This window comes from Exiguobacterium sp. s149 (assembly GCF_018618395.1).
Lineage (GTDB): Bacteria > Bacillota > Bacilli > Exiguobacteriales > Exiguobacteriaceae > Exiguobacterium > Exiguobacterium chiriqhucha.
This window is the reverse complement of record NZ_JACSLZ010000007.1, coordinates 57,672-108,544: the sequence shown is the minus strand read 5'-3', so window position 1 is coordinate 108,544 and position 50,873 is coordinate 57,672. Positions and strand designations below refer to the sequence as shown.

At 51.3% G+C, this 50,873-nt stretch carries 54 protein-coding genes (1 of these 54 only partly in view); 33 read left to right on the top strand and 21 right to left on the bottom strand.

Annotation, left to right across the window (positions count from 1 at the left end):
• The 3 genes from KNP81_RS15305 to KNP81_RS11165 all read left to right on the top strand — a co-directional run.
• The coding region (locus tag KNP81_RS15305; RefSeq protein WP_483297931.1) for a disulfide oxidoreductase at positions 1-162 on the top strand (162 nt) is incomplete at its 5' end.
• Positions 163-173: 11 nt separating this feature from the next.
• A complete protein-coding gene (locus KNP81_RS11170; protein WP_214710628.1) occupies positions 174-761 on the top strand; it encodes an SCO family protein in 588 nt (195 codons plus the stop codon).
• A gap of 87 nt (positions 762-848) precedes the next feature.
• Positions 849-1,943, top strand: coding sequence for an MBL fold metallo-hydrolase (locus KNP81_RS11165; protein ID WP_251130342.1), 1,095 nt, complete (start codon positions 849-851; stop codon positions 1,941-1,943).
• Positions 1,944-1,965: 22 nt separating this feature from the next.
• Here KNP81_RS11165 and KNP81_RS11160 read toward each other — a convergent pair whose 3' ends face one another.
• On the bottom strand, positions 1,966-3,183 hold the full coding sequence (locus KNP81_RS11160) for an MFS transporter (RefSeq protein WP_214720002.1): 1,218 nt from the start codon (positions 3,181-3,183) through the stop codon (positions 1,966-1,968).
• 143 nt (positions 3,184-3,326) lie between these two features.
• On the opposite strand from KNP81_RS11160, the gene relB reads away from it, so the two are divergent.
• A complete protein-coding gene (gene relB, locus KNP81_RS11155; protein ID WP_214720001.1) occupies positions 3,327-3,548 on the top strand; it encodes a type II toxin-antitoxin system RelB family antitoxin in 222 nt (73 codons plus the stop codon).
• A gap of 61 nt (positions 3,549-3,609) precedes the next feature.
• Here the strand turns inward: relB and KNP81_RS11150 are convergent, their stop codons facing one another.
• Both KNP81_RS11150 and trhA read right to left on the bottom strand, forming a co-directional pair.
• Entirely contained in the window at positions 3,610-4,305 is a 696-nt protein-coding gene (locus tag KNP81_RS11150; RefSeq protein WP_021066765.1) for a DsbA family oxidoreductase, read from the bottom strand.
• A gap of 86 nt (positions 4,306-4,391) precedes the next feature.
• The gene (trhA, locus tag KNP81_RS11145) at positions 4,392-5,036 is read right to left on the bottom strand and encodes a PAQR family membrane homeostasis protein TrhA (protein ID WP_029595912.1); all 645 of its coding nucleotides are present in this window, start codon (positions 5,034-5,036) and stop codon (positions 4,392-4,394) included.
• A gap of 124 nt (positions 5,037-5,160) precedes the next feature.
• Here trhA and KNP81_RS11140 point away from each other — a divergent pair, with 124 nt between their 5' ends.
• A complete protein-coding gene (locus KNP81_RS11140) occupies positions 5,161-5,685 on the top strand; it encodes a DUF1836 domain-containing protein (RefSeq protein ID WP_214720000.1) in 525 nt (174 codons plus the stop codon).
• Between the two features lie 40 nt (positions 5,686-5,725).
• Here KNP81_RS11140 and KNP81_RS11135 read toward each other — a convergent pair whose 3' ends face one another.
• The 3 genes from KNP81_RS11135 to KNP81_RS11125 form a co-directional block, all read right to left on the bottom strand.
• Positions 5,726-6,340 carry a PH domain-containing protein gene (locus KNP81_RS11135; protein ID WP_021066768.1) on the bottom strand — a complete coding sequence of 205 codons (615 nt, stop codon included), beginning with the start codon at positions 6,338-6,340 and terminating at the stop codon, positions 5,726-5,728.
• Between the two features lie 13 nt (positions 6,341-6,353).
• Entirely contained in the window at positions 6,354-7,187 is an 834-nt protein-coding gene (locus KNP81_RS11130) for an aldo/keto reductase (protein ID WP_214719999.1), read from the bottom strand.
• 61 nt (positions 7,188-7,248) lie between these two features.
• Positions 7,249-8,160, bottom strand: a complete 912-nt coding sequence (locus KNP81_RS11125; protein ID WP_214719998.1) for an MBL fold metallo-hydrolase — start codon at positions 8,158-8,160, stop codon at positions 7,249-7,251.
• Positions 8,161-8,523: 363 nt separating this feature from the next.
• Between KNP81_RS11125 and abc-f the strand changes: the two genes are divergently transcribed.
• The 3 genes from abc-f (at position 8,524) to KNP81_RS11110 (ending at position 12,033) form a co-directional block, all read left to right on the top strand.
• A complete protein-coding gene (gene abc-f / locus KNP81_RS11120) occupies positions 8,524-10,218 on the top strand; it encodes a ribosomal protection-like ABC-F family protein (RefSeq protein ID WP_214719997.1) in 1,695 nt (564 codons plus the stop codon).
• 12 nt (positions 10,219-10,230) lie between these two features.
• Positions 10,231-11,007: a hypothetical protein gene (locus tag KNP81_RS11115; RefSeq protein WP_214719996.1), complete on the top strand. Its 777-nt coding sequence runs from the start codon at positions 10,231-10,233 to the stop codon at positions 11,005-11,007.
• A gap of 114 nt (positions 11,008-11,121) precedes the next feature.
• Positions 11,122-12,033: a cation diffusion facilitator family transporter gene (locus KNP81_RS11110; protein ID WP_214719995.1), complete on the top strand. Its 912-nt coding sequence runs from the start codon at positions 11,122-11,124 to the stop codon at positions 12,031-12,033.
• 41 nt (positions 12,034-12,074) lie between these two features.
• Here the strand turns inward: KNP81_RS11110 and KNP81_RS11105 are convergent, their stop codons facing one another.
• The 3 genes from KNP81_RS11105 to KNP81_RS11095 form a co-directional block, all read right to left on the bottom strand.
• On the bottom strand, positions 12,075-13,214 hold the full coding sequence (locus KNP81_RS11105; RefSeq protein ID WP_058763103.1) for a zinc-dependent alcohol dehydrogenase: 1,140 nt from the start codon (positions 13,212-13,214) through the stop codon (positions 12,075-12,077).
• Between the two features lie 107 nt (positions 13,215-13,321).
• Positions 13,322-14,179: a metallophosphoesterase gene (locus tag KNP81_RS11100; RefSeq protein ID WP_214719994.1), complete on the bottom strand. Its 858-nt coding sequence runs from the start codon at positions 14,177-14,179 to the stop codon at positions 13,322-13,324.
• Positions 14,180-14,273: 94 nt separating this feature from the next.
• A complete protein-coding gene (locus tag KNP81_RS11095) occupies positions 14,274-14,687 on the bottom strand; it encodes an organic hydroperoxide resistance protein (RefSeq protein ID WP_214719993.1) in 414 nt (137 codons plus the stop codon).
• 118 nt (positions 14,688-14,805) lie between these two features.
• Between KNP81_RS11095 and KNP81_RS11090 the strand changes: the two genes are divergently transcribed.
• Positions 14,806-15,252, top strand: a complete 447-nt coding sequence (locus KNP81_RS11090) for a MarR family winged helix-turn-helix transcriptional regulator (RefSeq protein ID WP_214719992.1) — start codon at positions 14,806-14,808, stop codon at positions 15,250-15,252.
• Positions 15,253-15,271: 19 nt separating this feature from the next.
• Positions 15,272-16,198, top strand: coding sequence for a CAP domain-containing protein (locus KNP81_RS11085; RefSeq protein ID WP_214719991.1), 927 nt, complete (start codon positions 15,272-15,274; stop codon positions 16,196-16,198).
• 44 nt (positions 16,199-16,242) lie between these two features.
• Here KNP81_RS11085 and KNP81_RS11080 read toward each other — a convergent pair whose 3' ends face one another.
• Positions 16,243-16,716 (bottom strand): glutathione peroxidase, encoded by a 474-nt coding sequence (locus KNP81_RS11080; protein ID WP_029595900.1) that lies wholly within the window; start codon positions 16,714-16,716, stop codon positions 16,243-16,245.
• Positions 16,717-16,879: 163 nt separating this feature from the next.
• On the opposite strand from KNP81_RS11080, the gene KNP81_RS11075 reads away from it, so the two are divergent.
• Both KNP81_RS11075 and KNP81_RS11070 read left to right on the top strand, forming a co-directional pair.
• On the top strand, positions 16,880-17,401 hold the full coding sequence (locus KNP81_RS11075; RefSeq protein ID WP_214719990.1) for a VanZ family protein: 522 nt from the start codon (positions 16,880-16,882) through the stop codon (positions 17,399-17,401).
• A gap of 290 nt (positions 17,402-17,691) precedes the next feature.
• Positions 17,692-18,993: a murein hydrolase activator EnvC family protein gene (locus KNP81_RS11070; protein WP_214719989.1), complete on the top strand. Its 1,302-nt coding sequence runs from the start codon at positions 17,692-17,694 to the stop codon at positions 18,991-18,993.
• 33 nt (positions 18,994-19,026) lie between these two features.
• Here KNP81_RS11070 and KNP81_RS11065 read toward each other — a convergent pair whose 3' ends face one another.
• The 3 genes from KNP81_RS11065 to KNP81_RS11055 all read right to left on the bottom strand — a co-directional run bounded on the left by KNP81_RS11065 (position 19,027) and on the right by KNP81_RS11055 (position 21,422).
• A complete protein-coding gene (locus KNP81_RS11065; protein WP_214719988.1) occupies positions 19,027-19,233 on the bottom strand; it encodes a hypothetical protein in 207 nt (68 codons plus the stop codon).
• Between the two features lie 42 nt (positions 19,234-19,275).
• Complete coding sequence (locus KNP81_RS11060; protein WP_214719987.1) at positions 19,276-20,121, bottom strand: GNAT family N-acetyltransferase; 846 nt, start codon at positions 20,119-20,121, stop codon at positions 19,276-19,278.
• A gap of 86 nt (positions 20,122-20,207) precedes the next feature.
• Positions 20,208-21,422, bottom strand: a complete 1,215-nt coding sequence (locus KNP81_RS11055; RefSeq protein ID WP_214719986.1) for a dicarboxylate/amino acid:cation symporter — start codon at positions 21,420-21,422, stop codon at positions 20,208-20,210.
• A gap of 211 nt (positions 21,423-21,633) precedes the next feature.
• Here KNP81_RS11055 and zapA point away from each other — a divergent pair, with 211 nt between their 5' ends.
• The 8 genes from zapA to KNP81_RS11015 all read left to right on the top strand — a co-directional run bounded on the left by zapA (position 21,634) and on the right by KNP81_RS11015 (position 29,315).
• The gene (zapA, locus tag KNP81_RS15300) at positions 21,634-21,855 is read left to right on the top strand and encodes a cell division protein ZapA (protein ID WP_021066785.1); all 222 of its coding nucleotides are present in this window, start codon (positions 21,634-21,636) and stop codon (positions 21,853-21,855) included.
• A gap of 8 nt (positions 21,856-21,863) precedes the next feature.
• A complete protein-coding gene (locus KNP81_RS11045; protein ID WP_021066786.1) occupies positions 21,864-22,400 on the top strand; it encodes a CvpA family protein in 537 nt (178 codons plus the stop codon).
• Between the two features lie 69 nt (positions 22,401-22,469).
• The gene (gene polX, locus KNP81_RS11040) at positions 22,470-24,179 is read left to right on the top strand and encodes a DNA polymerase/3'-5' exonuclease PolX (RefSeq protein ID WP_214719985.1); all 1,710 of its coding nucleotides are present in this window, start codon (positions 22,470-22,472) and stop codon (positions 24,177-24,179) included.
• Positions 24,180-26,534 (top strand): endonuclease MutS2, encoded by a 2,355-nt coding sequence (locus KNP81_RS11035; RefSeq protein ID WP_214719984.1) that lies wholly within the window; start codon positions 24,180-24,182, stop codon positions 26,532-26,534. It begins immediately after the preceding gene.
• A 7-nt stretch (positions 26,535-26,541) separates the two neighbouring features.
• Positions 26,542-26,958, top strand: a complete 417-nt coding sequence (locus KNP81_RS11030) for a DUF350 domain-containing protein (protein ID WP_144429829.1) — start codon at positions 26,542-26,544, stop codon at positions 26,956-26,958.
• Positions 26,959-27,232: 274 nt separating this feature from the next.
• Positions 27,233-27,691, top strand: a complete 459-nt coding sequence (locus KNP81_RS11025; RefSeq protein WP_214719983.1) for a hypothetical protein — start codon at positions 27,233-27,235, stop codon at positions 27,689-27,691.
• A gap of 155 nt (positions 27,692-27,846) precedes the next feature.
• Entirely contained in the window at positions 27,847-28,791 is a 945-nt protein-coding gene (locus KNP81_RS15395; protein WP_214719982.1) for a sensor domain-containing diguanylate cyclase, read from the top strand.
• Positions 28,792-28,892: 101 nt separating this feature from the next.
• Complete coding sequence (locus tag KNP81_RS11015) at positions 28,893-29,315, top strand: hypothetical protein (protein ID WP_214719981.1); 423 nt, start codon at positions 28,893-28,895, stop codon at positions 29,313-29,315.
• Positions 29,316-29,370: 55 nt separating this feature from the next.
• On the opposite strand, the gene KNP81_RS11010 is transcribed toward KNP81_RS11015, so the two are convergent.
• Positions 29,371-32,595 carry an FtsX-like permease family protein gene (locus KNP81_RS11010; protein ID WP_214719980.1) on the bottom strand — a complete coding sequence of 1,075 codons (3,225 nt, stop codon included), beginning with the start codon at positions 32,593-32,595 and terminating at the stop codon, positions 29,371-29,373.
• Positions 32,588-33,280 carry an ABC transporter ATP-binding protein gene (locus tag KNP81_RS11005; protein ID WP_214719979.1) on the bottom strand — a complete coding sequence of 231 codons (693 nt, stop codon included), beginning with the start codon at positions 33,278-33,280 and terminating at the stop codon, positions 32,588-32,590. Before KNP81_RS11005 ends, KNP81_RS11010 begins: the two co-directional genes overlap by 8 nt.
• A 205-nt stretch (positions 33,281-33,485) precedes the next feature.
• Between KNP81_RS11005 and KNP81_RS11000 the strand changes: the two genes are divergently transcribed.
• The 6 genes from KNP81_RS11000 (at position 33,486) to KNP81_RS10975 (ending at position 41,509) form a co-directional block, all read left to right on the top strand.
• Positions 33,486-33,689 carry a hypothetical protein gene (locus KNP81_RS11000; protein WP_021066795.1) on the top strand — a complete coding sequence of 68 codons (204 nt, stop codon included), beginning with the start codon at positions 33,486-33,488 and terminating at the stop codon, positions 33,687-33,689.
• A gap of 629 nt (positions 33,690-34,318) precedes the next feature.
• The gene (locus KNP81_RS10995) at positions 34,319-36,865 is read left to right on the top strand and encodes an ornithine cyclodeaminase (protein WP_214719978.1); all 2,547 of its coding nucleotides are present in this window, start codon (positions 34,319-34,321) and stop codon (positions 36,863-36,865) included.
• Between the two features lie 19 nt (positions 36,866-36,884).
• Positions 36,885-37,214, top strand: coding sequence for a nucleoside triphosphate pyrophosphohydrolase (locus KNP81_RS10990; protein ID WP_214719977.1), 330 nt, complete (start codon positions 36,885-36,887; stop codon positions 37,212-37,214).
• Positions 37,207-39,564 carry a DEAD/DEAH box helicase family protein gene (locus KNP81_RS10985; RefSeq protein WP_214719976.1) on the top strand — a complete coding sequence of 786 codons (2,358 nt, stop codon included), beginning with the start codon at positions 37,207-37,209 and terminating at the stop codon, positions 39,562-39,564. Before KNP81_RS10990 ends, KNP81_RS10985 begins: the two co-directional genes overlap by 8 nt.
• 20 nt (positions 39,565-39,584) lie before the next feature.
• On the top strand, positions 39,585-39,842 hold the full coding sequence (locus KNP81_RS10980; protein ID WP_214708034.1) for a hypothetical protein: 258 nt from the start codon (positions 39,585-39,587) through the stop codon (positions 39,840-39,842).
• A 128-nt stretch (positions 39,843-39,970) separates the two neighbouring features.
• A complete protein-coding gene (locus KNP81_RS10975; protein ID WP_214719975.1) occupies positions 39,971-41,509 on the top strand; it encodes a hypothetical protein in 1,539 nt (512 codons plus the stop codon).
• A 46-nt stretch (positions 41,510-41,555) separates the two neighbouring features.
• Here KNP81_RS10975 and KNP81_RS10970 read toward each other — a convergent pair whose 3' ends face one another.
• From KNP81_RS10970 to KNP81_RS10945, 6 genes are all read right to left on the bottom strand, one after another.
• Entirely contained in the window at positions 41,556-41,828 is a 273-nt protein-coding gene (locus tag KNP81_RS10970; protein ID WP_214719974.1) for a CPCC family cysteine-rich protein, read from the bottom strand.
• A 77-nt stretch (positions 41,829-41,905) separates the two neighbouring features.
• The gene (locus KNP81_RS10965) at positions 41,906-42,262 is read right to left on the bottom strand and encodes a DUF1304 domain-containing protein (protein ID WP_214719973.1); all 357 of its coding nucleotides are present in this window, start codon (positions 42,260-42,262) and stop codon (positions 41,906-41,908) included.
• Between the two features lies 1 nt (position 42,263).
• A complete protein-coding gene (locus tag KNP81_RS10960; RefSeq protein ID WP_021066808.1) occupies positions 42,264-42,557 on the bottom strand; it encodes a putative quinol monooxygenase in 294 nt (97 codons plus the stop codon).
• A 15-nt stretch (positions 42,558-42,572) separates the two neighbouring features.
• Positions 42,573-43,211, bottom strand: coding sequence for a nitroreductase family protein (locus KNP81_RS10955; RefSeq protein WP_214719972.1), 639 nt, complete (start codon positions 43,209-43,211; stop codon positions 42,573-42,575).
• A gap of 23 nt (positions 43,212-43,234) precedes the next feature.
• Positions 43,235-43,645: a MarR family winged helix-turn-helix transcriptional regulator gene (locus KNP81_RS10950; RefSeq protein ID WP_214719971.1), complete on the bottom strand. Its 411-nt coding sequence runs from the start codon at positions 43,643-43,645 to the stop codon at positions 43,235-43,237.
• A 122-nt stretch (positions 43,646-43,767) separates the two neighbouring features.
• Complete coding sequence (locus KNP81_RS10945; RefSeq protein ID WP_214719970.1) at positions 43,768-44,520, bottom strand: hypothetical protein; 753 nt, start codon at positions 44,518-44,520, stop codon at positions 43,768-43,770.
• A gap of 179 nt (positions 44,521-44,699) precedes the next feature.
• On the opposite strand from KNP81_RS10945, the gene KNP81_RS10940 reads away from it, so the two are divergent.
• From KNP81_RS10940 to KNP81_RS10910, 7 genes are all read left to right on the top strand, one after another.
• Positions 44,700-45,101 carry a GntR family transcriptional regulator gene (locus tag KNP81_RS10940; RefSeq protein ID WP_021066814.1) on the top strand — a complete coding sequence of 134 codons (402 nt, stop codon included), beginning with the start codon at positions 44,700-44,702 and terminating at the stop codon, positions 45,099-45,101.
• Entirely contained in the window at positions 45,076-45,957 is an 882-nt protein-coding gene (locus KNP81_RS10935; RefSeq protein ID WP_214719969.1) for an ABC transporter ATP-binding protein, read from the top strand. The genes KNP81_RS10940 and KNP81_RS10935 overlap by 26 nt, the downstream gene beginning before the upstream one ends.
• Positions 45,947-47,080, top strand: a complete 1,134-nt coding sequence (locus tag KNP81_RS10930) for an ABC transporter permease subunit (protein WP_214719968.1) — start codon at positions 45,947-45,949, stop codon at positions 47,078-47,080. Before KNP81_RS10935 ends, KNP81_RS10930 begins: the two co-directional genes overlap by 11 nt.
• Before the next feature lie 14 nt (positions 47,081-47,094).
• The gene (locus KNP81_RS10925) at positions 47,095-47,562 is read left to right on the top strand and encodes a DUF4825 domain-containing protein (RefSeq protein WP_058763177.1); all 468 of its coding nucleotides are present in this window, start codon (positions 47,095-47,097) and stop codon (positions 47,560-47,562) included.
• 137 nt (positions 47,563-47,699) lie between these two features.
• Positions 47,700-49,373: an AMP-binding protein gene (locus tag KNP81_RS10920; RefSeq protein ID WP_214719967.1), complete on the top strand. Its 1,674-nt coding sequence runs from the start codon at positions 47,700-47,702 to the stop codon at positions 49,371-49,373.
• A gap of 80 nt (positions 49,374-49,453) precedes the next feature.
• Complete coding sequence (locus KNP81_RS10915; RefSeq protein WP_214719966.1) at positions 49,454-50,032, top strand: fatty acid metabolism transcriptional regulator FadR; 579 nt, start codon at positions 49,454-49,456, stop codon at positions 50,030-50,032.
• Positions 50,033-50,112: 80 nt separating this feature from the next.
• Positions 50,113-50,873, top strand: the 5' portion of a protein-coding gene (locus tag KNP81_RS10910) for an electron transfer flavoprotein subunit beta/FixA family protein (RefSeq protein ID WP_021066820.1). Its footprint extends 13 nt past the window's final position; only the first 761 of its 774 coding nucleotides appear in the window; it begins with the start codon at positions 50,113-50,115; the stop codon falls past the right edge of the window.

The window sequence follows — 50,873 nt, the reverse complement described above, 5'->3', positions numbered from 1 at the left end:
GTTCAAAAAGTACCCGGTTTCGCCGATATCAAGCCGTGCGTGCAAGGCGTACCGTGCAACGTGCAATACATCAACTGGTTCGGGTTCGTGACGATTCCGTTCCTTGCCTTGACGGCATTTACTTTGATCACGCTCCTCGTCTGGCGCGTGAGACGCAATTGACAATGAAGGAGATGGAACGTGTGAAGAAATGGATGCTCATCGGATTGATCAGCTTGATGGCGGTGCTCGCCGCGTGCGGCCAGGAGATTGAAGACCCGCTCAATTGGGAGATCGAGTCGTTCGACTATATGAATCAAAATGAAGAGATGGTTAGTCTGGACGATTTGAAGGGCAAAGTTTGGATGGCCGACTTCGTCTTCACGAGCTGTGAGACGGTCTGTCCACCGATGACGTACAACATGACGAAACTCAATGAAGCGCTCGTCGAAGAGGGCGTCGAAGACGTCCAATTCGTGTCGTTCAGCGTCGACCCGACCGTCGATACGCCGGACAAGATTCAAGCGTTCATGGCTGACTACGACTTGGCGAAAGCCGATTGGCAATTCTTGACGGGTTATTCGCAAGAAGAGATTGAGGCGTTCGCGCAACAAAACTTCAAAGCGCTCGTCCGCAAACCGTCAGAAGGCACCCAAGTGGATCACGCGACGTGGTTCTATCTCGTCGACCAGGACGGGAAAATCATCAAGGCGTATCAAGGATTCCAAGACGTGCCAATCGAGGACATCGTCAGCGACATCAAGATTTTACAGAACTCATAAGACGGCCCGTGCCGTCTTTTTTGTATTCGAAAACAGGGGAATCGGCGTTGGTGCCGTATAATGAATAAGGTAGAGGAGTGGATGGAATTGAAGAAGACACTATTATTTTCATTGATGGGCCTGGCTGCCGTGACAGGTACCGTGCTCACGCAATATAAACCGCTCGGGAAAAAGCCGAAGGCGCTCCGGTCGCCGAACCTGGTGAACGGAAAGTTCCAGAATCAGCTCGAGACGCCGATGCGGTTCTCATCGGACGACATGATCTCGATGTCGAAGGAATATTTGAATCCGGACTCGCTCCGGAAACCGAGCGAGCGCTTACCGGTCGTCCCGATCGACTTCAGCGAGAAACTCGGTTCAAGCTTCACACGCATCTATTGGCTCGGACACTCGGCGATGCTCGTCCAAATGGACGGTAAGACGATGCTCGTCGACCCGATGTTCGGCCGGAGCCCATCGCCGCTCCCGTTCGCGAAAAACGAGCGGTTCAGCGAAGACTTGCCGTTCGAGCTCGACGACTTGCCGGACATCGATGTCGTCTTGCTCACGCACGACCATTACGATCATTTGGACTATGCGACGATTCAAGCGATTCAAGACAAGGTCGCCTTCTTCATCGTCCCGCTCGGCGTCGGCAGCCACTTAAAACGGTGGGGCGTCGGGGCGGAACGCATCGTCGAGCGCGATTGGGGCGAGACGTTTGACTTCGGCTCATGGACGTTCGTTTGTACGCCGGCTCGGCACTTCTCCGGTCGCTCGCTCACCGACCGCAACGCGACGCTCTGGGCGTCATGGGTCGTCCTTGGCGAGACGGACCGCCTGTTCTTCAGCGGGGACGGCGGGTATGGGCCACACTTCAAAGAAATCGGCGATGCGTACGGACCGTTCGATTTCGCGGCGCTCGAGTGCGGACAATACGATGAGCGCTGGCCGGACGTGCACATGCAACCGAGTGAGACGGCACAGGCGTTCCGTGACGTGCGGGCCGACAAGATGATGCCGATCCATTGGGGCGCGTTCACGTTATCGTTTCATGCCTGGTTCGACCCAGCTGAGCAGATGGTGAGGCTCTTACCACGAGAGGACGTGCTCACGCCGCGTATCGGTGAGCGGATCACGCTCGACGGACGGAACGACACGACCAACTGGTGGCGTGACATCGAAGACATGAACAAGCGATGACCGAATCGGTCACCGCTTGTTTTTATGAAGAGAGGCGTTCGGCCTCGTCCGTTTCGATATGAAGTTTGTGTTTGCGCGTATAGACGAGGAACGCTGCCGTCATGAGGATCGAGCTGATCCCGAACAAGACGACCATGAGCTGTAAGCCGATCAAGTCGAGGAAGAAGCCAGTGACGAGCAACACGACTTGGAAGACGATCCGGTCGAGCATGTTCCGGAACGAGAAGAAGCGGCCGTGATAGTCTTTCGGCATCCGTGTCTGGAAAATCGTCACGGCCGTCGGGAAGAAGCAACCGACCGAGAAGCCGAACAAGACGAATGCGGCGATCGAGACGGCCGGGATGTCGGCGAAGTAAAGCATGAGCTGAGCGATCCCAATCAAAAACGAGAACGTGAACAAGATGGAGAACACGGAGAACTTCTCACCGATCCGTTTGATGAGGAACGCACCGACCATGAAGGCAATCCCTTCGGCCGTGTAAATCCATCCTTTGATCGCCGTCGAATCTTGCAGCTCGCTAATGTTGATGACGAGCAAGTTGAACCCGCCGATGAAGAGGAGCGGGATGAGCGTCATGACGAGTGTCATAAAGATGACCGGAATCGATTTGATGATTGGAAAGACGTCCTTGAACCCGCCGGACGATTTCGCGTCCACTTTCTTCGCAGATGGGACGGTCGTCTCGTCGATCTTCAAGAACCACGTCGCGACGGCGAGAAGCAGATAAGCGACAAACGAGAGCGCGTAGACGTCCCGAAGTGAGATGAGCGTGAGCAAGATGCCGGCAATGGCCGTCCCGATGACACGCGACAGCGTTGACACGTTCATATGCACCCCGTTCAAGGCGAGCAGCTCCCGTTCCTTGACGATGAGCGGGATGGCGGCCTGGAGTGCCGGGAAGTAGAACGCGGCCGACCCTTGCAGGAAGACGAGGAAGACGACCATCCACAGCACGCTTCCCGTCTCGATGGCGACGAACATGAATAGAACGCTCAGCGCCCGGACAATACTTGAGATGAGCATGATTTTCTTTTTCGAGCCTTGGTCGGTGAGACGGCCGGCGAGCGGCCCGATGGCGACCCCGGCGAGCAATCCGCCAGCGAGGATGAGCGCCTTGACGAAGTCAGACGGCACTTTCTCCTGCATGAATTCCAAGTTGCCGATGATGCCGAGCCAAAGCCCGAGACCGGCGACGAACTCCCCGGTCAAGATGATCCAGACGTTGCGATTTTTCCACATATGGTTAAATCCTCGATTCTTATTAGGTAATAATAATTATCCTTCAGAACGATTTAGAAAGCTACAAAAAAGAAGCCGGGATTTGAGCTGACTACATCAATATTTCAATTCGTAATACAATGTGTATAAAGGAGGTTAATCGTATGGGAATGATATCTGTACGACTCAATGAGGAGGATGAGCGCCTCATAAGAGGGTATGCGAGGTCTAACAACCTGTCCCTCTCGACTCTCGTTCGCGATGCTGTCTTGAAACGAATCGAGGATGAACACGACTTAAAACTTTATAGTGAAGCGATGAGCGTGCACCAGAAGCATTCCGAGGCAATTTCATTTGATAATATGGTAAAGGATTTGAACAAGTAAATTGAATCAAAAAAGCATTCGTCCAAGTATGGGCGAATGCTTTGCTTTTATTCGTGTAACATCAAATATCGCAGTTATCGTCCGTGCACGTCGCACCGCCCGAGAGCACTTGAAGCGTCGGTGCCGATTCGGCCCACGTCTTCTCGAGCACTTGCGTGAACGCCTCGGTCGGCTGGGCGCCAGAGACGCCGTATTTATTGTCGAAGACGAAGAACGGGACGCCGGTGATGCCGAGGTCGCTCGCACGCTTCTCTTCAGCGCGAACGTCTTCCGTGTATACGTCTGAAGCGAGCACGTCTTTCACGGCGTCGGCATCGAGTCCGACACTTGTTGCGATCTCGACGAGGACGTCGTGGTCGCCGATATGTTTCGCGTCGACGAAATACGCCTTAAGGAGCGCTTCTGACAATTCTTTCTCTTTTCCGACCGTCTTCGCATAGTGCGTCAACCGGTGCGAGTCGAGTGTGCCCGTGACGACCATGTTGTCGAAATCGTACTCAAGTCCGACGGTGCGAGCCTGGGCGGCGACTTGGGCCGTCGTGCCTTTCGCCTGCTCGAGCGGCATGCTGTATTTCTTCGCGAGTGCTTCGTAAATCGAACGCGAGTCGGTCGTCGGGGCGTTCGGGTCGAGCTCGAAGCTCTTGAACTCCACTTCGACGTTGTCCGCGTGCGGGAACTGTTCGAGCGCTTCTTCTAGACGGCGCTTGCCGATATAACAGAACGGACAGACATAGTCTGACCAAACTTCAATTTTCATATTTAATCCCTCCTACAGTCAGTGTAGGATGTCTTGAAATCGAAGTAAATGAATGTGCTCACGAAAAAAGCCCTCGCAAGGAGGACTTAGAAGACGTACCAGAACACGCAGACGAAATGGGCGAAACTGCCGAACAAGATGAACAAATGGAACACCTCGTGGAAGCCCCAACCGCGCCAGTTGACGAACTTCGGCTTGAAGCCGTAGATGAGCCCGCCAATCGTGTACATGACGCCACCGAGGATGAGCCAGAAGATGCCGGCGTTGCCGATGACGTCATGAAGCGGTCCGATGAAAAACACCGATAACCAGCCCATGCCGATATAGAGCGCTGTCGACAAGAAGCGTGGTGCGTGGAACCAGACAAGCTTGAAGATGATCCCGAACAAGGCGAGCGCGTGGACGGTGCCGAACAACACCCAACGCGTCGGCCCTTCGAGCGCAAGCAATGTGAGTGGGGCGTACGTACCGGCAATCAAGGCGTAAATCATTGCATGATCGATTCTCCGGAAGAAGGCGATGACGTTCGGCGAGGCGATGATGCTGTGGTAGAGGCCGGACGACAAATAGAGAAAGACGAGGCTAATGCCAAACAAAATCGCAGCCATGATGGCGAGCGGCTCGCCGAGCAGTGACGCTTTCACCGTCATCGCAATCAACGCGACGAACGCGAGCACGGCACCGGCCAAGTGGGTCAGTGCGTTAATCGGTTCCCGAAAAATCGAATTCATGTAAAACACTCCTTATCACGTCATGTAGTATCCATAACTACATGATAAGCTGTATACGTCAGAACGACAAGGTTTTTGTTTCGACAAATCCGGTTTGTCCGTATACTAAAGGGGAGGTGATCCAATGAAACCGCATGAAATTGTAAAGACGGAAGGGACGCTCCCGAAGCAGGTGCTCCCGACGATCGACTTATATATGGACCAAGTCATCCAGCTGTTCGAGCAACATTACGGCAAGATGAAACGGAGTGACGATGAGACAATTTTGACGAAGACAATGATCAACAACTACGCCAAAGGTAAGCTGTTCCATCCCGTCAAAAACAAGAAGTACACGAACGAGCACTTGATGTTGCTCAGCCTGATTTACGAGATGAAAGGATTGCTCTCAATCAATGACATCAAAGAGACGCTCCGGCCGCTGAACGAGTCGGACGAGGGCTTCTCGCTCGAGGACTTCTATGACGCGTACCAGGTGCAGAAAGAACAGAACATGCAGGCGTTCGAGGCACAAGCCGAGACGCTCCTCGCCAACGTGCGCACGAACGAGACGAACGGCATCCAACAGTCGCTCGCCATCGCCTCGGCCGTCCATATGAGCCACTTGTTCCAACGGCTCGCCGAACAATTGATTGATGAAAGCAATTAAAAATGGCCTACGATTCGTCTGAATCGTGGGCCATTTTTCATTAGTTGTTGATGTACTTCTCGAACACGTCACCGAAATCTTTGCGGTTCCACTCGTGATAGTGACCTTTAAGCCAGTCGAAGCTCTGTTCATTCAATTCCTTGAACGTCGAGGCGACATTCATATCGCCTTGACGAAGCCCGCTCAAAATCGACACCGAATGCGTGAGCGAGGCGTTGGCGTATTCCATCATCTTACGGCCTTCGCGTTGTTTCTCGGCGATGGCGAGGAGCGATTTGTACAAGTCTTTCACATGCTCGATTTGTTTCTTGTTCACGTCAATCGAATACGGCTTGTCGCCGATGGTGAATTTGATCTCGACGTCCATGTCGACCGTGCCGGCCGTCTCGAACATGACGTTATTCAATGGGAAGTGGGCGTATGGATAGCGATACAAGACGCGTTTCGAACTCATCGCGCTCGTTCCGTCGAGGTGAATCATCGCCAAGTTCGTGAAGCAGTACTCGTCCGATTTCGACTTGATTAAGAAGTAAATCTTCTCGTTATCCTCATGGAGGACGTAATCGTCCGAATCCGCCTTATCGAAATCTTTCGGGTCGATGACTTCGCCGATATCGCTGAAGCCCGTCAAATCAGAAGCTAGTTTTTTGAACATGTCAAATCTCTCCTCAGTAGTGGATTTTGTGCATCTCGTTCGGGTCAGACCCGGTCCGCTCGTTTCGGTTGAGTCCGTCGATCGCGTGCATCTCTTCTTTCGTCAACGTGAAGTCGAACACCTCTATATTCTCACGAATTCGACTCGGCGTGACCGATTTCGGGATGACGGCCACACCGTTCTGTAAGTGCCAACGCAGGATGACTTGAGCCGGTGATTTCCCGTGCTTGGACGCGATCTCGGCGATGACCGGATCCTCAAGCGCCTCGCGCCCTTTCATGAGCGGGCTCCACGCCTGGATTTGAATATCGTACCGCTGGCAGAACGCGATTAATTCTTTTTGGGACAAGTATGGGTGGATCTCGACTTGGTTCACCGCCGGGACGATCGAGCACGACTGGATGATCTGTTCAAGGTGGCTGACCTCGAAGTTCGAGACCCCGATGGCCCGGACCTTGCCTTCTTCATACAACTGTTCGAGCGCCTTATACGTCTCGACGAATTTACCGAAGCGCGGCATCGGCCAGTGAATCAAGAACAAGTCGACGTACTCGAGATCGAGCCGGTCGAGGCTGTCTTGGAACGCTTGGAGCGCCTCGTCATAGCCGTGGAACTCGTTCCACAGTTTTGTCGTCACGAAGATGTCTTCCCTCGGGACGCCGGATTCGCGAATCGCTTGGCCGACGCTCTCCTCATTCTGATAGATAGCGGCCGTGTCGATCAATCGATAGCCCGCGTCAAGCGCTGCTTTGACCGTTTCGACCGTGACCGCCCCGTCTTCCACTTTGTACACGCCGAGCCCGAGCATCGGCAGTTTCACATCATTGTTGAGTGTTGTCCATTCCATATTGATTCCCTCCCTCTCAACTCTTACGTTACCGAAAATCGCACGGAAGTGAAAGCGAAAGCTACAGCCGAATGCTTTCACCGTGGGACTTGATCACGATTTGGTCACGTTCGAGCTTGGCAGCGGCGACGAGTCGCTCATACGGCTCCTCGACCGGTTCGTACGATAAGACGAACGTGTCCCAATGCATCGGGAAGAAACGTTTCGCGCCGCTCTGTTTGAACATCGTCCATGCCTGTTCTGGCGTGCAGTGGGCTTCCTCGAACGACTCCGGTTGATAGGCCCCGATTGGGAAGAAAGCGAGGTCGATCGGTTCTTTGTTCGCGAGCCCGTTGAACGACTCGGTGAACGCCGTATCCCCGGCGAACAACATGCGGACGCCTTTATATTTCAAGACGTAGCCGTTATAGCCCATATGTTTGTCCCACGGGAAACGATTGCCCCAGTGGGCGACGGGAATGGCTTGGACGTGAAGCCCGTTCGCGAGCGTCAGCTTGTCGTGCGGATGCATCTCGAGCGTCTGCAGGCTCGGGTATTTACGTAACAGCTTGCTCGTGCCCGGGGCCGAGATGACGACCGTGTCGCGGGTGATCAGTCGTTTCAGACTCTTATGATCGAAGTGGTCCATATGGGCGTGGCTGAGCAGGATGACGTCGACGTGCCCAATTTCCTCAATCGAGAGGGCAGGGGCGGTATGACGTTTCATCCCGAACGTGACCGGCCCGACGTGGACGCCGATTCGCTTCGAGAAAACCGGATCCGTCAAAATTTTTAATCCGTACCAATAGATGAGCACGGTCGAATGGCCGACCCAGGTGGCACTGACCATCGTCTCATCGAACGAGGCGAGGTCTGGTTTGACCGTCGGGACTTTGAAGGCCGGTCGAGGCAGTCTTCGTTTCAATCGGGTATATAAGAACGTACCGACACTCGCCAAGACGGCGCTCGGGACGAGCAGGTTTCGTAATCGCATAACAGTCACCTCATCATCTAAGATGGTTTAATCATACCGCTCGACCGACGCCCCCGCATCCGCCGGAAGGTGTAGAAAAAATGGGAGATTGTGGTCCGGCTCTTGCGAATCCGCTTTCAATTTGGTACGGTGACAGTAACTTAGGAAAGGAAGGTACCGCGTGCCATGAAAAAGTCACACTCACTCAACTGATGAAACGAATCATCACTGTTCGCACGAACAGTCACGGGTGAAGTGTGTCCAATTTCAGGCTACGGGGGTGACCCTTCTTTCCGCTTGACCGGATCTCTTCACACCACCGCACGTTGCGGATGGTGTTTTTTGTTTCATCGCGTATCAGACAAACTAGCGAGGTGAAACAATATGTTAAGTATGAAGCAAGTCCGGTTCGACCACGACCGGCAACCCTTATTCGACAATGTCTCGTTCGACGTCGCTGCAGGCGAACGGGCCGTCTTGTTCGGCCAGAACGGGTCCGGCAAGACGACGCTATTCAAGCTGCTCATAGGTGAACTGGCCCCACAGTCAGGTTCGATTGACGTCTTGGGCACGATCGGTGTCGTCGAACAGACGGTGTTTGATGGAGAAGAGACCGCGCTCGACTACGTCATGCAAGGCGACTTGGCGCGCTACAATCTCTACCTTGCCGTCACATCAGGTGATTCGGCGCGCGTGCTCGAAGCGTATGACGAAGCACTCGCGGTTGACGCCTTCGCGCTCGAGCTTGAGGCGAGACAAGCACTCAAACGACTTGGTCTTGACGGACATGACGCGAGCCGACTCCGCGATTTGAGCGGCGGTGAACAGACACGGGTCCAACTCGCCCGTCTCACGATGCGACACGTCGACATCGTCCTGCTCGACGAGCCGACGAACCATCTCGATTTGGACTCGATCGAGTGGCTGACACGCTGGGTGAACGAGTTTTCGGGGACGGTGCTCGCCATCTCCCACGATCGTCAATTCATCGATGACGTCGCGACCGTCATCCTCGAGCTGCATGAGGGGACCATCGTCCGCTATCCGGGCAACTACACGGCGTATAAACATCAGAAGGCTGAGGAACTGGTACGCGACGAGCGAGCCCATGCCCGCTACATGGCGCGGAAGTCGGAGTTGCTCGATATGATCGCCCAATATAAGGGCTGGCATTTAAAAGCGAAAGCGACGGCGAGCGTGCGAAGTCCAGGCGCTCAAAAAGGCGCGGCGAACCTTGCCATCAAGATGAAGGCCCGGGAACGTAAACTCGAACAGCTCGAAGGGACGCGACCTGAGCGTCCGAAAGATGCGGCCCATATCTCGGTCCGCTTCCAAGCCGACCCACTCGAGGCGAAGACGTGGATTGCGGTCGACGACATCTCGTTCGGTTACGACGAACCCCTCTTTGAACGACTCTCGCTCACGGTGAACCGGGTTGACCGCATCTCCATCGTCGGACCGAACGGGAGCGGGAAGACGACGCTGTTGAAACTATTGATTGGCGAACTCGCACCGGAGGCAGGGGATATCAAGCGTCATCCGAAACTGAAAATCGGTTACTTCTCACAGACGCTCGCTCGATTACCGGCCGAAGGAACGTTGCTCGAGGCGCTCCTGGCCGAAAGTGACATCACCGAGACGGAGGCGCGGACGCTGCTCGCCCATTTCTTGTTCCGCCGCGATGAGGTGTATAAGCCGATCCGAGAGGCGAGCATGGGTGAGAAGTGCCGCATCGCCTTCCTCATCTTGTACTTCTCGGACGCGGACCTGCTCGCCCTCGATGAGCCGACGAACTATTTGGACGTGGCCACACGGGAGCAAATCGAGGCCGCGCTCGAGGTGTATCGAGGCGGATTGATTCTCATCTCGCATGACCGGACGTTCCACCGCTTGACGGACCGGACGATCGAGCTTGGGGAGACGGTACGCGTGCTCGAGTCCGGAGATACAAAGCCGGTCGACGTTGACGCGACGCTCCAGACGCTTGAGACATTGACGAGCGAACCGCATATTTTCTTCGACGAGGCAGGAAACGGCATCCCCCTTGCCGAATCCGAACAGAATAGACGAAACAAATAGGGGTGGAATCATATGAAAGAAGAAGTTCGGGCATCACGGGCCGCATCACGGAAGCGGAAGCGGTTATGGCAAACGGCGACGGTCATCGCATTGATTGCTTCACTCGTCGGCGTCATCGCCTTTGCGGCCCTCATGGATACGAAGAACTCGGCGTTGCCGGAGACAGACGACATCGCGACCGAGTCGGTCAATAATGAATCAGAGGCGACAGAAGGAGACGAGCCGGAAGCGGAGGCCGACGAGTCAGCGGGAACGTACGTCTATATCGCGGCACCTTATACGAAAGTGTTCGCCGACGACCGCGCGACGGTCATTTATGAGGCCGACCTCGGTGACCGGTTCGAACAGCTCGAGGCCGTCAGTGGTTTCGTCAAGCTCCAATTGAACGAGCAGACGACCGGATGGGTGACGGAAGCACAAGTGACGGGAGAAGCGACGAGCATTTCCGATGACGATGTGACCGCGGCATGGAAAACCGTCGTCCCGACTGCTGATGAAGCGACACTCGAAGTGCTCGGCCAAGACATCGACAGTGTCCGGGCCACACTCGGTGCCCCGAAAGCGGTCCAGCGTGACCAAGTGAACGAATACCATTTCTATGACGGCTTCTTCTTGATGGTACGTGACCAGCAAGTGCGGGCAATCGACTGGGACCGACAAGCGGTCGCGACGCCTGATGTGACAGCGACGAGCAGTCAAAACGCCGGCAGTTGGTATGAAAGCGAGACTCGCCAGTTGAAGTTGTTCCCATATGACGGTGTCATGCGGGTCCGGCTCGAACAGAAATAACGACAATCGTCGAGAGGACATCCCTTTCGGCGATTGTTTTTATGTATTCATTCAAATGAACGTTTGAATGTTAGGGGTGGAAGGTATAAACTAGTAGAGAGAGGGGGCGACAATATGGGCGCACATCACGAACATCACGGGGACGACCATCATCATCATCATACGACGAACCAACGGGCATTATTCTGGTCGTTCGTCCTGATTGCGACGTTTATGGTCGTCGAGGTCATCGGCGGAATCTGGACGAACAGTTTGGCGCTGTTGTCGGACGCGGGCCATATGCTCAGCGACGCGGCGGCACTCGGGCTCAGTTTCCTCGCTGTCCGGTTCGGGGCACGCCAAGCGACGCCGGAGCGGACGTTCGGCTATCGACGCTTCGAGATTTTGGCGGCGTTCGTCAACGGCTTGACGTTGCTCGTCATTTCCATCTATATCATCATCGAGGCGTATCAACGCTTGTTCGCACCGCCAGAGATTTTAAGCGGCGGCATGCTCACGGTCGCGATCATCGGGCTACTTGTCAACGTGCTCGCGGCGTGGCTGCTCATGCGGGGCGAGCGTGACAACTTGAACGTCCGCAGTGCGTTGTTGCACGTGTTCGGCGATTTGCTCGGCTCGGTCGGGGCCATCACCGCGGCCGTGTTGATTATGGCGTTCGGCTGGACGCTCGCCGATCCGATCGCGAGCCTGTTCGTCGCCGTGCTCATCTTGGTCAGCGGCTACCGGGTGACGCGGGAGGCGATTCACATCTTGATGGAAGGGACACCTGACCAAGTCGACGTCGTGGCGATGCAACGGGAGCTCGGAGGTATTGACGGTGTCAAAGAAGTCCATGACTTGCACGTCTGGTCGATTTCATCGAACGAACTCGCTGTCACGTGTCACGTCTTAATCGAGTCCGACACGGACGACCAGCGCGTCTTGCATGATGTGACGGAACGAATCCGTCAATTCGCCACGTTCGAGCGTTCAACCGTTCAAATCGAACGGGAAGCGCAATGTTGTGAGAAACGAACGATTTGGTAAACGAAGAAGCGGTCCCTGACAGAAGTCGGGGACCGCTTTTGTTATGGCTTCAAGACGACTTTGACGCAGTCGTCCAAATGATCGTTAAAGATTTTGTATGCGTCGGCCGCCTGTTCGAGCGGCAAGCGGTGCGTGATGATGTCGGTCGGATCGAACTTCTTGTCGACGATCATCTGGAACAGCTCGGGCATGTAGTGGATGACCGGTGCTTGTCCCGTCCGGATGCTTACGTTACGGGTGAAGAAGTCGCCGAGCGGGAACTGGTTATAGTTCATCGCATAAATCCCGGTCAATTGAACCGTCCCGAACTTCCGGACCGCTTCTTTGGCGACTTTGATGGCGCTGAGCGTGCCGCCTTGAACCATCAACTTTTGCTCTACTTTCTCGATTGGAGACATTTTGCCGTCGAAGCCGACACAGTCGATGACGACGTCAGCACCGCCGTTCGTGATCTCATAAATGTATTTGCCCGTATCAATCGGGTCTTTCATGAGAACGGTCTCAACGTTGTTCGACAATTTGGCTCGGTTCAAGCGATACAATTCCGGGTCGACGGCGATGACGCGTTTCGCACCACGCACCCAGGCGAGCTTTTGTGTCATTAGTCCGACCGGTCCCGAACCGAGGACGACGACCGTGTCGCCGGCTTTCATCCCGGAACTGTCCAAACTCCACCAAGCGGTCGGGATGACGTCGGAGAGGAAGAGGAGTGCTTCGTCGTCGAGTTCGCACGATTCGGGAATGACGAGCGGCATGAAGTTGCCGTAAGGCACTTTCAAATATTCGGCCTGCCCCCCAGGATGGTTCCCGAACTGCTCGGTGAATCCGAAATAGCCGCCCGCGTCCGTATGCGGGGCGTGGTTCGAATTGTCACACTGACTCTCCATCTCGTTCTCGCAATAGAAACAATGGCCGCACGAGACGTTGAACGGTAAGACGACCCGGTCGCCTTTTTTCACTTTCGTCACGTCAGGTCCGACTTCCTCGACGATGCCCATCGGTTCGTGCCCGATGACGTAGCCATGTCGGGTCGGCATGTTGCCTAAGTAGATGTGCAAATCTGATCCGCAGATGGCCGTCGAGGTGATTTTGACGATAATCTCTTCCCGATTCTCAATCTCTGGGTCTTTCACGTCTTTCACTTCGATGTTCTTCGCTCCTTGATAGGTGACAGCACGCATTTGTCCACTTCCTCCCTTTTTTCAAAAACAAGTAAGTCACAACAAGAGTACTGTACCCCTCCCGCACGCATGCGAATCCGATTTTTGGGGAAAATAGGAAAAGGGACTCACTGAGGAGCCCCGGTCCCAGTGACGTCGATGACGACGATCTCCGGTGGGTTGAATACGCGCGGTACGCTGACGCTATAGTTGAAACCGCGCCCGATGACGTGGGTGAACGACTCGTGTTCGTACAGGCCGCCGGCATACTTCGGGAAGAAGCCCTGGTCCGGCGCGTACAGTCCGTTCAATAAATAGGGGATGCGAACCTGCCCGCCGTGGGCATGGCCTGACAGGACGAGGTCGAACGGCAGGGCGGCGTATGTCTCGACTTGTTCGGCCCGGTGTGACAAGAGCAGGCTGAACGCCGTCTCGGTGTCGACATCGCCGAGCGAGGTCAAGGCCGTCTCTTCCCAGCTCGCCTGAATATTTTCGGTATACGTCCGGAGCGGGTCTTCGAGCCCACCGACGAGGAGATCGACCCCGTTGACGTTGACTGAGGCCGTCTCATTCTCGAGCACCGTCACGCCGTAGGAGCGGAACACGTCTTTGACGTCGTGACGGACAAAGTCGTCAGAGCCGTCAATCTCGTGGTTGCCGGTCACGAAATACATCGGCGCGATGCCCTGCAGCCCTTCAATCAATTCGAAGGAGGCATCGGGTGAGCGGAAGCGGTCGAGGATATCGCCGGGAAGGGCGATCAAATCCGGTTCCTGTTCCCGCACTTTGTCGATTAAGACGCGTTGGTCGTCCCCGTACGAATAGCCGTGCAAATCGGACAATAGGACGACCCGGAACGATTGTCCCGACGCGAGCTTGTCCGACTCGATCGCGTAGTTCCGGACGGTCAGTCCGTTATAGAAAGCGGCGAGGAGGAACGCGACTCCGACGCCGATCGTCACATATTTACGTTTGCCTTTGAACATCGTCCGCCTCCTCTCGATGAATCGTTCGTTTCTTCAGTTTACTCTGTTGATGCTCCGGACGCAAAAAAAGCCCGCTCGGAAGCGGGCCATCGAATTATGCTGCTTTGGCAGTCAACTTGACGTCGACGTTGCCGCGTATCGCTTTCGAGTACGGGCAAACTTGGTGTGCCGCTGCGACAAGACGTTCCGCCGTCGCTTGATCGACACCTTTGATTTCGACTTCGAGTTCGACCGAGATGAAGAAACCTTCATCGTCTTGGTTGAGCGTCACGTGTCCTGTGACGTTCGTGCCGTCTGTTTTAATACGTTCTTTGCCGATGACGAGGTTCAAGGCGCTACCGAAACATGCCGCGTAACCTGCTGCGAAGAGTTGCTCCGGGTTCGTCGCTTCGTCCGCGTGTTTTGAGCCGGGCATTGATACGTTCAAGTCGATGACGCCGTCCGTCGATGTGACGCGACCTTCGCGGCCACCGATTGCAGTTGCAGAAGCTGTGAATAATGGTTTCATGATTCAATTCCTCCATTTCGTTTTTAGGCAATTAAGTTGTGCACAATCTAATTATAGGGCAGTCAAACAGATAAGCAAATGATATGCTTGTCCTAAGACTATAGCCGGAGGAAATTTTATGAAAAGTTCATTAACATTAGAGCATCAGATCTGTTTTCAGCTCTATACCGCTTCAAAAGAGCTTACAAGACTATATCGCCCAATTTTGGCGCCGTTAAACCTGACATATAGCCAGTACTTGGTCATGCTCGTCTTGTGGGAAGAGGACAATATTGATTTGAAACAGCTCGGGGAGCGACTCACGCTCGATTCGGGCACGTTGTCACCGCTCGTCAAGCGGCTCATGCAACTCGATTACGTGGAGAAAGTGCGGGCGACCGACGACGAGCGTCGTGTCCTCTTGTCACTCACGCCGTCCGGGAGCGCACTGCGTGAGCAGGCCGAAGAGGTACCGCTCAAAGTGAGTGGTATGCTGAATATAGATCAAGCGACGTATATCGCTTATATGGAGATGCTCATCGATATCAAGGTGCGCTTGCGTGCATTCGGTGAGCGAGAGGAGTAGGTTTTCGAAAGGAGACGCGATGTTTCGTAAACTAGTGATTTTATTGCTCGCAATCGGCATGTATGCGGCCTGGAAATTTGAAGTGCCGAACGTGTCGGCGCCGACGAGCATTCAAGTGAAGTCGACGGAAGTGGCGGAGGAGCAGCAAGAACGCTCGACCGACGCCCCGCGCTTCACGAGCCAATATGCCGGGCACGACTGGTACTTGCTCGAGAAGAGCGGCGACCGCAGCCTCGAGTTGATTGATGCCGACGGGTCGAAGCAAGGCCAGTATCAGTTCGAGACGGGCAGCATCTTTGAGGGGCTCATCGTGGGCGAGACGACACGACAACAAATCGAAAAAATCGGCTTCGATGAGGTCAAATCGTATAATAAGGGACTGAAGCGCTATTTGATTCCGGACGACCCGTCATTCAACGTCTATGCGATTGACGATGACTACGTGACGATGTTTTTCGATCAGCATGACGACGACAAGCTGAAGGCCGTGCTCACGGTAGACCGGGACGTTGAGGAGTCGAGTGACGGCTATTACGGTGACGTATCGGAAGACAATCTCGTCGCGAACGAACAATTGATGCGGATGCTCATGAACTGGGACCGCCAGAAGTTCGAACTGTCAGCACTCGCTGACTATGAGCCGTTGTTACCGGTCGTGCGCGCCCATAGTGAGAACATGGCCCGGAACAACTTCTTCAGCCATACCGACCCCGAGGGCCGCGACCCGTTCGAGCGGATGAACGAGGCCGGTATCGCTTACTCCCTCGCCGGCGAGAACTTGGCGATGGGGCAGATGAGCGTCTTTCACGCCCACTGGGGTCTGATGAATTCGCTCGGCCACCGGGAGAACATCTTGAAAGATGGCTTCACGCACGTGTCGGTCGGTCTCGTCTACAATGAGGAGTCGAGCCCGTTCTATACGATCAATTTCATCACACCACGCTAATAAAAAAGGATGGGCTGCCAGATTACGGCAGCCCATCCTTTGACTTATAACAGGCGCTTGACCGCCGTCTCGATCTCATCCGGCGTCGTCTGCGGCGAGAACCGTTCGATGACGTTGCCGTTCCGGTCGACGAGGAATTTTGTGAAGTTCCATTTAATCGTCTTCGAACCGAGCAGGCCGGGTGCTTCTTTCGATAAGTATTGGAAGAGTGGGTGGGCGTCTTTGCCGTTCACGTCTACTTTGGCGAACATCGGGAACGTCACGCCGTAGTTCAATTGACAGAACTCGCTGATTTCCTCGTTTGACCCCGGGTCTTGATTGCCGAACTGGTTGCATGGGAAGCCGAGGATATGGAACCCTTGGCCCTGATAGCGTTCATATAATTTCTCGAGCCCGTCGAGTTGCGGGGTGAAGCCGCACTTGCTCGCCGTGTTGACGATTAATAGGACGTCACCTTCGTATTTGGATAGCGGTTGGAGCTTGCCGCTCATGTCGGCTGCTTCATATTGATAGATCATGTTGATTCCCCCTTTTTTCTTTTCATTATACCAATCGCGATTTCAAGACACGACTTTGAACCGGTTGTTCGCAATCAAATTGTCATGAAATGATGAAGTCGTTGTTACAATGAAATGGATTGGACGGCGTATAATGAGACTCGTTGTAGAAAGGAAAGGTGTCATGTACATATTGAAAAATGAATTTATATGGATCGGTTTGATCCTGATTGGCTTATTCTTCTCGAGCGCGACCCCGTATTCGGACCAAAGCATCGTCTCACCGCTCGAACGCATCAATTGGACGTGGGCCGAACCTGTCCTCTCGACCGTCGATTTCGAGTATGCTGGAGGACCGGTATCACTCGAGGCGAAAGGCAGCGTCGGTTTGATTGAGTTCTTGATTCGGAAAGCGGCGCACTTCACCGTCTTCTTCGCGCTCGGGGCACTTCTCGTCAAAGCGGCATCGCGCACGCGACTCCATCCTGGGCTGACACTATTGTTCGCCTGGGCACTTGCGAACACGGTCGCCATCTTCGATGAGTTTCATCAAAGTTTGACGCCCGAGCGAACGCCGCTCATCCAAGACGTCTTGCTCGACAGTTTTGGTGCCGCCTGTGGCATCCTCCTCATCGGCGGGTTTCTGCTGTTCAAACAAGGACGTCATAAACGGTCACGATCGGGATTCGTAACTCCGAGGTGGTAAAAAAATCGTATAGGTAGTTATTTGAAAAGCGCTTTCATGAAGGGCTTTTCTTTTTGATTTATAACGTTTGTGTGACAAGCAAAATTGCAAAAGCCCTTTATACCTCCATTTTTTAACGGATAAAACCTAAAACAGGTCAATGTAACGGGAATGAAATATAAGTGTAAAATAACTTTAGGTTTAGATTGCTATAATGAGTCTCAGAGCGATATCGAATTTCGCCTATTAATTTATAATTTATGCGATCTATATTATATAGAAATTCAGAGAACTCAGCGGAGGGAAGCACATTGGTTAACTTGAAGAAACTTGCAGCAACCGTCACTTTAGGAGCTCTTCTCATTAGCGGCACGACACCTGGCTATGCAGCGTCACTTACAGACAAGCAGAAAAAGGTGCAACAGCAGCAACAACAGAATAACAGTGAACAGAGCAAAGCGAACGCCTCGATCCAAAAACGTGAACAGGCAATCAGCAAAGAGCAGCAAGAAATCAACAAGTTAGACGCTGAACTCCAAGACGTCATCAACGACGTCGCGCAAAAGAAAGCTGAGATTCGTGCGACACAACAAAAAATTGCAGCCCTCCAAAAGCAGATTAAACAATATGAAGCAAAAATGAAGGCGCAAGAAGAGCTCATGAAAGAGCGCATGGCCACGATGCAAAAAAATGGCGGCGGCTCGATCGACTGGGCAGAGTTCATCTTCGGATCGAAAGACTTCGGTGACTTACTTACTCGCATGATCACGGCGGGTACGATTCAAGAGAACGACAAACAAATCTTCGAAGAGTATCAAGCGACGAAAGAAAAATTGGCTGCAGCGCAAGCTGAATTAAAAGCCGAGCGCGATGCTCTCGTGAAACAAAAAGAAGAACTCGAACAACGTCAAAAGACGCTCAATCAAAAAATGAAAGAGCGCGCAGCGAAGATTAAGAAACTCAACGCTGAGAAAGTGAAGTTCGAATCGAAATTGATGAGCCTCCAAGAAATGGAGTCGACACTCAAAGCACAAGAGAAAGCCATCAAGGCTGAAATGGAAGCGCAGCGTCGTGCGGCTGAAGAAGCGAAACGTGCGGCAGCGGCAGCAGCGGCTGCGAAGAAACAACAAGCATCAAACACAGGCTCTAGCGCGGCAAGCACACCGACAGCTTCGGCAGCGGCATCTGTGCCAGCGAGCGGCGGTATGTTCCAACGTCCGGCAAACGGTCGTCTCTCACAAGGATGGGGTGCGGCAAGCGGTGCGAACGGCTACTCGTTCCACAACGGACTTGATATCGCAGCACCGGTCGGCACACCGATCAACGCAGCACAAACAGGTACGGTCACGACAGCTGGATGGGGTGGCGCTTACGGGAACCACGTTATCATCACGCACGTCTTGAACGGTCAAGTTTGGACGACAGTCTACGCACACATGAGCTCGGTATCGGTATCGGCCGGCCAACGTGTGACACAAGGTCAAAACATCGGAGCGATGGGTAGCACAGGGAACTCGACTGGCTCACACTTGCACTTCGAAATCCACCGTGGCGGTTACTCGTACTCATCTTCGAGCGCGGGCAGCACGGTCAACCCAGCTTCATTCTTCTAAGCCTATACAAAAAGTGATCGACGAACGCGTCGATCACTTTTTTGTTGCCTTATACGCGATAAAGGTCAAGAGCGCGGCACTGATGACGCTCAGCCAGAGCGTGTCCCAGTTCGGGTCGTCGAGCATGCTCTGGCCTCCGAGAAACACCATATGGCCGAGCACAGCGAACGTAACGACCGTCAAGGCGGTCAACCGTACCCGGCGCGGGATGCGGAGCCACCAACCGAATAATCTGTTCATCAAAAATCGCCTCCACCTACAGTATAGGGGAGGCGCATCAAATCAGCTAGGCAATCGAATCCACGCCGAGGTGAAGATTTTTTGATAGCCGACTTCTTTGTAAATCTTGTTCGATGTCGGGTTGCTCAAATCCGTATAGAGCGTACAATATTGTTTCGACGTCAAGAGCTCCCGGCTCAGCTCGGCGACGAGCGAGCGGGCATAGCCGCGCTTGCGCAACGCTTTTGGCGTGTAGACGAACGAGACGGTGACGCCGTTCGCGGTCTCGCGCGATTTCTTCGCGCACGAGACGACCTTGCCGTCGACTTCCCAGACGTACACTTCTTGATTCTCGAGCATCGTCGCAATCTTTTGTGTCGCGTTTGCCTTCGACGATACCGGTAAACCGGTATCCTTTTCGAACGCGTTATACGCCTTCACGAGGAATGCCTCATCGTCCTTGGTCGCCCGTCGCATCGACCCTTCCGACAGCGGGATGTCGTTGACACGATCAAGACGATACAGACCTTGCTCCATGAAGACTTTCGGCTCTCGCGCCGTCAGGATGTACCAGAGCGTGTAGAAATTCATCGCTAGATCAGCTTGCGAGACGACCTCGGTGAATGGGATATCACCATTTAATAGTTCAGGTACGAGCAGACGAAGGACGTCATCCTCTCGCTCATGCTTCACGAGCACATAGTTGAGCGGATGGGGCGGAGTTACTTGCAGGATCGCGAGCACATCACCGTCATCTTCGACGGTGAGTTGATGATACGACTCGTATCGGCCTTGTTTGATGGCATCGAGCACGCCAATCATCAAGCTGTTCTCGGCCTCATGTTCGAGCAGGTGGGGCATGACACGTTCTGCAAATCCGGATAGGTCGTTCCAACGAATCAGTTCCATATGAACACCCTTTCATCGTATGTATACGAAACGGGCAAACCTGATGGCTTGCCCGTTTTTTTCATTCTATCAAATTATAGATGAGATTACGCGATTTCTTCGCGTTCTTTTGCGTCATCCAAAATGTTGGTGTTGCGTTTGAAGTAATGAACGATTTTGGCGATGGCGCCGTCTCCCGTGACGTTTGTCGCCGTACCGAAGCTATCTTGTGCCAAGTAGAGGGCGATGACAAGACTGAGCATCGTTTCGCTGAATCCGAGCATCGAACCGAACAAACCGAGCGAGGCCATGACGGCTCCACCTGGTACGCCTGGTGCTGCGATCATCGTGACGCCGAGGGCGAGGATGAACGGGAGCACGATCGCGAATGACATCGGCATGCCATTCAAGTACATGAGGGCGACACCGACCGATGTGAGCGTGATTGTCGACCCTGACAAGTGGATGGTCGCACAGAGCGGCACCACGAAGTTGGCGACGCCTTCGTCCGTGTTGTTCGCTTTCGCCTGACGAAGTGTGACCGGGATTGTCGCCGCTGACGACTGTGTCCCGATGGCTGTGAAGTAAGCCGGCATCATCGTCTTCAAGAGACGAAGTGGGTTTTCTTTGTTGAGAGCACCTGCGACTGAGTATTGAATCAAGAGCATCGTCAAGTGAAGGACGATGATCGTGACGAAGACGAGCGAGAATACCGAGAGAATCTCAGCGACTTGTCCGGCATACGTCATGTTCATGAAAATTCCGGCGATGTGAATCGGTAATAGTGGAATGATGACTTTGCTGATGAGTAGTTCAATGATATCGCGGAAATCCATGGCCAAATCGAGCGAGCGCTTGCTTTCGATGGCGGCAATCCCGATGCCGATGACGAAGGCGAGAATGAGCGCCGTCATGACGCCGAATACCGGTGGAATCTCGAACTCCATGAAGCTTTTCAAAAGAGCTTCTTCCGGGTTTTCTGCAGAGGCCGTGCTGCGTGACAAGATTTGCGGGAACAAGTTGCTCGTCGTGAAGTAAGCGAGCGTCCCAGCAACGATTGTCGAGATGTAGGCGATGGCGGCCGTCAAACCGACCAATTTCCCGGCGCCTTTTCCAAGTTCCCCGATTCCTGGAATGATGAAGGCGAGAATGATGAGTGGGATGGCGAAGCCTAGGAACTGTCCAAAGACCGTGTTGAACGTGACGAACGTCCGGACAATCCAGTTCTGGCTTTCTGGTACGATGCTACCGAGTAAAATCCCGAATGCGATAGCGATGATGATGCGACCTAGAAGGCCAATGCGTAATTTCAAATAAATCATCCTCTCTTAATGTTTGAATTGTTGCTATTTTCGCACATTTCATGCGGTGTTGCCACCCTATCTTTCATTTTTTAACGAAGATTGACGTTTGACAACTTTGAAATAGGGTATCACAAAATGTTGGAGTGGAAAAGGGAGGGACCTTCTTCTTTTCCTAATATACAAACGATGTTATGATTAATTTTGAATAGACGTAAAGGAGGGGTGACGCGTGCAGGTACAACGAACAACGATTCATATCGCGGGTCAGGACTATACGATCGTCAGCGAAGAGCCGGCCGATCATGTGAGGGAAGTGGGCTTTCTGGTCGATAGCAAGATCCGTGAGATTCGTGAACAGTCCCCTCATCTAGACGCTCGTCAGGCAGCGGTGCTCGCCGCTATCCAAATCGCGAGTGATCACGTCAAAACTAAACGAAATACGGGAGAATAAATCACTTTATGGTTACTCTACTTATACTGTTTTTCTTGTTCATCGGGATCATCAACGGATTCCGCCGCGGGGCGATTTTGCAGCTCGGCCATTGGGTCGCGCTCATCATCAGTTTCCTCGTCGCGAATGCCTACTACCGTGATCTCGCCGAAGCGTTCAAGCTATGGATTCCATACCCGTCGCAACTCGATGGGTCGCTTCCGGAAGGTGTCATCGATTTAAACGCACTGACAGGACTCGAGATGACGTTTTATAACGTCTTCTGGTTCGTCGTCTTGTTCGTCATCACGAAGCTCGTCTTGCATCTCATCCTATCTATGCTTGACTTCTTGACGGACTTGCCGATCTTGCGTCAATTAAAAGGAATTATCGGAGCAGTCCTCGGGTTCTTCGAGGCGTACGTGATCACGTTCTTTATTTTGTGGGTCATCGCGTTCGTACCGATGGCAAGCGTCCAGAGCGCCGTCGACAACTCGTCGCTTGCGACGTACATCATTCAAGATACGCCATATCTCTCTGAATGGTTCTCGAATAAGATGTTGTAACACGACAGGCCGGAATGCAAGCTAGTGCTTGTGTCTCGGCCTTTTCTGTATGGAAAAGGGGGAAGCACGATGAATAAAGTCGAAGCGATGATGCTGCTAGAAAAAATCGCGCAATATATGGAGATTAAAGGGGAGAACCCGTTCAAAATCAACGCCTTCCGCAAAGCCGCGACGGCGCTCGAGAAGACGGAACTCGAACTCGAGGACATCGAGGATTTGACGACAATCTCCGGGATTGGCAAAGGGACGGCCGCCGTCCTCGAAGAATGGCGGGACACGGGACGCAGTGAAGTGCTCGAGTCACTCCAAGAAGAGATTCCGTACGGTCTCATGAAACTGCTCAAAATCCAAGGACTCGGCGGCAAGAAGCTCGCCAAGCTCCGTGAGGTAGGCGTCGTCGACCTCGAGACGCTCATCACCGTATTAGAGGACGGAACGGCCGCGAGCCTGCCTGGCTTCGGCGCCAAGAGCGTCGAGAAGTTGCTCACGGCGGCACGGAACCTCGAGTCACGTCCGGAGCGTCTCGCGTACGCCATGATGCGTCCGGTCGTCGAAGAAATTGAAGCGGTGCTTGAAGCCGAGCCGCTCGTCTTGCGCCATTCGGTCGGGGGCAGTTTCCGCCGCGCCGAGGAGACGTGTAAAGACCTTGACTTCATCATCGCGACCGAAGAGCCTATCGCCCTCCGTGACAAGCTGCTCGCCCTCCCGTTCATCAACGAGGTGATTGCGGCAGGCGAGACGAAAGTGTCGCTCGTCCTCGAGCGCGAGGAGATGGTGTCGGTCGACTTCCGCATGGTCGAACCGGGCGCCTTCGCCGCGACGCTCCATCACTTCACCGGCTCGAAAGACCATAACGTGCGCATGCGCCAGCTCGCGAAAGCGAAGGGTGAGTCGATTTCTGAGTACGGCGTCGAGACGGCGGACGGCCTCTGGCAACCGGAGACGGAAGCCGAGTTGTTCGAACGTTACGGGCTGCCGTTCATCCCGCCGGAGCTCCGGTCTGGAAACGCAGAGTTCGAGCACGACCTTTCGAAGCTCGTCACGCTCGACGACATCAAGGCCGACGCCCATATGCACACGGTCTGGTCGGATGGGAAGCTGACGGTCGACGAACTCGTCGCAGCGATGAAAGCGCGCGGCTATGAGTGGATTGCCATCACCGACCACGGCAAATACATGTCGTTCGTCAACGGCTTGACCGAGGAACGGCTCGAGGCGCAAGGGGAAGAGATTCTCGCCGCCGCCAAAAAGCACGATATGCACGTCCTGCGCGGTGTCGAGATGGACATCCGCCCGGACGGGACGCTCGACTATGAGCCTGAGTTCTTGGCTACGCTCGACTACGTCGTCGCCTCGATTCACTCGAAGATGGACCAATCCGTCGACGAGATTATGGCCCGGCTCGAGAACGCCTGCCGCTCGCCGTACGTCAACGTCATCGCCCATCCGACCGGTCGTCTCATCGGCCGCCGTGACGGCTATCCGATTGACGAGGAGCGCTTGATTGCCCTCGCCAAAGAGACGGGGACGGCGCTCGAGTTGAACGCGAACCCGAACCGGCTCGACTTGACAGCCTCAACGCTGAAGAAAGCGAAGGCGGCCGGCGTCAAACTGATGATCAACACCGACACGCACCACCCTGATATGATGGAAGATATGGCACTCGGCGTCCTGCACGCCCGGAAAGCCTATCTTGAACCGTCAGACATCATCAACTGCCTCTCGTTCGAGGACGCCAAGGCGTTCATCGACGCGAAGCGACAGAAAGGAACATGCTAGATGGATCACGCGTTACGCGTTTTAGAATATGAAAAACTCCGCCAGCAGCTCGCCGCCCACGCCGCGAGCTCGCTCGGTAAAGAACGGGCGCTCAACATGCAGCCCGACTATACGTACGACCGGGTATTGTCGAACTTGAACGTCACCCGCGAGGCGACCGAGGTCGTAAGGCTCCGCGACCGGTTGCCGCTCGGCGGACTGACCGACGTCCGCAGTGAAGTGAAGCGGGCCGCCATCGGCTCGGTCCTCTCGACGAGCGAACTGCTCGCCGTCGCCGCCGTCATGTATAGCGGCCGCCAAGTGAAGAACTTCTTCGAGAAGCTGCACGAGGACAATGAAGACCTCCGTATCCCGCGCCTCGACGAGTATGCCGAGCGCTTGACGAAGCTGATCGAGGTCGAACAGACGATCCGTCACGCCATCGACGACCAAGGCACGGTCCAAGATTCGGCGAGCGACCGTCTCCGTGGCCTACGGACCCAGCTCCGTAGCTTTGAAGGTAGCGTCCGTTCACGGATTGACAACATCCTCCGCAACAATGCGAAGATGCTGTCGGACGCCATCGTCACAATTCGGAACGACCGCTATGTCGTCCCGGTCAAGATGGAGTACCGCCAAGCGTTCGGCGGGATCGTCCACGACCAATCGGCATCGGGCCAGACGCTCTTCATTGAGCCGCAGGCGATCGTGTCGATCAACAACGAGATTCAAGAAGTCCGCTTGAAAGAGCGCGCCGAGATCGACCGTATCTTGAGCGAACTGTCAGACCTCGTCGGCGGTGTCGCCGATTCGGTCGTGACGAACCTCGACGTGCTCGCCACGCTCGACTTCGTGTTCGCGAAAGTCGCTTACGGTCATCAGCTCAAAGCGACGGAACCGAAACTGAATGACGAGCGCGAAATCAAGTTGAAACAGGCGCGCCATCCGTTCATCCCGCAAGACGAGGTCGTGCCGATCACGGTCGAACTCGGTGAGGCGTTCACATCGCTCGTCATCACGGGACCGAACACCGGCGGGAAGACGGTCACGCTCAAGACGCTCGGACTGCTCCAATTGATGGTGCAGTCAGGTCTGTACGTGCCGGCCGAATTCGGGACGGAACTGTCCGTCTTTGACGCCATCTACGCCGACATCGGTGACGAGCAGTCGATCGAGCAGAGCTTGTCGACGTTTAGCTCGCACATGACGAACATCGTCAGCATGCTCGACAAGATTGACTTCATGTCACTCGTCCTATTCGATGAGCTCGGTGCCGGGACCGACCCGCAAGAAGGGGCGGCCCTTGCCATCGCCATCCTTGACGAAGTGAAACGTCGTGGTGCCCGTGTGGCGGCGACGACGCACTACTCGGAATTGAAGGCGTACGCCTATAACCGGGAAGGCGTCATGAACGCCTCGATGGAGTTCGATATCGAATCGCTCAGCCCGACGTATCGCCTATTGATTGGCGTACCGGGTCGTTCGAACGCGTTCGAGATTAGTCGACGTCTTGGCTTATCGGAACAGGTCATCGACAAAGCGCGAAGCCATGTCGGCACCGACGCCGAGTCGGTCGAATCGATGATCAATCAGCTCGAGGCGGCCAAGCATCGCGCCGAACAGCTCGAGAAAGAACTCATCGTCAAACGCCACGACCTCGAAGAAGAGCAAGCTGCGTTCGAGGCGAAGCTGACCGATTTCGAACGCGAGCGCGACACGATGTACGGCGAAGCCGAGGCGCGTGCCGAAAAGGCCGTCGAACAGGCGAAGCGCCAAGCAAACGAAGTCATCGACCGCTTGAAGAAGCTTCGTGAAGAAGGCATCGTCAAAGAGCACGAGATCATCGCCGCGAAGAAACAGCTTGAATCGGCGAAACCGACGCTCCAAGATAAAAAGATTCAAAAAGTGAAACAAAAAGCGCAACAGAAACGTACATTCAGTAAAGGCGAAGAAGTGAAAGTGACGACGTTCAACCAAAAGGGCTATATCGTGAAGCAATTGAACGATAACGAGTACAACGTCCAAGTCGGGATTATGAAAGTGAACGTCAAAGCGGACGACCTTCAAAAAATCGGACCTTCGAAAGAGCAGTCGCTCCAGTCGAAAGGCAGCTCGCTCAAGCGTCAGAGCTCGACGAAGTCGGAGCTCGACTTGCGCGGCGTTCGGGTCGAAGAAGGACTTTCCCGCCTCGACAAATATATCGACGAGGCACTCGTGTCTGGGTACGACAACGTCCGCATCATCCACGGTCTTGGGACCGGGGCGATGCGCCAAGCGACGCAGGAATACCTGAAAGGACATCGTCACGTGAAGAGTCAGCGCCCCGGTGGGATGGGTGAAGGCGGACTCGGTGTCACGGTCGTCGAACTGAAGTGAGGGGAACATGGTAATGGGGAATGTGAACGTCAACGTATTGCTTGAGTCGCTCGGCCTGTATACGATCGCCGGACTCATGATTGTCGTCGGTCTGGCCATCTTTGAGGTGACGACGCCGTACAGCAATTGGCGCGAGATTCAAAAAGGCAATATCGCCGTCGCACTCGCGACCGGCGGGAAAATCGTCGGGCTCGCCAACATCTTCCGCGTCGTCGAGAGCCACCACGACCAGACGATGGACGTGTTGGTCGGCGGGAGCTTCGGTTTCGTGCTCTTGTTGGTGACGTATTGGCTATTCGAATTTTTGACGCCGTCGCTCAAAGTGAACGAGGAAATCGGGAAAGGGAACATCGCCGTCGGCCTGATGGCGTTCCTGCTCTCGATTGGGGTCTCGCTCGTCGTCGGCGCGGCGTTGGTGAGGTGAAGACATGGTATACGAGAGATTGGCAAAGATTCTCTTCATCGGGGCCGGCCTGTTTTTAGTGGCAGCGGCACTGTGGTTTATTTTTTATTGACTCGAAGAACGGAGCGTCCGAGATGGGCGCTCCTTTTTTTGATTGATTTCTAAAAAACGCATATCCTTGATATTTGAATTTTGGACAATTGTTAAATCTGATTTGAATTATAATCATCTCAATCGGTAGAAAATGAAGGCGGTACTTACTTATCACAAGAATCAATTGGGGGAGGCACGAATGGTGATTGATTTAGATTTTTTGATGACAACGGAAGACTATGTGCTCGAGACGGAGTCGTTCCAGATGAAGGGCGTCACCTATTATCCACTCGAGTGGACGTTTTGCGGGGCAAGTGACCCGACAATGTTGCTGACTTGGGACGAGGAGCGCGACCGCATCCTGATCCGCTTCGAGCAATATGCGGTGTTTCTCGGGACAATCGAAGACCATAGTATACATGAAGAAGGGCTACGTAATGCTTACCCAATCGTGAAACTGAAGACGTCTCGCTTCACACGATTCGCCGCAGAGAACATGGGTACGGAGCGGATCAACACGTATAGAGGCGAACTATCCCATTATGTCATTCGAACGTTCGAACAAGAGTTTCACGTCTTGGCGTACGAAGATCCGACCGTGCTCGACTTGGGGAAAGTCGGGGATACGGGCGTCATCATCGAGGTCGTGGACGAGGCATAAACGAAGGAGAAGAAGCGAGTGTACAAATCGAGCGTTCATCCCTGCACCTTTCTCTACTTTCAATTCTCATATGGTAAAATGTATGAAGACGAAGAGAAAAGCATAACCTTTCAATGCATAGGCTGTACATAGAATGGGATGGGGTGGAAGATTGTATGAACACACAATTTGAAGAATTGAAGATGTATGAGAGCTTTGACGAGCTTGCGAACGATGTCCTTGATCTCGCAAATGAAATTTTGCCCGAGCAAATGTTTTATTTGACTGCGTTCACAGACTCGCAACAGGTCATTTTGAAACTGTCCAATCAAAAATCATCGATTCAGATTACGGAAAACATGGTCGTCGATTTGAGCAATTCTGTTTGTAATCGCATTGATTTCGAGAACAATCAACCGTTGCGATATGAAGATATCAAGCGAGACTGTGATGTGGAGGAAGTGGAACGGCTACTCGACGACGTAAACATCCGCTCATATTTAGGTATCCCAATCTCACTGACGAACGGTGAAAAGTTTGGCACGTTGTGTGCCGTCAATGATGAGGCGAGTGTGTTGGATCCGAGGAGTATCGCGTTGCTTCAACGAATCGTCAAGCTGTTCTCGTATTATTTGGAACTAGAACGTTTTGTGTGGCGAGATATGTTGACGGAGCTGTACAATCGACGCTACTTGACGAAGTACTTTGAAGACGACTCGAACACGCACGGTGCGCTCTTTTTCCTCGACTTAGACGGATTCAAAAGCGTGAACGATCGGTACGGTCACGACATCGGGGACACCGTCCTGCAAGAAGTGGCGACAAGGCTTCAAACGATTGTGAACGAACAAGGTGATGCGTTCGCGGTCCGGTTAGGCGGAGATGAGTTCGTGCTCCACTTTTCACAGGCCGCGGGTCGAGACGAATGGGGCCACATCGCGACTCAGATTATCGATGAGTTAAGCAGGTGGGATGAGGGTTACCAAGTCTCGACGAGCATTGGCATCGTCACCTACATACGAGATGAGCGTACGACGTTGGTCACGCTTTTGAAACAAGCGGATGAGGCGCTATATCAAGCAAAATCAGCTGGGAAGCGAACGTTCAAGTTTGTTCACTGAAAGTGCTTCTTGCGGGGATAGACATTTGAAGAAGCGTGATTAAGTTCAGAGGAGGGAAGCGTATCTATAAGTTCGTTTTATCCATATGTCTATTCATCGGCATGACGTCTATTTTAACCGGTTGCGTTGGCACGGTTGAAACGATTGACGACAGACCCGTCATTCATTTCGATGCGGCTTCCATCATTTCGGCTGCCCGCGACCATCAAATCAAAATGCTCACGCTATCGAGCATTCCGACCGATGTCGTCGCCATATCCGGAGCGGTTAAAGAATTGCAAGGTATGCAAGCAGACAACGACATATACTCGACCGAACTGGAGGAATTGCGGCATGAGGATTCCTCGGCCGATGAGTTCAAAGACCTCGTTGGCGAATATTTAGAAGCGGAAAATGCGTATATCGATCAAACTATCGAGGCCTTATACGGTGGAGGCACGAGCCGTCCAAGTCGATTCTCGATGGATACGCTCTACTCGCAATCAAACGCAAAAGTGTCAGAATTTCGATATGAGCCAAAATAATGTAAACGCAACGGAGCGCCATCCCAGCAAGGGACGACGCTCCGTTTTTTTTAGTTTACGGTACTTCAATTTTAACGGTATACACTTTCGGCATGGCGCCGCTTGAAGCATACAAGACGAGCGTTTTCTCTTTCTCTGGAACGAGGAAGACCAAATCGATTTCGGATTTCTCGCCTGGTGTGTAAATGAATCCACCCCGAAATGCTTTCTTGTTGTGGTTGACTATGTCGACCGGACTGTACTCTGTGCCGTCTGGCGTGTACATGCGGAACCCGTTCGGTCGATAGTCCATAGTGCCACCATATTGATCATCCTCATTAAAGAGAGAAATCGGTAGGCTGACGAATCGTTTTCCAGCTTCCGGTTCGGTCCCATCCGGTGAAGCAAAGACGGGCTGTCCGACTTGGAATTCACGTTTCTTCATTCGTGGATCCCCAATAAACGTTTGGAACGTGCCGAGGTTCATGATTTTTTGAAGGTCATCTTCTTTTGGTGTCGTTGCTTTGGTTTCTTTCGGTTTATCTGCTTTTAAATCAGCCTGTTTCGCACCGGTCGTCTGTGCGGTCGGGGCTGGTGTCGTCTTCGCTTCTTCCGTCGCCGGTTTCACTTCAGGTGACGTGAAGACGAACAAGCTGATGATGCCGACGACGAGAGCGGTCGCAGTCGTCCCGAGGACGAGACGGAACCGTTTCTCGACTTTCTTCTGGTTAACGACGTGTCCGCCGATGGCTTCAGCCGGTGTGATGCGGACGGCCCGTTCCGCCGGGAGGAGCGCCCCGAGGACACCGGTCACGACCGGGATGAGGATGGTCGCGAACAGGAACGGCAACTCGGACGTCGGGAACTGTTGATACATGATGGTGACGATGATGATGGTCACTGTCACGCCGAGGAGTCCGGCGAAGAAACCGGTCAACGCGCCTTCCGTCAAGACGAGGCGACGGATAGACGTGTTCTGCCAACCGAGCGCCTTCAAGACGGCGAGCTGCGGCTTGCGCTCCGAGACGTTTTGCCACATGATTTCGGTCGTCGTCAGCATGGCGATGAGCAAGGCGACACCCATGGCGACGTAATGCATCGTCCCGACTTCAAGGGCGACGAACTCGCCAATCCATGTCGTATACAAGACGCCTTGGAGGCGGAATGTGACGAATAGGAAGAAACCGAACAGACTCGTCGGTAAGGCGATGGCGAGAATCGACAATGTCGTCCGCGGCCAATACGTCACGAGCTGGTTCAAGCTCATGCCGACGCTCGAGCGGGAGCGGAGCAGGCGGCGCCCTTTCGACACCTCACCCGACTGCATCGTCTCATACGGTTTGATTTTCCGCACGAGTCGAATCGGGATAAGCGTCCCGAGCCAGTAAATCAACAGACCGGCCAAACCAATTAATAAGATGCGCGCGATCGACGTCGAACCGGCTGCCGTCCATAGGAACGTCCCGAGAATCATCCACGAGATGAGCGCGACCATCGACCCGAGAATCGTCGCTTCGAGGAACAACAGTTTCGACAGTTGGCTCGGGCGCCAGCCGAGCGACAACAGAATGGCGAACTCTTTCTTTCGCGCGTACAGCATGATGATGTTTGAGCTGAACACGTATAGCATCGCGACGAGGATGACGCTCGCGACGACGCCAGAGAAGCCTAGTTTCGCTTCTTGGAAAATCGTAATCGACGATCCGAGTTTAATCCACGGCTGTTGAATCCAGCCGAGCGCGCTCGAATCTTTGAGTCCAGGCAGATACGTGACAGCGTATTGTGGAGACGACCCGAGCGTCACGTCGGTGATAAGACCGGTCTTGTCCTCAATCTCTTTGGCGACCGCTTGCAGTTTCGCCTCACTCTCTTCGTTTAAGACGTCCACGCCTTTCACGTTGACGCGAATCGCCGAGATAGCTTTGTCGCCGGCGATGGCGAACGCGGCATCGAGCGTCGTCAACATCGAAGGTGGTTTCGTGAGGAAGCTGTACGGGTTGTTCGTCGGCTTGACCGTCGTCGGTGGGTTGACCGGCTCGTCTTTCGAGTTCATGACCCAATCGGCGCTCGCCGGGAAATACGTCTCCATCGGCAGTTCCGTCAGCGGGTCTTTCGACAACTTCAGTTTCGACGGATCGAACAAGCCGATGTAGTTATATTTCACTTTCGGCGCATCGTTGAGGTCTTCCGCGTATTTATTTGACTTGCGATACATACTTTCTTGGCCGTAAGCCACTTGACCCTCAGCGAGGAACGGTTTGATTTGATACGAGTACGGCCAACGTTTCGGGAACGGGCTCGTCACGCCTTCGTATACGAGCGGTGACGCCTTCTCGGCAAGCCAAGTATAGTCAACTGTGACACGAGGGTCTTGCGGTTGTGGTGTCCCTTCTAAAATGTGTTTCGTGATATTGTCATGCATTTGTTGTGCTGTAAAGTCGTATGAGGCGACTTCCGTCCCTTTCAATCTATCGAGGTATTCATCTTTTCCTTGATCGAGATACGTTTTGATAAATGCCTCTTGATCGCTTGTATCGACATCTACTTCTTCAATCGTGTAGTTGATTGAGGCATCGACGTAGTCTTTTGAACTCATCAAAATCGGAATCGTCGTGATGTCCTCATCGTAAGGCTCTGGGACATCCTCATCATTGAAATAACGACTGAACTCTGTCGCTTGTACGGCATCGTCTAACCCGACGAGTTTCGCTTCGGCGACCGGGTCGATCCCAGCCAACATGACATCGATCCCGTAAGAGAGGGGAAACTCCTCGTACAGGGCGGTCGGACCGATTCCGATATGGGTCGAATCACCGTTTGGCATCCAGCCGACCCAAAAATAAGCTTTTAGATCTTGGAAGTCATTGATTTTTTCAATGCCCGTATCGATGAGTGTATTCATCTTGAGGCGATAAAGACCCGCTTTATCAAACGTATGCGTTTGCGTGAACGAACTAGAATAAGTCGACCCGATCATCGCGATCGGGGCCGCGACATCGACGTCGGCAATCTGTTGAACCGTCTCGTATTGTTCGCGCGTGATGCCTCCCTCGAGCCCGCTCATATAGTTTGGTTCGAGCAGGTTCAAGTCCTCGGTCACGCTGCGGCTGCCTTCTGGCCGGACGACGATATGGTATGACGAGTCCCACCGTTTCTGGAGCTCGTTGACGACCGTGCCGTTGTTCGCCTGGGTCACTCCGAGTAGATAGCTGAGCCCGGTACTGACGATGAGCATCCCGACCATGAGCAGGATGAACCGTTCCTTATTCCGCCACCATGAGTTCCAGATGAACTTAAGCATGATGGACGTCGCTCATGGCGACGACCTGCCCGTCGCGCATCTCGATTTTTCGGTTCGCCCGGTCGGCGAGCTCCGGGTCGTGCGTGACGAACAAGACGCCACAGCCGTTGTCCCGGTTTAGACGCGTCAACAACTCGAAGATGATATCGCCCGTATGCGTGTCGAGGTTTCCAGTCGGCTCATCCGCGAGCAGCCACTTCGGACGGTGAATGAGGGCACGGGCGACGGCGACGCGCTGTTGCTGACCGCCGGACAGTTGCGATGGCAGCGAGTTCGCCTTGTCGCTCAAGCCGACTTCTTTTAAGAGTTCAAGTGCCCGTTCTTCGCCGTCATAGTCGACTTTCCGGCCGAACAGCGGTGCCATGACGTTCTCGAGAGCGGTCAATGTCGGAATCAAGTGGAACTGTTGGAAGATGAAACCGATGTTGTCGAAGCGGAAGTCGGCGAGCTGTTTCGCGGACAAGGTCGAGATTGGTTCGCCGTTGAATAAGAGCGTGCCGTCGGTCGGACGGTCGAGTGTGCCAATCAAGCTGAGCAGGGTCGATTTCCCCGAACCGGATGGACCGATAATCGAGATGAAATCGCCGTGGTTGAAGTGAAGGTTCACATCGTCGAGCGCGAGCGTCGCGATGTCGCCGTTATCAAAGCGTTTCGTCAGGTGTTTGCATTCAAAATCAAAGGCCATTGGAAGCTTCCTCTCTTGGTGGGATAAGATAGTCAATATTAAATATGTAAGAACACGTAATTTTCTGACTATTTATCATAGTGTAAAGGAAAAAGTTTCCTGTTGAAAGCCGAGAAAATTTTCGTCTTGGTTTCGAGAGAAGTATGGGACGGAATGGGGAAAAGAGTTATGAGCGTGTTGAATCGAGTGAAAGGGAGTGGAAACAATGAAACAGTTCGAAATTGAGTTCCATATGATTAACGATGAGGTGTTGACGCAAGTGGTGGAAGCGGAGAGTCGTTATGCGGCGCTCGAATCGATTTATCAGTCGTTCCGTCATGCGACGGACGGGTTCGTTCAGTTCGAGGATGAGTGGATCATTTTCCTCGACCATGTCGTGTATGTGAAGGCGTTTGAGATTGTGGAGTGAAAAATAAAAATTAGCATCATTTTCAGAGCGCTACATCATAATTAAATGACGAAACAAGTTCTAGGTAATTATATTGTTATCTAGAACTTAATTTCAAGATGATTAACTTTACTCATAAATTCGCTTTCTGTTAACTCATTATCTTTTATTAAGGTGCCATCCAAACTGAGGTTATAGTTTTTTTAGATGTTCCTGAATTTAAGCATTTTGATGAGAGATGTTGAGTTGTTATATTGAATTAGCAAGTCTATATCGTTAGATTCAGATTGATGGAGTACAGAGCCAAAAGATATAGTTTTAACTCAGAACATGGAACGATTATTTCTTTTGTTTCTTTCACTTTCTGTTGGAGAGATGTATTTAATAAAGAATTGTTTATTGTCATATTTCAAGACTCCCATAAATTCTTTGAAAGTAAATAAGCCAATGTTGTGTTCTTTTGCTAAATCTTTTGCACCCCCAGTATAGTTGTTCCAATTACTTGAATTAACTATTACATCAATGTTTGGGTATGGATAATTTTATATAATTTGTTTTTACACGAATTTAAGAATTTATAATATATTTTATGTAACAAAAGAGTTCTAGTTAAAACTCAAGTTATAAAAAATGAATGAGGAGTGAAGTTTTTGAATTTTTTTAAATCTATCAAGAATTTATTCGTTGGAGTTAATGAAGTTTCGACACTGAAAAAAGTTAAAGTACGAATGATTACTGAAAATGAATGTTATAAAAATATAAGTGAACATTTATTTAATAAGGAATGCTCTTTAGATTTAAAAGTAGAATCCGATAAAAATTGGTCCCATTTATTTTCAATTGATAAAGATAATCCTAATTTAATTGGATTCAATAAACGTTCCAATAAGAAATATCGTCTTTTATTTAAAACAGAGAAAAATTTCATCACATATGCAGCATCTACGATTGAAATTGTGAATGAAAATGAAATAAAGCGAATTTTCTATAAAGATACTTTGCTTGAAAAAATGTCAATCGTAGATGCAAATGACAGAAATTTAATTTTAAGAGATAAAAATAGAATAGCTCATATTAATTTGGAAACGGCTCAAGCTTCTGTTTACAGTTTCATATGGCAACCATTCTCATGTGTTGTAGGTGACGATTACTGGTTGGTAGGGACTAGACAGACGTATGAAGGTCCTGGTGAATTGTATATGTTCAGTGTAGATGGTTCATTAAAATGGGCGATAAATTTCTGTGAACCACCTATTCAAACTATGTTTCAGTCTATAGAAGTTACTGCTTATAATCTGAAGGTATCATCGGATTACAATGAGTTTTTTGTTTCTTGCATGGATAGACTTTATAGAATTACTCGCGATGGAGAACTGAAAACAAGAATTGCTATTTCAGAATTAAAAGAGGATGAATTGCGACGTAAACAAGAAGACACTCAAAAATCTCTATTTTTCCAACCTAAAGATAAAGATGAAGCAAGAAGGAGAATAGCAAGTGAATTTGCTGAATCGTTTATATCTAATATGAAAAGGATGACCTTTAGCTCTCCTTTCACAGATTTTGCTCATGATCCATTAACAAATATGATATTTATACTAGAGAGTGAAGGAAGAGTAACTGGATGGGATTCAAGCGGAGAGCTGGTTTGGACATATACGTTTAAAGAAAACGGAAAATTTATTTCATGGTTGGATGAATATCTTATTCTATCGTTCGAAACTGGTAATACTTTATGGTTGAATAGGCAAGGGGATTGTGAATATAGTGCTAAATTGCCGAAAGAAGTATGGACTATATCTAATGTCCCTAATCTTTCTAAGTACCTCATCGTTAGTAAAGATAACAGATTATACGAAATGGATAAATTAAGTGGTGAATTAATAGTTGGAACCGCAGGACATCCTGGTATGGAGCTATTTACAATTTCGAAACATCTTATTTTCTTTGACGGTGAATACAACAAATCAGGTTACTTTTGGCTCTCTCCAATTAATCACGAATGGGCAATTCTAAAAAGAATTGAAGTAAACGATAATGAAGATTCTCGAGTATTAAATAGCATTGCGCCAGAAATTAAAGAAACCATTCCATTTAAAAAAATATGGAGCTTGAATAGGGAAAATCAAAATGAAACTTTTGGTAAAAGAATTGTAGATTTTAAAAACAAGAGAATTTTCGTCAGTGAACGACCAGATTTTGATGTAAGAGAAGTATACGAGAATGTGAAAAGCGAGAAAGAAAGACAAAAAATATTTACTGCACAAGATTTAGTTTGTTACGATTTCCAACAAAATAAACTATGGTCAAAACGTTTCTATAACTATTTATTTTCGGTATTTTTAAGTCCTGATTCCGAACAGTTATTTGTAGGTGTGCCTTTAAAAGATAATGTTACATACGAGCCTGGATATATAGTGCTAGTAAATAAAGATGGAGAAAAAAACGGGGAAATTAAAGCTCCTGCAAATGGTTTTTATATAGATTTTAAATCACATAATGAGGCGATTATTACATTTTCGACGGAACGTGATAACAATTCAAAGATTTACAGATTTTATAAAGCTAAATCAGGAGAATGGAAGTTAGGAGAACAATTTGATAAAAACCAGTTAAAAAATGACCTGGGACCAGGTATAAACGATATAGACATAAATAACTATTCACTTAGAAGAATCGATAAAAAGAAATATATATGTCGGTATGGAAATAGAGAACTTGAACTCAAACTTACTGCAGCTATTTATGAAGCCTTTACTATTGATCAAGAGAACTTATTGATTAGGATTGGTAACAAGACTCTTGTAAAATATGATTCTAACTTAAATAAAAAATGGATAGTTAAGACTGGAAATACTGTAATAAAAACCGTAATCGGTTCTAAAACTCTAATAGTTGTTTCTAAGCAAGATGTAACCTCATATTGTTTAGATAATGGTCAGACAAATTGGAGAATATCAGCTCCGCCAAAGACTGTTCTCAACGATGTGTTTTGGTTAGAAACCCTCAAAAAATTTATATGGTTGAGTGGCAATAAGCAAGAATTTTATGTAACATCTCTTGACGAGCAAGGTAGTATATTAAATAGTCAATTGTTCAGTAATTTATTACTCTATAACCAGACGAGATTTGATGAGGAACAAAATATATTTATTATTCAAAAGTCTAATTTAATTGAAGCGTATAGTATAGATTAACTATTAAGGAGTGATTAAAATGCCTCAATTTAACAAATTAGTCCGCGACCGCATCCCTGAAATTATCCACGAAGCAGGACAAATTCCTGTCGTCAAACATCTCAATCAAGCCGAACATTTCGAACAGGCTCGCTTAAAACTCTATGAAGAAATCAAAGAATACGAAGAGACGAACATCGATGAAGAAACACTCGAAGAACTTGCTGATATTCTGGAGCTCGTCTATACGCTTGGAAAGATGCATGGTGCGAGCTTTGAAGAATTAAATCGCATCCGTGAGGAGAAACGAGAGAAGCGGGGCGGTTTTGAAAAAGGCCTTTTCTTGGAAGAGGTTCTTGATAATGAGTGAGTTACGTCTGCACACCAGTCATTTACGAATTCCATTACAACACCAAATCGACGCGGCGACTGAAATTTATATGGTCGTCGCGTTTGCGCAAGTATCAGGTGTTCACGAACTTGCTGCTTCACTTCAACAAGCAGTCAATCGCGGTGCCCAAGTCCGGATTCTGATTGGAGATTATCTCTATTTGACGAACCCGGACGCGCTTGAAATGTTAATGAACATTCAAGGCGTGGAACTACGACTCTATCGATCGAAAGGCCAGTCATTTCACCCGAAGGCATATTTGTTCCGAACACAAGATGGAGGGACGTTCTTTGTCGGTTCTTCCAATCTGTCTCACAGCGCTTTAAATCGAGGCGTCGAATGGAACGTCGAGATTCCGGCTAGTATCTCGGAGGACGTGTTTGAACAGTCAGTCGACGCGTTTCATGACCTGTTTTATAGTGAATACGCCCAAATTATGAACGGTATCTCGTTACAGCCATATCGCGAAGAATACGATGCGAAGCAACAGCGGATGAAGGAAGCGGAGCTGATTGCAGAACCACCACCTGTTTATATCGAGGACGATACGATTACGCCAAACACCGTTCAAGACGCTGCATTGAAGGCGTTACGCGAGACGATGGACGAGGGTAGAAGTAAAGCGATGCTAGTGCTCGCCACTGGACTAGGGAAGACGTACTTGAGTGCCTTCTTCGCCCGTCAGTTCAAGCGGGTGCTCTTTATCGCGCATCAGAAAGAAATCCTGCTCCAAGCGGAAGCTTCATACAAGAGAGTGTCTAGTGATTGGACGACAGGTTTGTTGCTGGGTGGTGATTCGAGAGATGAGCAGACCGCCGACGTGCTATTTGCTTCGATTCAAACATTGGCATCCAAACATCGGATGCAACAGCTTGCGCCTGACCAATTCGACTTGATTATTGTCGATGAGTTCCATCATTCGGCCGCACCATCCTATCGCCGTGTCTTGGATTACTTCGAGCCGAAGTTTTTGCTCGGTTTGACGGCGACGCCAGATCGGTTGGACGGAGGAGACGTCTATGCCTTGTGCGACGACAATGTCGCGTACCAGATGCACTTCACCGAAGCGATTGAGGAGTCGTATTTGACACCATTCCATTACGTTGGGATTTATGATGAGATCGATTATTCACAGATTCGATTGATCAATGGTCGTCGCTATGATCAAGACGAACTGTTGGCGGAACAGTTGAAGGAAAGCGTCGCTAAAAAAATCTTTGATGCCTGGCGGATGCATCACCAAACGCGAGCACTCGGCTTCTGTTCATCGGTCACTCAGGCGGAATATTTGGCCGACTATTTCCGCTTGCAAGGTGTTCAAGCTGTCGCGCTACATAGCCAGGCCGAATATGACCGCGCCGATGTGATGCGTCAATTGAAGCAAGGGCATCTCGATATCATCTTCGCGGTCAACTTATTCAATGAAGGTGTCGATATCCCGGAGATTGATACGTTATTGTTCTGCCGCCCGACTGAATCGTTGACGGTGTTCACGCAACAAATCGGACGTGGATTACGTCTATTGAGCGGGAAGACGCACTGCACCATCATCGATTTGATTGGGAACTATAAGAACATCGATAAAAAGTTGGCGCTGTTGACGACGAAACGACAGCCGATTGTCAAAGAGCTCCCGACAAACGGGACCTTGCCTAATGGCTGTACCATCGAATTTGATTTACATGCCATCGATTTGTTGAAGCGAATGGTCACGCGTTCTTCGACACGCCGACAACAGCTGGAGCGGAACTACTTCATGGTGAAGGAGGAACTCGGGAGACGACCGAGTTATCTAGAGTTGGTCCAGCGAGGGGAATACTCGATGGACGCTTATCGTTCTGAATGGAAGAAAGACGGTGGTTTTTATGGATTCCTTAACCGGACGGGAGAACTGAATGATGAGGAAAAACATCTGTTTCAAGAGGCGAAGTCGCTATTGCTTGAAGTAGAATACACCGACATGACGAAGAGCTATAAGATGATTGTGTTATCCATCATGTTAAGTCGTGGAATTGATGGATGGCTTCAGCCACTACCAGCGAGCGAGGCAGCTCGTCCATTCTATGAGTTCATCAATGCTTTCCCATATCGGCAACAGATTGATGGACAGACAAAAGACTTCCAATCACCGTTCCATCAACAAAAGATTGAAAAGTTACTCTTACGGATGCCATTTGATAAAATAGCTAAAGGACCGTTCTTCGTGTCAGAGGAAGCGCTACATATCGAGCATAATGAAGCGTTTGCTCATCCTTTGATTTACGAATGGGTCAGTCAAATCGTTGAAATACGACTACATCATTACTTCAGTCGTAAAGCTTCAGAATGATCGGGAAAGGAGTCTTTAACTTGAAACGCGCACTACTTCGCAAAATCCAATTCGCTCTCCAGCATCATGGCGGGACGGCTTCATTGAAAGAAATCAACGCATATATCGAGCGGTCATACTATCAACTCGAGCTCGATCGGTATAAAGACTGGAAGGCTCACGTCAATAAACAGATTCGGGCCCATTCAAGTGATTCGGCCAGCTTCGCGGGGAAAGAAGACTTGTTTTATTCCACAGGAAATAAGGGCATCTGGGGCCTTCGCCAACCGAATAACTAACCGAAAGCGGAACCATTTCAGTTGGTTCCGCTTTCAATGTTTACAAAACATCACACCCCCTTGTCACAGAATGTTCAATCCTGTAAACTTCGAAACAGTGTGAAAAAAAATGTATAAGGGGTTTATCCATGGAAATCGTTCAGCAATTATCGCAAGTACAATTACTCAACCAATTCTGGTTGCTCATGGCCTTCGTCATCCCGATGGTCATTTTATCGCGGATGGTCGTGGCCGGTTCACGGTTCTCACCAATCCTCGTCATCGTCATCTTCGGTCTCGGACTTGGCTTCGCCATGGTCGAGATGGGCATCGCGACACCGGGTCTCCCTGAGTTCCCGCTCGTCGACTTTATGTCACGGACGACGATCATCGCGCTCGTCGTATCGTTCTTCGTCGGTGGACAAGAACTTCGCAAGATCTTAAGCAAGCAAGAGCTTGACATGAAAGACATCGTCGTGCCATCGAAAGAAGAGATGTTCCTCGGAACAGGACGGACACAGTTCATCTTCATCCTCCGTTCATTCTTCTTGCTCGTCGGTCTCGAAGGGTTCTTCCGCATGATGATTCAACCGGGTGCGGCAGAGGGCATCATGCTCTATTACCCGATCCTCGCGTTGATCGGTCTCGCGGCATCGTTCCTCTTGATCGACTACAAGGCGCAAATCGACGATAAGAATGTATACATGCGTAAAGGCGTCATCGAGACGGTCTTGATGCTCGTCATCTTGTTCGTCTCGTACGGCATCGCCATGGCGGTACAACCAATCATCGCATTGCCACAAATTTTCTTCGCGATGTTGCTCTCGTCAGCACTCGGTGCCATCTTCCACAACTGGACGTATGGACCGACCGTCCGTGCGCTTCTGTTCGCCGGGATCCCGGTCGTCTTGGCCGCCAACTTCATGATCGGTGGTTCACGGATCGGTGATGCGTTCGCCATCGAAGGCATGAACTCGATTCTCGTGTACGGTTTCTTCGGTCAATTGTTCTGGATGTTCGGTGGGATTGCGCTCCTCATGTGGTTCGCCCGCACAGGACACATCCGCAACCTCGCACCAGGTATGGCCGGATCGCTCTCACACAGCGGCCTCACAGGTGCATGTACAGCCGGTGACTTCGGTCAAGTGGCAGCCAAACGTGCCCCGATCATGATCAACATCCCGTTCTTCGGTCACATCTTCGTGTTCTCGATTTTGGCAGTCAGTGCCGACAACGGGGCGCTCTGGATTTGGCCGACGGCAATCATCGTCTTGGTCGGTCTCACGTTGACGGCACTCTCGCTCAAAAACTTGCGCGGTGCCAACGGAGAAGACTTCAAAGAAGTGAAGGCGCTCATGCAGTTCTCGTTCGGTTGGCAGATGATGGCGGTCTTCGGTGGACTCGTCATCCTCAGCTTCAGCACGATCGCGTTCGACTACACGACGATGGCTCAATCGTCAGCCATCTCGCACTTTGGTCTCTTCGCAGCCGTCCAAGGCGGCATGTTCGGAACAGAAGCGTCGCTTCTCATCCCGCTCATCTTCTCGATGCCGTTCCTCGTCCACCCGATCGTGTTCTACATGTTCGGGAAGGCGCTCGATAACAACGGTGAAATGCCGCGCGTACCAGTTTACGCGATGGCGCTCATCGGTGTCGTTGGAGTCTCGTTCGCGATTCTCGGTGTATAAACAAAACAGCCGCTTCTACCAATGTGTAGAAGCGGTTTTTTTGTGCTTATTTTTCTGCGAACGGCCGCCACTTTGGGTCTTTGACGTCGTGCCCGTTCGGAGTCCGAACAAATTTGAGCGAACCTCGATCGCATGCGCCAAAATGAATGTAGTTCTGTTGCGCTTGCCTGAGCGACACTGTGTTAGCGCCACCTTCGTAGTCCGGGTCATTGAACTGGACCTCGTCGTCTTCCCAGAAACAGATGCCGCAAATATCATACGTTCCGGGTGGTTCTTCATTAAGCGTTTGATACCCGCAACAAGGGCATGTGTATGTCATCGAACATCACCTCACTTTTCAGTATACCGCACGCCGCACACAAAAAAACGGCCGACACGAAGTCGACCGCTTTCAGCTCACCACAACATGGACAATAGCGTCAAAATCGCCAATCCGCCTTGCGTGAGGATGATTTTTTTATTGCTCGTGATACTGCCGTACAACGCGACGAGCACGATATAGATGAGGAGCATCGTGACAATCTCGATTGACTGGCTGACGAACAACCCGTACAGCAAGCCGACGCCGATCAATCCGTTATAGACACCTTGATTCTTTAACAGCACCGACACAGAGTCGCGCGCGAGCTCTTGTTCCGTCATGTTGAAGACACGGGCCGTCGTTTTTGAACGAGTAGCGAACGTCTCTAAATACAGGATGTAGAAGAACTCGAGTGCGACGAGCGTTCCGAGGACGAGGGTGAGTCCGGACATGTTAGTTGGCCGTCGCGACTTCCGTCACATGGAGCACCGGCTTCGCCGTCACGTAATTGCCTACGTTTTGGGCGAACGCGATGAGGTCCGGGTTTTGGTTGTGTTGCTCGACAGCCGCTTGGTCGGCCCAGTTCTCAATCATGACGAAACGGTTCTCTGAAGTCGTCGATTGGAACAGTTCATAGCTCAAGCAACCGGCTTCTTGTTTCGACGAGTCGATGAGCTTGTTGATGTCGGCCAAGAAGTTGTCAAATTCCGTTTCTTTCACGTCGAAAATAGCATTGATTAAGATCATGTGGGTGTCCTCCGATTATTTGAATGATGTGATTTTTTCAGCGTCGAGACGTACCGATTGGTAGCCTTCTTCTGCAGCTTTACCGACCGAGAGAATCATGACCGGCACGTAACGATCTTTATCTAAACCGAACGCTTCCGCGAGTTGGTCTTTCTCGAAACCACCGATTGGGTTCGTGTCGTAACCGTGAGCACGAGCGACGAGCATGAATTGCATCGCAGCGAGACTCGAGTCGATTTTGACGATGTCGTTCATCTCTTGTTTAGACAAGTTTTTGTAGTACGGGAGGATGGCGCCGAGCTGCTGGTCGCGTACTTCTTGTGGCATTTTGCCTTCTGCGACAGCTTGGTCATAAATCTCTTCACCGAGCTCGTAGCATTCCATGTCGCCGAAGATGAGGACCATCGCAGCCGACGTGTCGTTTTGACGGACGTTGAAGCGGATGAGCGGCTTGAGCGTTTCTTTCGCCTCAGGGCTCTCGACGACGACGAAGCGCCACGGTTGCATATTGACTGAAGAAGGGGCCGTTGTCGCTTCCTCAATCATTTGAAACATTTCAAGTTGTGAGATTTTAACGTTCTCGTCGTAGACGCGGATCGATTTACGACCGAGCATCACGTCAGTGAATGTGTTGTTTTCGAATGTAGTTGCCATGGATATTACCTCTTTCTCTCTTGTTATAGTTGGTTAAGCTTTTGCAGCAGATTCGACAGCTGATTGATCTCTGACTCGGACAGCACTTTCGTGATCAAGTGTTTGCCGAGGTCGTGGTCTTGTTCACAACTCGTCAAGTCATGCTTGGCTTCGTCGGTTAAATGGACGAACACTTCACGATGGTTCGCGGTGTTCCGTTCCCGTCGGACGTAGCCTTTTTCTTCAAGAATCTTCAAATGTCGGGTGATGGCCGCATTGTCGATTTTCATCGCCTGCTGAATCTCGCTTTGCGAACAGACGCCTTTGTCATGTACAATCATGAGCATCTCGTAGCGGGTCAGGCTGAAGCCCGTCTCTTTCTCGAACGAGGTCGCGACGCGTTGGTCCGCCAGTTTGATTTGGTACAGCAGTCGGCTGATGTCTCGTAATTCCATCTGTGGTGTCTCACCCCTCTCATTTGATAAATCAATTGTTGACTCGTCAAATGTAAAACATTCATGACGTGCTGTAAAGGTGAATGCTCACAAAAAAAACCATCCGCTTTTGCGAATGGTGATCATTCTTCATATTTGGTGCCATCGAAGTGGTAATCATGGATGAAAGTCGTCTCGTCGAAGCCATATAGTCGATCATGACGATTCAAGTCCTCAATCGTCTGAATTTCATGCATCGCCGGTTCTCCGGGTAAGGAATCGCGGGCGACGTTCAAATACCGCTCGGTGAAGTCGTCATCCTCATACGGTGTCCCGTCGAATGAGAAGTGAACCGAATAGACGTCGTCCTCCAAAGCGCGAATCACGTCGAGCATTCGTTGTTTCTGTGCATCGGTGTTCGCCCAGTCCTCATGGAACATGACCGACACGTCCAAGAACTCTTTCGACTCGACGTCGAAGACGGACGTCGGGGTAGGGCGTACAGTCGTCGCAACCCCTTCATCCACACCGGTCGGCACACTCGCGCGGACCGTCTCTGCCTCCGTCAACAAATCGAGCTGCTCGAGTCGCTCCTTGAACGTATCTTCGGCCTCTTGCTGCCAGACGTGTTCGAGCACGTTGTCATGGATCGTTTGATCAGACCGATACGTCTCGGCCCAATAGTCACCTTCGAGTATCGGATCGGTCAGGGTGAACTCGGCCGCATAGCCGCCCATCTTCCAGTCGCGCTTGAGCGTGACCTCGACGTCCTCTCCATATGTATCTTCAATATAGGATGCGTATCGTTCTTCCTCATCTTGTTTTGCATACGTCGACCATGTCGTGCCAAGCGCGGTCACGGCGACAGCGGTCGCGACTAACCATCGTTTTCTCATTTTTAATTCACCTCTCTACCAATGTACCTGAAATGGAAGTGCCCTACCTCGGTCCAAAGTCGTATTCAATTTATTACCAAATACCTGTAAACTGAAAGTGCCCTTGAAGAACTAATGTCTTTACGTGTACTAATACATATAATACACTTAAGTTACGTACACAAGAAAGGGTGTGACCCATGTTATATAAAATTGATATGAAGAGCGCGGAACCGCTGTATGAACAAATCGTCAACCAGACGAAAGCGCTCGTCATCCGTGGCATCTTACGTCCGGGGGATAAAGTCATGTCGGTGCGTGAACTCGCGACCGACCTCGTCATCAATCCAAACACGGTCAGCAAGGCGTATCAGGAACTCGAACGGCTCGGCTTGCTCGAGATGCATCGCGGACGCGGGACGTTCGTGTCCGAGGACTGGATTGACCAAGACTCGCCGCGAGCGCCAATCCTGGAAGCGATCAAGAAACTCGCCATCGATTGCCATTATGCCAACATTGAGCTCACCGAAGCGCTGACGCTATTTGAGACAGAGTATAAGAAAGTAGGGGAGAACCATGCTGACAGTACAGCAACTGAGTAAGACAATCGATCGCCAGCCAGTGTTAGAAGATATCGACTTCACGGTCAACTCGGGTGAAATCATCGCGCTCGTCGGCCGGAACGGGGCCGGCAAAACGACACTGCTCCGGACGATGGTCGGCATCATTCGGCCGGATCAAGGCGATGTCCGCTACGGACCGTCAAGCATCTTTGAGAAAGCAGAGTTGAAGCGTGACGTCATCTTCGTCCCGGATTCGGCCGACGCCCTCAAACATTATACGATTAACGAGGCGGCTGCGCTCTACGAATCGATTTATCCATCGTTCAACCGATCGATTTTCAGAGAGACGCTCACCCGATATAACATCGATAACAAGAAGATTCGCCAGCTCTCGAAAGGGCAGAAGGCGATGGTGACGCTCTCGCTCGCGTTCGCCGTCCAAGCGAAATATTATCTGCTCGATGAACCGACGGACGGACTCGACGTCGTCGCCAAGTCGGACGTTTTGAAACTGATGATTGCCCAAGTCGAGGCACGTAACTGTTCCATCATCGTCTCGAGTCACCAGTTACATGAGCTCGAACGAATCGCCGACCGCATCATCATGCTTGAGAAGGGGCGCGTTAAGGCGATCATGTCGCTCGAGGAGGCGCGCGAGACGAGCGTCAAACTGCAAGTCGTTTTCAACGACCAAGTACCGGTCGAGCTGCTCGAGCGCAAGGACATCGAAATCATCAATGTGACCGGACGCGTCGCCTTGTTCATGGCGAAAGAACGGACGAAAGAGCTCGACACGTTCGTCGATGCACACGACCCGATGTTAATCGAAGAGATCCCGATGTCGCTCGAAGACATCTTCCGGGTCCAATTAGGAGGTGAGGCAAGTGTCTTTTAAAGTCCTATTAAAGAAAGATTGGAAACAAGTCTCGATTTTATGGATGTTGCTCGTTTTTCTCGGAGTGATTGCGTTCACGGTACCGGTCTGGTCACAGATGCAATACTTCGACCAGGAACTTCGTAACATACAAGAAAATCCAGGTGAATATGCCGATTGGATTGAGGGGGATGCGTCTGATATGTCCGTCCGAGACTTTTTTAATGAAAATAATGGAACGGGCTATTGGATTGGAGACTTACAAACGCTCATGCCAATGGGTGGGGTATTGTTTGTGTTCGTCATTTTTGGAGCGCTCATGGCCTCTGTCTTGATTGGGACGGAACGGAATAGTCAAATGTCCGATTTTACGATGTCGCTCCCGTTCACAAGGACGCAGCTTTACATATCAAAATGGTTGATTGGGACGATTGGGATTATCGTATCATCTGTCCTCGGGGGAACACTCATGATCCTGTTGATTCACTTCTCCGATTATGCGTTTTTGATGGAGGGCAGCACGAATCGAGTCATCGCGCTCATTGTCCTTTGGATGCTTAGTGGAATCTCGTTTTTCTCAGCCGCTCTATGGATGGGTTCGTTCGGAGGAGAATCCATTTCCCAAGTCATTTGGACGGTCATCGCCCTTATTTTTCCTTTTGGTATCATCGCGCTCGTACAAGGTTCATTTTTTGCGATTGGCCAACGGTATGACTCGACGTATCAAGTCTTTGACGGTTTATACCAAAGTATATATTTGCGTGTCTTATCACCAATCTCAAATATTGTGAATGTCGATATGTATCAGTACTTTACCAATCAAGCGGAATGGCAAAAATTTATCGCGATTGCACCATGGAGTGCGCTCGCGTTCATCGTCCTATCGTTTGGCCTTGGCCTTTGGATGTTTAACCGAGCGCCGCAAGAGAACAATGGCCGCTTCTTCATGTTCTCGAACTGGCTTTGGTTGATCCATATCATCATGGTGCTCTGTTTTGGCATGCTCGGTGGAATCATCCTCGCGACATTTGGAATTTACCCAGGCATTGGATTATACACTGTTGGCTTCCTAATCGGCGGCTTCATCGCCCACTTGCTCGCGAAACGGTTGCTTTACCGCTTCAACCTGAAACTGAAATCATAAAAAGGAGGGTTCTCATGAAACGGCTCAGTCTGCTCGTCGTCTTGCTCGTCATGCTCGCGGGATGCGGGGATACCCATCGACCGAACGCCTTCCAATATAAAGATTCATATGTCGGTGACAACAGCGCCGTCTCGGGCATCGCGCAGACGTTACCGATGCATGACTGCTACAAGTCGATCGAGCTACAGACGTCGAAACGGCCGTACGGCTTGACGGTGCGGTACAGCGACCCGGAAATCGAGCGCATTGAGCAAGAGCGGTTGGCCATCCGCAACGCGGCGACGTATTTCACGCTCGTCCAAAACGCGGAAATCGTCCGCTTCGCTTTCCCGAACCGGACGTACGCATTCTCGCGCCCGGAGATGGAGGCGTGGCTCGACATCGACTTCTCGACGATCAAGTGGGAGAAGGAATTGAAGGACCGCTTGGACGAGAAAATCAGCAACGAAGAACAGACGGAAGCCTATTTCAAGAGAATCTGAACGTGTGCGGAAACTTTCATCCGCACACGTTTTTTCGATATTTTCTGAAAATTATCGGGTAAAGGGTAGATGAAAGCGTTTTCTTGGCATTATAATAGAGTTAACTGAATGACTATTCATTCCAAGGAGGAAAAGCGATGAACAAACCGTGGTTGCAAGATTATCCAGCTGACATGCCAAAAACGATTGACTATGAGGTGAAGCCGCTCTATGATGCGCTATCCCGAGCCGCGACCGATTTCCCGAACAAGACCGCCATCTCCTTCATCGGTAAAGAGTTGACGTTCGCCGAAGTCGACGATGCGGCGAAACGGTTGGCGACGATGTTTCAATCGAAAGGGCTGCAAAAAGGGGACCGTGTCAGTCTGATGCTCCCGAACTGTCCGCAATTCGTCATTTCGTTCTATGCGGTCCTGTACGCCGGCGGTACGGTCGTCCAGACGAATCCGCTCTACACGGAGCATGAGCTCGAGAACTTAATCACGGACTCCGGTGCGAGCATCATCGTCACGCTCGACCTCCTGTATCCAAAATCACTTCGTGTGAAGCAGAAGACGGACGTCAAAACGATTATCACGACGAGCATCGCCGACTATCTGCCATTCCCGAAGAACAAGCTGTATCCGATCAAAGTGAAGCGCGAGAACAACATCGTCATCGATACGACAGGTTCGGTCGCGTTCAAGGACTATAAACAGTTCGATCCGATCACGCCGGTCACAGTCGACCCGAAAGAAGACGTCGCGGTCCTGCAGTATACGGGCGGGACAACAGGTCTGCCGAAAGGCGTTATGCTGACGCACTTCAACTTGACGGCGAACGTCGACCAGATTTCGAACTTCTTCTATAGATATAACCGTGGTGATGAGAAGCGGGTCCTATGCGTCGTGCCGTTCTTCCATATTTACGGGATGTCATGCTGCCTGAACTTCGGGATGGCGAACGGATACGAGCTCGTCCTCGTGCCACGCTTCGACGTCACCGATGTCTTAAAGACAATCAATAAGAAGAAACCACATTTCTTCCCGGGTGCCCCGACGATGTACGTCGGTATCTTGAACGACCCGAAACTGAAAAAATACGACTTGTCGTCAATCGAGGCGTGTATCTCGGGCTCGGCCCCGCTGCCGGTCGAAGTACAGGAGCAGTTCGAGAGCATCACGGGCGGACGTATCGTCGAAGGCTACGGCTTGTCGGAGACGTCACCGGTCACGCATGCGAACTTCTTATGGGATAAACGGATCGTCGGCTCGATCGGGGTGCCGTTGTCGGACACTTCTGCTAAAATTGTAAAGGCAGACGGAGAGACGCTGGCCGATATCGGCGAAATCGGGGAGATCATGCTGCACGGTCCGCAAGTGATGAAAGGGTACTGGCAGAAGCCAGAAGAGACGGCAGCCGTCTTGAAGGACGGATGGCTCGCGACCGGTGACCTCGGCTATATGGGCGAGGACGGGTTCTTTTATATCGTCGACCGGAAGAAAGACATGATTATCGCCGGAGGCTTCAACGTCTATCCGCGTGAGATCGAAGAAGTGCTATACGAACATCCGGCCGTCAAGGAAGCGGTCTGTATCGGTGTACCGGACCCGTATCGCGGTGAGACGGTCAAGGCGTTCATTGTGACGCGTGACGGCGCCAGCGTGACGGAAGAAGAGCTCGACAAGCACTGTCGCGAGAAGCTCGCAGCGTATAAAGTACCGAAGCTGTATGAGTTCCGAGAAGAGTTGCCGAAGACGTTCGTCGGTAAGATTTTACGTCGCGTCCTCGTCGACGAAGAGAAGGCGAAACAAGTGAAACAAAGCAGTTGACACAAGCGTGTCACATGATAGAATAATAAATGAATGAACCATCATTCATTTTTAAGCAGCGGTAAGGAGCTTGGGTGTTTATGACAAAGAATGGATCAAAAAGTGACCGCATTATCGATGCGGCAGTGAAAGTGATTGCGGATCATGGCTATCACGGTGCAAAGGTGACGGCCATCGCCAAAGAGGCGGGCGTCGCCGACGGAACGATTTATCTGTACTTCAAAAACAAGGAACATCTGTTAATTGAATTGTTCCAGACGAAGATGGGCCTGTTCATCGACTACTCGAAACAACAAATCGAGCGGGAGACGACAGCCGGCGACAAGCTGTATCAGTTGATTGAGTCGCACTTGAAGCAATTATCTGCCGATTACGACCTCGCCGTCGTGACGCAAATCGAGCTCCGGCAGTCGAACTTGGCGCTCCGTCAAAAGATTAGCGAAGTGCTCAAACCGTACTTGAACTTAATCGATGCGGTCGTACAACACGGAATCGACACGGGCGAATTCGATCGCGAGCTCGACTATCGCCTGGCTCGGCAGATGATTTTCGGTACGATCGATGAAGTGGTCACGAGTTGGATGGCGAGCGGCTTCAAGTATGACTTGATGTCGACGCTACCGAAAGTACACCATATGTTAAAAAAAGGGCTTGCTTAACCGTAAGCCCTCTCGCTAGCTCAAAAAATGAACGCTGATTCATGAATGATGGTGCGAACAACTTATAAGGGGGAACTACGATGAATATTTTTGTATTGCTGAAGCGTACGTTCGATACAGAGGAAGCGATTCAGCTCGAGAATGGGGAAATTCAAGAAGACGGCGCTGAGTTCATCATCAACCCGTATGACGAATATGCGGTCGAAGAAGCCATCCGTAAGCGTGACGATCTCGGGGGAGAAGTCACGGTCGTAACGGTCGGACCAGAAGACGCGGACAAAGAACTTCGGACGGCGCTCGCGATGGGTGCGGACAAAGCGGTCCGCATCTCGATCGAGGATGACGTCGAGGACGCAGACCATGTGACGATTTCGAAAGTGCTCGCCACGTACTTGAAAGAGCAAGCGCCAGATCTCATCTTCGCGGGGAACGTCGCCATTGACGGCGGCAGCGGCCAAGTCGCACCACGTGTCGCTGAACTGTTGGACATGAACTACGTGACGACGATCACGAAACTCGACATCGACGGCACGACGGCGACGGTCACACGCGACGTCGAAGGGGACACTGAAGTGATCGAAGTGGCGCTCCCGCTCCTCGTGACCGCGCAGCAAGGATTGAACGAGCCGCGTTACCCGAGCCTTCCAGGCATCATGAAGGCGAAGAAGAAGCCACTCGAAGAACTCGAACTGTCTGACATCGACCTCGATGAAGACGAGATCGAAGCGAAAATCGAGACAATCGAACGCTTCTTGCCGGAAGAGAAGAAAGCCGGGCGCATCCTTGAAGGGGATACGTCGTCACAAGTGAGCGAGCTCGTTCAATTACTTCGCACGGAAGC

Bases quoted from the DNA above. Each gene is read 5' to 3' on its own strand.
- KNP81_RS11170 (WP_214710628.1), top strand. From the start codon at position 174: ATGGAACGTGTGAAGAAATGGATGCTCATCGGATTGATCAGCTTGATG.
- KNP81_RS11160 (WP_214720002.1), bottom strand. From the start codon at position 3,183: ATGTGGAAAAATCGCAACGTCTGGATCATCTTGACCGGGGAGTTCGTC.
- relB (WP_214720001.1), top strand. From the start codon at position 3,327: ATGGGAATGATATCTGTACGACTCAATGAGGAGGATGAGCGCCTCATA.
- KNP81_RS11150 (WP_021066765.1), bottom strand. From the start codon at position 4,305: ATGAAAATTGAAGTTTGGTCAGACTATGTCTGTCCGTTCTGTTATATC.
- trhA (WP_029595912.1), bottom strand. From the start codon at position 5,036: ATGAATTCGATTTTTCGGGAACCGATTAACGCACTGACCCACTTGGCC.
- KNP81_RS11140 (WP_214720000.1), top strand. From the start codon at position 5,161: ATGAAACCGCATGAAATTGTAAAGACGGAAGGGACGCTCCCGAAGCAG.
- KNP81_RS11135 (WP_021066768.1), bottom strand. From the start codon at position 6,340: ATGTTCAAAAAACTAGCTTCTGATTTGACGGGCTTCAGCGATATCGGC.
- KNP81_RS11130 (WP_214719999.1), bottom strand. From the start codon at position 7,187: ATGGAATGGACAACACTCAACAATGATGTGAAACTGCCGATGCTCGGG.
- KNP81_RS11125 (WP_214719998.1), bottom strand. From the start codon at position 8,160: ATGCGATTACGAAACCTGCTCGTCCCGAGCGCCGTCTTGGCGAGTGTC.
- abc-f (WP_214719997.1), top strand. From the start codon at position 8,524: ATGTTAAGTATGAAGCAAGTCCGGTTCGACCACGACCGGCAACCCTTA.
- KNP81_RS11115 (WP_214719996.1), top strand. From the start codon at position 10,231: ATGAAAGAAGAAGTTCGGGCATCACGGGCCGCATCACGGAAGCGGAAG.
- KNP81_RS11110 (WP_214719995.1), top strand. From the start codon at position 11,122: ATGGGCGCACATCACGAACATCACGGGGACGACCATCATCATCATCAT.
- KNP81_RS11105 (WP_058763103.1), bottom strand. From the start codon at position 13,214: ATGCGTGCTGTCACCTATCAAGGAGCGAAGAACATCGAAGTGAAAGAC.
- KNP81_RS11100 (WP_214719994.1), bottom strand. From the start codon at position 14,179: ATGTTCAAAGGCAAACGTAAATATGTGACGATCGGCGTCGGAGTCGCG.
- KNP81_RS11095 (WP_214719993.1), bottom strand. From the start codon at position 14,687: ATGAAACCATTATTCACAGCTTCTGCAACTGCAATCGGTGGCCGCGAA.
- KNP81_RS11090 (WP_214719992.1), top strand. From the start codon at position 14,806: ATGAAAAGTTCATTAACATTAGAGCATCAGATCTGTTTTCAGCTCTAT.
- KNP81_RS11085 (WP_214719991.1), top strand. From the start codon at position 15,272: ATGTTTCGTAAACTAGTGATTTTATTGCTCGCAATCGGCATGTATGCG.
- KNP81_RS11080 (WP_029595900.1), bottom strand. From the start codon at position 16,716: ATGATCTATCAATATGAAGCAGCCGACATGAGCGGCAAGCTCCAACCG.
- KNP81_RS11075 (WP_214719990.1), top strand. From the start codon at position 16,880: ATGTACATATTGAAAAATGAATTTATATGGATCGGTTTGATCCTGATT.
- KNP81_RS11065 (WP_214719988.1), bottom strand. From the start codon at position 19,233: ATGAACAGATTATTCGGTTGGTGGCTCCGCATCCCGCGCCGGGTACGG.
- KNP81_RS11060 (WP_214719987.1), bottom strand. From the start codon at position 20,121: ATGGAACTGATTCGTTGGAACGACCTATCCGGATTTGCAGAACGTGTC.
- KNP81_RS11055 (WP_214719986.1), bottom strand. From the start codon at position 21,422: ATGATTTATTTGAAATTACGCATTGGCCTTCTAGGTCGCATCATCATC.
- KNP81_RS11045 (WP_021066786.1), top strand. From the start codon at position 21,864: ATGGTTACTCTACTTATACTGTTTTTCTTGTTCATCGGGATCATCAAC.
- polX (WP_214719985.1), top strand. From the start codon at position 22,470: ATGAATAAAGTCGAAGCGATGATGCTGCTAGAAAAAATCGCGCAATAT.
- KNP81_RS11035 (WP_214719984.1), top strand. From the start codon at position 24,180: ATGGATCACGCGTTACGCGTTTTAGAATATGAAAAACTCCGCCAGCAG.
- KNP81_RS11030 (WP_144429829.1), top strand. From the start codon at position 26,542: ATGGTAATGGGGAATGTGAACGTCAACGTATTGCTTGAGTCGCTCGGC.
- KNP81_RS15395 (WP_214719982.1), top strand. From the start codon at position 27,847: ATGAACACACAATTTGAAGAATTGAAGATGTATGAGAGCTTTGACGAG.
- KNP81_RS11015 (WP_214719981.1), top strand. From the start codon at position 28,893: ATGACGTCTATTTTAACCGGTTGCGTTGGCACGGTTGAAACGATTGAC.
- KNP81_RS11010 (WP_214719980.1), bottom strand. From the start codon at position 32,595: ATGCTTAAGTTCATCTGGAACTCATGGTGGCGGAATAAGGAACGGTTC.
- KNP81_RS11005 (WP_214719979.1), bottom strand. From the start codon at position 33,280: ATGGCCTTTGATTTTGAATGCAAACACCTGACGAAACGCTTTGATAAC.
- KNP81_RS11000 (WP_021066795.1), top strand. From the start codon at position 33,486: ATGAAACAGTTCGAAATTGAGTTCCATATGATTAACGATGAGGTGTTG.
- KNP81_RS10990 (WP_214719977.1), top strand. From the start codon at position 36,885: ATGCCTCAATTTAACAAATTAGTCCGCGACCGCATCCCTGAAATTATC.
- KNP81_RS10985 (WP_214719976.1), top strand. From the start codon at position 37,207: ATGAGTGAGTTACGTCTGCACACCAGTCATTTACGAATTCCATTACAA.
- KNP81_RS10975 (WP_214719975.1), top strand. From the start codon at position 39,971: ATGGAAATCGTTCAGCAATTATCGCAAGTACAATTACTCAACCAATTC.
- KNP81_RS10970 (WP_214719974.1), bottom strand. From the start codon at position 41,828: ATGACATACACATGCCCTTGTTGCGGGTATCAAACGCTTAATGAAGAA.
- KNP81_RS10965 (WP_214719973.1), bottom strand. From the start codon at position 42,262: ATGTCCGGACTCACCCTCGTCCTCGGAACGCTCGTCGCACTCGAGTTC.
- KNP81_RS10960 (WP_021066808.1), bottom strand. From the start codon at position 42,557: ATGATCTTAATCAATGCTATTTTCGACGTGAAAGAAACGGAATTTGAC.
- KNP81_RS10955 (WP_214719972.1), bottom strand. From the start codon at position 43,211: ATGGCAACTACATTCGAAAACAACACATTCACTGACGTGATGCTCGGT.
- KNP81_RS10950 (WP_214719971.1), bottom strand. From the start codon at position 43,645: ATGGAATTACGAGACATCAGCCGACTGCTGTACCAAATCAAACTGGCG.
- KNP81_RS10945 (WP_214719970.1), bottom strand. From the start codon at position 44,520: ATGAGAAAACGATGGTTAGTCGCGACCGCTGTCGCCGTGACCGCGCTT.
- KNP81_RS10940 (WP_021066814.1), top strand. From the start codon at position 44,700: ATGTTATATAAAATTGATATGAAGAGCGCGGAACCGCTGTATGAACAA.
- KNP81_RS10935 (WP_214719969.1), top strand. From the start codon at position 45,076: ATGCTGACAGTACAGCAACTGAGTAAGACAATCGATCGCCAGCCAGTG.
- KNP81_RS10925 (WP_058763177.1), top strand. From the start codon at position 47,095: ATGAAACGGCTCAGTCTGCTCGTCGTCTTGCTCGTCATGCTCGCGGGA.
- KNP81_RS10920 (WP_214719967.1), top strand. From the start codon at position 47,700: ATGAACAAACCGTGGTTGCAAGATTATCCAGCTGACATGCCAAAAACG.
- KNP81_RS10915 (WP_214719966.1), top strand. From the start codon at position 49,454: ATGACAAAGAATGGATCAAAAAGTGACCGCATTATCGATGCGGCAGTG.